Origin of the sequence: Candidatus Thiosymbion oneisti, assembly GCF_004359955.1 — a bacterium.
Taxonomy (GTDB): domain Bacteria; phylum Pseudomonadota; class Gammaproteobacteria; order Chromatiales; family Chromatiaceae; genus Thiosymbion; species Thiosymbion oneisti.
This window is the reverse complement of sequence record NZ_SMSC01000015.1, coordinates 56,868-112,796: the sequence shown is the minus strand read 5'-3', so window position 1 is coordinate 112,796 and position 55,929 is coordinate 56,868. Positions and strand designations below refer to the sequence as shown.

General features: G+C 58.1%; 63 protein-coding genes and 2 pseudogenes. 11 read left to right on the top strand and 54 right to left on the bottom strand.

Annotated features, from left to right (window positions below; translation table 11 throughout):
* Window positions 1–162: 162 nt before the first annotated feature.
* The 3 genes from E1958_RS10665 to E1958_RS10655 form a co-directional block, all read right to left on the bottom strand.
* On the bottom strand, window positions 163–750 hold the full coding sequence (locus E1958_RS10665) for a Uma2 family endonuclease (protein ID WP_133511855.1): 588 nt from the start codon (window positions 748–750) through the stop codon (window positions 163–165).
* Between the two features lie 296 nt (window positions 751–1,046).
* Entirely contained in the window at window positions 1,047–1,616 is a 570-nt protein-coding gene (gene hybE, locus E1958_RS10660; protein ID WP_133511854.1) for a [NiFe]-hydrogenase assembly chaperone HybE, read from the bottom strand.
* A complete protein-coding gene (locus E1958_RS10655; protein ID WP_243448374.1) occupies window positions 1,609–2,136 on the bottom strand; it encodes a TorD/DmsD family molecular chaperone in 528 nt (175 codons plus the stop codon). Before E1958_RS10655 ends, hybE begins: the two co-directional genes overlap by 8 nt.
* Window positions 2,137–2,421: 285 nt before the next feature.
* Between E1958_RS10655 and E1958_RS10650 the strand changes: the two genes are divergently transcribed.
* Together E1958_RS10650 and E1958_RS10645 are read left to right on the top strand one after the other, a co-directional pair.
* Window positions 2,422–2,688: a DUF2442 domain-containing protein gene (locus E1958_RS10650; RefSeq protein ID WP_133511853.1), complete on the top strand. Its 267-nt coding sequence runs from the start codon at window positions 2,422–2,424 to the stop codon at window positions 2,686–2,688.
* Between the two features lie 57 nt (window positions 2,689–2,745).
* Window positions 2,746–3,693 (top strand): outer membrane lipoprotein-sorting protein, encoded by a 948-nt coding sequence (locus tag E1958_RS10645; RefSeq protein WP_133511852.1) that lies wholly within the window; start codon window positions 2,746–2,748, stop codon window positions 3,691–3,693.
* Window positions 3,694–3,947: 254 nt separating this feature from the next.
* Here the strand turns inward: E1958_RS10645 and E1958_RS10640 are convergent, their stop codons facing one another.
* The 5 genes from E1958_RS10640 to cas4g/cas1g all read right to left on the bottom strand — a co-directional run bounded on the left by E1958_RS10640 (window position 3,948) and on the right by cas4g/cas1g (window position 11,072).
* Window positions 3,948–5,195, bottom strand: a complete 1,248-nt coding sequence (locus E1958_RS10640) for a DUF1302 family protein (RefSeq protein WP_133511851.1) — start codon at window positions 5,193–5,195, stop codon at window positions 3,948–3,950.
* A gap of 2 nt (window positions 5,196–5,197) precedes the next feature.
* The gene (locus E1958_RS10635) at window positions 5,198–5,998 is read right to left on the bottom strand and encodes an outer membrane lipoprotein-sorting protein (protein WP_165741772.1); all 801 of its coding nucleotides are present in this window, start codon (window positions 5,996–5,998) and stop codon (window positions 5,198–5,200) included.
* Window positions 5,999–6,017: 19 nt separating this feature from the next.
* Window positions 6,018–8,324, bottom strand: a complete 2,307-nt coding sequence (locus tag E1958_RS10630; RefSeq protein WP_165741774.1) for an efflux RND transporter permease subunit — start codon at window positions 8,322–8,324, stop codon at window positions 6,018–6,020.
* 714 nt (window positions 8,325–9,038) lie between these two features.
* Window positions 9,039–9,332 carry a CRISPR-associated endonuclease Cas2 gene (gene cas2, locus E1958_RS10625; RefSeq protein WP_089725087.1) on the bottom strand — a complete coding sequence of 98 codons (294 nt, stop codon included), beginning with the start codon at window positions 9,330–9,332 and terminating at the stop codon, window positions 9,039–9,041.
* Between the two features lie 3 nt (window positions 9,333–9,335).
* Window positions 9,336–11,072 (bottom strand): CRISPR-associated endonuclease Cas4g/Cas1g, encoded by a 1,737-nt coding sequence (gene cas4g/cas1g / locus E1958_RS10620; protein WP_243725258.1) that lies wholly within the window; start codon window positions 11,070–11,072, stop codon window positions 9,336–9,338.
* Between the two features lie 106 nt (window positions 11,073–11,178).
* On the opposite strand from cas4g/cas1g, the gene E1958_RS10615 reads away from it, so the two are divergent.
* From E1958_RS10615 to E1958_RS10590, 6 genes are all read left to right on the top strand, one after another.
* Window positions 11,179–11,487, top strand: coding sequence for a ribbon-helix-helix domain-containing protein (locus E1958_RS10615; RefSeq protein WP_243448375.1), 309 nt, complete (start codon window positions 11,179–11,181; stop codon window positions 11,485–11,487).
* Window positions 11,487–11,828, top strand: coding sequence for a type II toxin-antitoxin system PemK/MazF family toxin (locus E1958_RS10610; RefSeq protein ID WP_176722309.1), 342 nt, complete (start codon window positions 11,487–11,489; stop codon window positions 11,826–11,828). Before E1958_RS10615 ends, E1958_RS10610 begins: the two co-directional genes overlap by 1 nt.
* 1,481 nt (window positions 11,829–13,309) lie before the next feature.
* Window positions 13,310–14,320 (top strand): IS110 family RNA-guided transposase, encoded by a 1,011-nt coding sequence (locus E1958_RS10605; protein ID WP_207787690.1) that lies wholly within the window; start codon window positions 13,310–13,312, stop codon window positions 14,318–14,320.
* A 407-nt stretch (window positions 14,321–14,727) separates the two neighbouring features.
* Window positions 14,728–15,396: a hypothetical protein gene (locus E1958_RS10600; protein ID WP_133511847.1), complete on the top strand. Its 669-nt coding sequence runs from the start codon at window positions 14,728–14,730 to the stop codon at window positions 15,394–15,396.
* A 102-nt stretch (window positions 15,397–15,498) separates the two neighbouring features.
* A complete protein-coding gene (locus tag E1958_RS21770; protein WP_341534743.1) occupies window positions 15,499–16,527 on the top strand; it encodes a radical SAM protein in 1,029 nt (342 codons plus the stop codon).
* A gap of 22 nt (window positions 16,528–16,549) precedes the next feature.
* On the top strand, window positions 16,550–18,469 hold the full coding sequence (locus E1958_RS10590) for an alpha-amylase family glycosyl hydrolase (RefSeq protein ID WP_133511845.1): 1,920 nt from the start codon (window positions 16,550–16,552) through the stop codon (window positions 18,467–18,469).
* Between the two features lie 90 nt (window positions 18,470–18,559).
* On the opposite strand, the pseudogene E1958_RS10585 reads toward E1958_RS10590, so the two are convergent.
* Both E1958_RS10585 and E1958_RS22005 read right to left on the bottom strand, forming a co-directional pair.
* Window positions 18,560–18,736: pseudogene (locus E1958_RS10585) on the bottom strand (nitrogen fixation protein NifQ); the annotation flags it as partial.
* Between the two features lie 416 nt (window positions 18,737–19,152).
* Window positions 19,153–19,347: pseudogene (locus tag E1958_RS22005) on the bottom strand (helix-turn-helix domain-containing protein); the annotation flags it as partial.
* Window positions 19,348–19,420: 73 nt separating this feature from the next.
* Between E1958_RS22005 and E1958_RS10570 the strand changes: the two are divergent.
* On the top strand, window positions 19,421–19,564 hold the full coding sequence (locus tag E1958_RS10570; protein ID WP_208108591.1) for an AAA family ATPase: 144 nt from the start codon (window positions 19,421–19,423) through the stop codon (window positions 19,562–19,564).
* Window positions 19,565–19,642: 78 nt separating this feature from the next.
* On the opposite strand, the gene E1958_RS10560 is transcribed toward E1958_RS10570, so the two are convergent.
* Together E1958_RS10560 and E1958_RS10555 are read right to left on the bottom strand one after the other, a co-directional pair.
* Complete coding sequence (locus E1958_RS10560; RefSeq protein ID WP_133511844.1) at window positions 19,643–20,389, bottom strand: HIRAN domain-containing protein; 747 nt, start codon at window positions 20,387–20,389, stop codon at window positions 19,643–19,645.
* A 39-nt stretch (window positions 20,390–20,428) separates the two neighbouring features.
* Window positions 20,429–21,313: a HipA domain-containing protein gene (locus E1958_RS10555; RefSeq protein ID WP_133511843.1), complete on the bottom strand. Its 885-nt coding sequence runs from the start codon at window positions 21,311–21,313 to the stop codon at window positions 20,429–20,431.
* A gap of 576 nt (window positions 21,314–21,889) precedes the next feature.
* Between E1958_RS10555 and E1958_RS10550 the strand changes: the two genes are divergently transcribed.
* Window positions 21,890–22,459: a Uma2 family endonuclease gene (locus E1958_RS10550; protein ID WP_133511842.1), complete on the top strand. Its 570-nt coding sequence runs from the start codon at window positions 21,890–21,892 to the stop codon at window positions 22,457–22,459.
* A gap of 41 nt (window positions 22,460–22,500) precedes the next feature.
* Here E1958_RS10550 and E1958_RS10545 read toward each other — a convergent pair whose 3' ends face one another.
* From E1958_RS10545 to E1958_RS10335, 41 genes are all read right to left on the bottom strand, one after another.
* Window positions 22,501–23,247, bottom strand: a complete 747-nt coding sequence (locus E1958_RS10545; RefSeq protein WP_133511841.1) for an SAM hydrolase/SAM-dependent halogenase family protein — start codon at window positions 23,245–23,247, stop codon at window positions 22,501–22,503.
* Window positions 23,248–23,334: 87 nt separating this feature from the next.
* Complete coding sequence (gene rplQ, locus E1958_RS10540; RefSeq protein ID WP_089729707.1) at window positions 23,335–23,724, bottom strand: 50S ribosomal protein L17; 390 nt, start codon at window positions 23,722–23,724, stop codon at window positions 23,335–23,337.
* 15 nt (window positions 23,725–23,739) lie between these two features.
* Entirely contained in the window at window positions 23,740–24,753 is a 1,014-nt protein-coding gene (locus tag E1958_RS10535; RefSeq protein WP_089729705.1) for a DNA-directed RNA polymerase subunit alpha, read from the bottom strand.
* Between the two features lie 21 nt (window positions 24,754–24,774).
* Window positions 24,775–25,395: a 30S ribosomal protein S4 gene (gene rpsD / locus E1958_RS10530; RefSeq protein WP_089729703.1), complete on the bottom strand. Its 621-nt coding sequence runs from the start codon at window positions 25,393–25,395 to the stop codon at window positions 24,775–24,777.
* 22 nt (window positions 25,396–25,417) lie between these two features.
* Window positions 25,418–25,804, bottom strand: a complete 387-nt coding sequence (gene rpsK / locus E1958_RS10525; protein ID WP_089729701.1) for a 30S ribosomal protein S11 — start codon at window positions 25,802–25,804, stop codon at window positions 25,418–25,420.
* 238 nt (window positions 25,805–26,042) lie between these two features.
* Complete coding sequence (locus tag E1958_RS10520; protein ID WP_133511840.1) at window positions 26,043–26,531, bottom strand: T6SS effector amidase Tae4 family protein; 489 nt, start codon at window positions 26,529–26,531, stop codon at window positions 26,043–26,045.
* Window positions 26,528–26,902, bottom strand: a complete 375-nt coding sequence (locus tag E1958_RS10515; protein WP_133511839.1) for a Rap1a/Tai family immunity protein — start codon at window positions 26,900–26,902, stop codon at window positions 26,528–26,530. The genes E1958_RS10520 and E1958_RS10515 overlap by 4 nt, the downstream gene beginning before the upstream one ends.
* Window positions 26,903–26,925: 23 nt before the next feature.
* Window positions 26,926–27,096, bottom strand: coding sequence for a type II toxin-antitoxin system HicB family antitoxin (locus E1958_RS10510; protein ID WP_133511838.1), 171 nt, complete (start codon window positions 27,094–27,096; stop codon window positions 26,926–26,928).
* Between the two features lie 70 nt (window positions 27,097–27,166).
* Window positions 27,167–27,523, bottom strand: a complete 357-nt coding sequence (gene rpsM, locus E1958_RS10505) for a 30S ribosomal protein S13 (RefSeq protein ID WP_089729696.1) — start codon at window positions 27,521–27,523, stop codon at window positions 27,167–27,169.
* A gap of 240 nt (window positions 27,524–27,763) precedes the next feature.
* Window positions 27,764–27,877: a 50S ribosomal protein L36 gene (gene rpmJ / locus E1958_RS10500; RefSeq protein WP_089729694.1), complete on the bottom strand. Its 114-nt coding sequence runs from the start codon at window positions 27,875–27,877 to the stop codon at window positions 27,764–27,766.
* Window positions 27,878–27,920: 43 nt separating this feature from the next.
* Window positions 27,921–29,252, bottom strand: a complete 1,332-nt coding sequence (secY, locus tag E1958_RS10495; protein ID WP_424945077.1) for a preprotein translocase subunit SecY — start codon at window positions 29,250–29,252, stop codon at window positions 27,921–27,923.
* 218 nt (window positions 29,253–29,470) lie between these two features.
* On the bottom strand, window positions 29,471–29,911 hold the full coding sequence (gene rplO / locus E1958_RS10490; RefSeq protein ID WP_133511837.1) for a 50S ribosomal protein L15: 441 nt from the start codon (window positions 29,909–29,911) through the stop codon (window positions 29,471–29,473).
* Window positions 29,898–30,104 (bottom strand): 50S ribosomal protein L30, encoded by a 207-nt coding sequence (rpmD, locus tag E1958_RS10485; RefSeq protein ID WP_133511836.1) that lies wholly within the window; start codon window positions 30,102–30,104, stop codon window positions 29,898–29,900. Before rpmD ends, rplO begins: the two co-directional genes overlap by 14 nt.
* Before the next feature lie 3 nt (window positions 30,105–30,107).
* Window positions 30,108–30,614 (bottom strand): 30S ribosomal protein S5, encoded by a 507-nt coding sequence (gene rpsE / locus E1958_RS10480; protein WP_133511835.1) that lies wholly within the window; start codon window positions 30,612–30,614, stop codon window positions 30,108–30,110.
* A 10-nt stretch (window positions 30,615–30,624) separates the two neighbouring features.
* Window positions 30,625–30,981 carry a 50S ribosomal protein L18 gene (gene rplR, locus E1958_RS10475; RefSeq protein WP_133511834.1) on the bottom strand — a complete coding sequence of 119 codons (357 nt, stop codon included), beginning with the start codon at window positions 30,979–30,981 and terminating at the stop codon, window positions 30,625–30,627.
* A 10-nt stretch (window positions 30,982–30,991) separates the two neighbouring features.
* Entirely contained in the window at window positions 30,992–31,525 is a 534-nt protein-coding gene (gene rplF, locus E1958_RS10470; RefSeq protein WP_089729682.1) for a 50S ribosomal protein L6, read from the bottom strand.
* A gap of 18 nt (window positions 31,526–31,543) precedes the next feature.
* Window positions 31,544–31,939: a 30S ribosomal protein S8 gene (rpsH, locus tag E1958_RS10465; protein WP_133511833.1), complete on the bottom strand. Its 396-nt coding sequence runs from the start codon at window positions 31,937–31,939 to the stop codon at window positions 31,544–31,546.
* A gap of 220 nt (window positions 31,940–32,159) precedes the next feature.
* The gene (locus E1958_RS10460) at window positions 32,160–32,330 is read right to left on the bottom strand and encodes an integrase (protein WP_133511832.1); all 171 of its coding nucleotides are present in this window, start codon (window positions 32,328–32,330) and stop codon (window positions 32,160–32,162) included.
* A 358-nt stretch (window positions 32,331–32,688) separates the two neighbouring features.
* Window positions 32,689–33,018, bottom strand: a complete 330-nt coding sequence (locus E1958_RS10450) for a hypothetical protein (protein ID WP_133511831.1) — start codon at window positions 33,016–33,018, stop codon at window positions 32,689–32,691.
* Window positions 33,019–33,068: 50 nt separating this feature from the next.
* Window positions 33,069–33,458 carry a retropepsin-like aspartic protease gene (locus E1958_RS10445; RefSeq protein ID WP_165742031.1) on the bottom strand — a complete coding sequence of 130 codons (390 nt, stop codon included), beginning with the start codon at window positions 33,456–33,458 and terminating at the stop codon, window positions 33,069–33,071.
* Window positions 33,459–34,137: 679 nt separating this feature from the next.
* Window positions 34,138–34,392, bottom strand: a complete 255-nt coding sequence (locus E1958_RS10440) for a hypothetical protein (RefSeq protein ID WP_133511829.1) — start codon at window positions 34,390–34,392, stop codon at window positions 34,138–34,140.
* A gap of 735 nt (window positions 34,393–35,127) precedes the next feature.
* The gene (gene rpsN / locus E1958_RS10430; RefSeq protein WP_133511828.1) at window positions 35,128–35,433 is read right to left on the bottom strand and encodes a 30S ribosomal protein S14; all 306 of its coding nucleotides are present in this window, start codon (window positions 35,431–35,433) and stop codon (window positions 35,128–35,130) included.
* 9 nt (window positions 35,434–35,442) lie between these two features.
* Window positions 35,443–35,982, bottom strand: coding sequence for a 50S ribosomal protein L5 (gene rplE / locus E1958_RS10425; protein WP_133511827.1), 540 nt, complete (start codon window positions 35,980–35,982; stop codon window positions 35,443–35,445).
* 11 nt (window positions 35,983–35,993) lie between these two features.
* A complete protein-coding gene (gene rplX / locus E1958_RS10420; RefSeq protein ID WP_133511826.1) occupies window positions 35,994–36,311 on the bottom strand; it encodes a 50S ribosomal protein L24 in 318 nt (105 codons plus the stop codon).
* 605 nt (window positions 36,312–36,916) lie between these two features.
* Entirely contained in the window at window positions 36,917–37,285 is a 369-nt protein-coding gene (gene rplN, locus E1958_RS10415) for a 50S ribosomal protein L14 (protein WP_133511825.1), read from the bottom strand.
* Window positions 37,286–37,288: 3 nt separating this feature from the next.
* Entirely contained in the window at window positions 37,289–37,549 is a 261-nt protein-coding gene (gene rpsQ, locus E1958_RS10410) for a 30S ribosomal protein S17 (protein WP_133511824.1), read from the bottom strand.
* On the bottom strand, window positions 37,546–37,740 hold the full coding sequence (gene rpmC / locus E1958_RS10405; RefSeq protein WP_133511823.1) for a 50S ribosomal protein L29: 195 nt from the start codon (window positions 37,738–37,740) through the stop codon (window positions 37,546–37,548). The genes rpsQ and rpmC overlap by 4 nt, the downstream gene beginning before the upstream one ends.
* Entirely contained in the window at window positions 37,740–38,153 is a 414-nt protein-coding gene (gene rplP / locus E1958_RS10400; protein WP_133511822.1) for a 50S ribosomal protein L16, read from the bottom strand. The genes rpmC and rplP overlap by 1 nt, the downstream gene beginning before the upstream one ends.
* Window positions 38,154–38,156: 3 nt before the next feature.
* Window positions 38,157–38,840 carry a 30S ribosomal protein S3 gene (rpsC, locus tag E1958_RS10395; protein WP_133511821.1) on the bottom strand — a complete coding sequence of 228 codons (684 nt, stop codon included), beginning with the start codon at window positions 38,838–38,840 and terminating at the stop codon, window positions 38,157–38,159.
* A 5-nt stretch (window positions 38,841–38,845) separates the two neighbouring features.
* The gene (rplV, locus tag E1958_RS10390) at window positions 38,846–39,178 is read right to left on the bottom strand and encodes a 50S ribosomal protein L22 (RefSeq protein WP_133511820.1); all 333 of its coding nucleotides are present in this window, start codon (window positions 39,176–39,178) and stop codon (window positions 38,846–38,848) included.
* Between the two features lie 27 nt (window positions 39,179–39,205).
* A complete protein-coding gene (gene rpsS, locus E1958_RS10385; protein WP_089729655.1) occupies window positions 39,206–39,481 on the bottom strand; it encodes a 30S ribosomal protein S19 in 276 nt (91 codons plus the stop codon).
* A gap of 79 nt (window positions 39,482–39,560) precedes the next feature.
* Complete coding sequence (gene rplB / locus E1958_RS10380) at window positions 39,561–40,388, bottom strand: 50S ribosomal protein L2 (protein ID WP_133511819.1); 828 nt, start codon at window positions 40,386–40,388, stop codon at window positions 39,561–39,563.
* A gap of 634 nt (window positions 40,389–41,022) precedes the next feature.
* On the bottom strand, window positions 41,023–41,319 hold the full coding sequence (gene rplW, locus E1958_RS10375) for a 50S ribosomal protein L23 (RefSeq protein ID WP_133511818.1): 297 nt from the start codon (window positions 41,317–41,319) through the stop codon (window positions 41,023–41,025).
* Window positions 41,316–41,924 (bottom strand): 50S ribosomal protein L4, encoded by a 609-nt coding sequence (gene rplD / locus E1958_RS10370; protein ID WP_133511817.1) that lies wholly within the window; start codon window positions 41,922–41,924, stop codon window positions 41,316–41,318. Before rplD ends, rplW begins: the two co-directional genes overlap by 4 nt.
* Before the next feature lie 6 nt (window positions 41,925–41,930).
* Window positions 41,931–42,599 (bottom strand): 50S ribosomal protein L3, encoded by a 669-nt coding sequence (gene rplC, locus E1958_RS10365; protein ID WP_133511816.1) that lies wholly within the window; start codon window positions 42,597–42,599, stop codon window positions 41,931–41,933.
* A 264-nt stretch (window positions 42,600–42,863) separates the two neighbouring features.
* Window positions 42,864–43,175 carry a 30S ribosomal protein S10 gene (rpsJ, locus tag E1958_RS10360; RefSeq protein ID WP_089729640.1) on the bottom strand — a complete coding sequence of 104 codons (312 nt, stop codon included), beginning with the start codon at window positions 43,173–43,175 and terminating at the stop codon, window positions 42,864–42,866.
* Window positions 43,176–43,380: 205 nt separating this feature from the next.
* Window positions 43,381–44,571 carry an elongation factor Tu gene (tuf, locus tag E1958_RS10355; protein WP_133511815.1) on the bottom strand — a complete coding sequence of 397 codons (1,191 nt, stop codon included), beginning with the start codon at window positions 44,569–44,571 and terminating at the stop codon, window positions 43,381–43,383.
* Window positions 44,572–44,598: 27 nt separating this feature from the next.
* Entirely contained in the window at window positions 44,599–46,692 is a 2,094-nt protein-coding gene (gene fusA / locus E1958_RS10350; RefSeq protein ID WP_133511814.1) for an elongation factor G, read from the bottom strand.
* A gap of 45 nt (window positions 46,693–46,737) precedes the next feature.
* Window positions 46,738–47,208 carry a 30S ribosomal protein S7 gene (rpsG, locus tag E1958_RS10345; protein WP_089726770.1) on the bottom strand — a complete coding sequence of 157 codons (471 nt, stop codon included), beginning with the start codon at window positions 47,206–47,208 and terminating at the stop codon, window positions 46,738–46,740.
* 251 nt (window positions 47,209–47,459) lie between these two features.
* A complete protein-coding gene (gene rpsL / locus E1958_RS10340; RefSeq protein WP_089726772.1) occupies window positions 47,460–47,834 on the bottom strand; it encodes a 30S ribosomal protein S12 in 375 nt (124 codons plus the stop codon).
* Between the two features lie 848 nt (window positions 47,835–48,682).
* Entirely contained in the window at window positions 48,683–50,500 is a 1,818-nt protein-coding gene (locus E1958_RS10335) for a pentapeptide repeat-containing protein (protein ID WP_133511813.1), read from the bottom strand.
* 1,378 nt (window positions 50,501–51,878) lie between these two features.
* On the opposite strand from E1958_RS10335, the gene E1958_RS10330 reads away from it, so the two are divergent.
* Entirely contained in the window at window positions 51,879–52,487 is a 609-nt protein-coding gene (locus tag E1958_RS10330) for a fibronectin type III domain-containing protein (protein ID WP_165742006.1), read from the top strand.
* A 403-nt stretch (window positions 52,488–52,890) separates the two neighbouring features.
* Here the strand turns inward: E1958_RS10330 and E1958_RS10325 are convergent, their stop codons facing one another.
* A complete protein-coding gene (locus tag E1958_RS10325) occupies window positions 52,891–54,786 on the bottom strand; it encodes a propionyl-CoA synthetase (RefSeq protein ID WP_133511868.1) in 1,896 nt (631 codons plus the stop codon).
* Window positions 54,787–55,929 lie beyond the last annotated feature (1,143 nt).

The following is a 55,929-nucleotide window of genomic DNA, read 5'->3' as shown; positions in this document are numbered from 1 at the left end:
ACGTCCTTGACTATCCGCAGATTACGCAGATTGTCGCAGATGCCTGTGTTCTTTGATGTGCAATCCGCGAAATCCGCGGATTCATAACGCTCACGTGACCGAGGTCCCTGATGCAGGAGCGGCGGTGGGCACAGCCCACCCTACCCTGCGCAATCTGCAGATTCACAACGCAACCGTTGCGAGCTCGACCTTGTCGTAGATCTCGGCCAACGCCAAGACACAATCCAGGCTCTCCAGGGGAACCTGGTCCTCCAGCCCCGCATAGTCCGTCAGGGTCCAGTGGTCATCTGCGCCGCGCCGGTAGCGTTCCACCCGGACCCGGGCCTGGGAGACCAACAGATACTCCCGCAGGCTCGGGATGCGGCGGTAGAGGGCGAACTTATCTCCCCGGTCGTAGGCCGCCGTGGAGTCGGAGAGCACCTCGACGATCAGGCTGGGATTGAGCAGGACATCCTGGCGGTCGTCCAGGAGTTCCGGTTCTCCGCAATAGGCGATCAGATCCGGATACTTGCCCGCATTGGCGGAGCGGATGATGACCTTCATGTCGTTGGCATAGACCTGGCAAGGGCGTCCTTTCAGCTGGGTGCGCAGCTCACTGCCGATGTTTATGACGATGGCATTGTGCTTCATGCTTGCTCCAGTCATGGCGAAAACCTCGCCATCCAGATATTCGCTGCGCCCTTCCAGATCGGCGCGCTCACCTTCCAGCCAATCCTCGAGGCTCAAAAAGGGCTTGGGTTGCGGGTACATGGAATTACCTCCGGTAGTGGGATGCGTAGACCTAAGGCGTATTGATATTTGGAAGGTCCGCACAGCGGACCCTACAGTCAATCAAATGGTTAGGGTAGGGTCCGCTGTGCGGACCGCTTGAGCATTGCGGCTACCTAACATATGAGAAGCAAACGGTTAGTTAAATGTCAACAGGACCTATTAACGAATGGCATTGGGTTCCCGATGCAGAGGCGGCGGTGGGCACAGCCCACCCTACCCTGCGTAATCTGCGGATAAAAGGATACGGCAATCCCCGGTGAGATAGGTGAACGAGCTCAGCTTGTTCCATCCCCAGGACCCGTGAAGCGTCGCAACAGCTCCCGGCGCGAGATTTCCTTCTGCAGGGGACAATCGCGCTTGGCCTGCATCATGTTCTCATCGCGGGTACGGATGACCTGGTTCCAGGCCGTGAAGACCGCATCTGCGGTCTCGTATGGGCTCAGGTCCAGACAAATGGGTTGGAGTAGGTAGTGGCCGAGTCGGTGATGGTAGTTGAGATGGGCCTGTTGGGGCTGGGTCAGCAGGTCGAAGCTCAGATTCGGACCCAAGACCAGATAGGGGGCATTGCAACGCTCTCGGGCGGACCAACCGGGCGGGACCTCCAACTCGGGCGGCTCGTCCGGGAACAGCAACCGGGCGAGCATCCAGGGCGTGAGCAATAGCAAGACGCGCCAGGTATCGATCCGACGCAAGGCCCGGATCATCACCGGCAAGGCGAGCTTCAGCATGGGGTCCCCGGCCAGCTGCTCCCGCAAGAGACCCTTATGGACTTCGAGCACGGCTTGCTCCAGATCGTCGTCCGCCGTCAGCTCGGGAGGCAGGCCCTGCCAACCAGCATTACTCATGGTCCGGAGACTCCGGAATCAGGGCCCCGATTTGCCGGCCCAGGACACGGTAGAAATCGAGCCCGGCGTGGTCGACGAGATCACGGGCGAAGCGGGGGACCCACAACGCCAGATGTTCCTCCGTCAGCTCCCTGAGCAGCTCATCCCTACCGGTCTCCTTGAGGTAGGCCGCGCACTCGAGCAGGGTGCCCAGGTAATCCGCCGGTACATCCATGGCCTGGAGTCCTGCGCGCCGGTAGAGGTCCGCCAATTCGCTCGCGGAGACGCCGACCATGGTCCCTTGGCGGTAAGCGGATTCGTAGGGTGGACATGGGAGCTTGGGGTAGGCACTGATGAACAGTCGGGTGTGCTCGGCCTGCCAGTGCTCCAGGGGTATCCGCTCCAGCTCCGGCAGGGAAGGCTCCAGCCAGGGGGCCTGTGGTCGCATGTCTCGCAACGCATCCAGGGCATCATCTTCCGGCATAGCCAGCAAGGCGGCAAGGATGCGAAGTTGGTTTGGATCCGTGCTCGCAAGGGTCAAGGATTCAACTCCCGCTGTTGACTTAGTAGGTGTGCCGGTCCGGACAGCAGCCGTCGAAACCGGCAGGGAGGGCGACAGTGAACGAGCTTACGACAATTGGACCGGATCTGGCAAAGAACGGCTTCCATCTCAGTCAGGCGCTGTCTTCCGATTGTATCCCACAGTGATCGCGGTAATAATGATAAATTGGTTTTTGCGCGATCGATGACAAGAAACGAGAGGTAAAGCAATGGAAATCGAGAAAGAACCTGAAGGAAATCGAATCGATTATAGAGGCGAACCACGATGAGCTCATCGGTGCATGGAAAGAATACTTCAGGCGTTGAGGTTACCAATATTTCAGCACACGGGGTGTGGCTATTGACCCATGATAGGGAGCTGTTCATGTCATATGAAGATTTTCCATGGTTCCAAGAGCAAACGGTTAAATCTATCGTTAATGTTGAAGAACGAGCACCGGGCCATTACTACTGGCCCGATATCGATGTTGATTTATCTCGAGAAATAATCGAGCATCCTGAGCGCTTTCCTTTGCACGCGAAAATCGCATAACAACACCGGTTCTTGCGTAGACCACCCAACAAACGACTGCCGGAGGAGAAACCGATCATGCTGCGTATCCGTGCCTTGGTAATCTGCGCCCTATCCATGCTGCTTGCGCCCATGTCCCAGGCGGCGACCCTAATCGACAAGCATCTGCCCTACCCGCAGGGGAAGCCGAGCGCGGAGCAGATCGCCGAGCAGGTCTTCTTCGTCAACCAGTTTCACGTCTATGACCGCTACGCGATCGTCAAATCCGGCAAGAGCATAACGGTCATCATCAATAAGCCCAAGGGCTCACGACCCACCACCCTGACCGTTGAACGCTACAAACGGAACGATTGGTCAGACCCGAAGATCCGCTCCAAAGAGGTCGCTATCTTTCGCTCGGGCAAGCTCAAGGGAACCGGCATGCTGATCGTAGACTATGCGGACGATTCGAAACCACAGTCCTATTCCATCTGGTTACCCGCGCTGCGCAAGATCCGGCGCTTCGCCCAGCCGCCCCATGACGACGCCTGGGGGGGAACCGACTTCACCTTCGGCGACGTCATCCTGCGCAAGCCCTTCCATGAAACCCACCAGCTGGTGGGTACGGAAACCTTCAAGGATTGTCTGGGCACCATTCCCGGCGTCAAGGTCAAATGGCTCCCCAATCCCCCGGCCTCGTCCTGCAAACCCAAAGGCAAGCAGGTCTACAAGCTGAAGAGCACCACCAAGCGTAAGAACTGGTGGTACGACCACCGGATCGGCTATGTGGACGTCGAGACCTTCGCCGACTACCGCACCGAATATTTCAAAGGGGGCAAAAAGGTAAAAGTCATCGACCGGGACTGGGTGAGTGCGGGGAAGCGCGACCCCCGGGCCCTGTACTGGGGTTACTGGTACGGCAAGAATCTGAAGACCGGACATGAAACCTGGGCGGTCGTTCCGCGCAGCGTAAACCGGATCGACGGCCAAGTCGCCAAGCCGGACGATTTCTGGAGCAAGAAGAGCCTGCGCAAGATCAAGCGCTGATTCTGTAAGCCGGGTGTGATGGGCACGCTTCGCTTTGTGGGTAGTGGTAAACTTATAAGTGAAAAAGTAGCGCGATTCATCTTTTTGATCCCCTCTCCCCAACCCCTCTCCCGGCGGGAGAGGGTAAGAGACATTAGCCACTACCCATATATTAAATGTCCACAGCACCTAAGCGGTCCGCACAGCGGACCCTACAGTCAATCAAGTCGTTAGGGTAGGGTCCGCTGTGCGGACCTGCTAAATGTCAACACGCCCTAAAAGGCATAGCGCACCGTCGCGTAGAGGTTGTCGTCGTCTCCGAGGGCGCCGAATTGTCCAGCGCGATCTCCTACGAACAGGTTCGCGCCCACCTCCCCCCACAGGGCATCGCTGAAGGTGTAGCGCACGGACGGGATGATATATCCGTCGTGTTCGCTCAGGCCCCAGAAGGCGAAGAGACCGAGGCGTAGTGTCTGGTGGATGTGGAACTGGGTGAAGCGCAGGGTCGCCACCGTGCGTAGCTCGTCGCGCCGCGGAAACCCCTCCGGCAGGGCACGTCGGTAGGCATCATAGTGATGCATCCACTCGGCGTAGGCCTGCAGTCCCAAGGTCGTGTCCTCTGCGACTTGACGGCTGTAGCCGACCAGGAACCGCGTCTGGCTGTTCTCTATGGCGGGACGGGTTCCGTCGCGATCCTCAATGGAGTCGTAATAGCCCGTCTCCAGGCTGAGCACGCCGCTCCCCAACGAACCCGAGAGGCTGGCCCCGTAGGCGTTCATGCGCGGGTATTGGCCTCGCCACTGTCCACCGGCCCGGCCCCCTTCCTGACTGAGTGCCGGGGCGCGGTAGTGAGTATGGGAAAAATAGAGCGCGGCATCCCAACTGCCGAAGTGGCGCGAGGCGCGAAGGCTGGCCTCGAGACCCGAGGGTTCGTCCAGGGCAGTCGGGATGTCCGGACCGGGCAGGACGAAGCGATCCCGATCCGGCAGCCGATCCTTGCGGAAATCGGCCAGCACGAGCTCCAGATCGGAAAACTCCGGGAACAGATCAAGGCGCACGGCGTTGCTGCCGAGCTTGAGATATTCCAGTGGAAGACCACCGAAGAAGGACACCCAGTCTTTGGGAAAGGTATCATTGATGAACAGCAGGTCCGCCACTCCCCAGGTGACCACCTGGCGGCCGACACGCACCGTGAAACGCTCGGCATTGTAGTCGGCGTGCAGCTTCCGGACATCCAGCTCTAAGTTGCCCAGGGCGGCATCGTGCAACAGGTCCAGCTTTGCGGCATAACCCAGCGCATCCTCGAGGCCATCCCCCTCTGTCTTGAGCTGCAGGCGCTGCTCGTTGTAAGGCCAGCTGCAGGTGGTCCGCGGGGCGCACTCCACACTGCCCAGCCGGGCTGCGGCATGGGCCTGGACGAATCCGTGTATCTCCGGCAACCGGTCGGTTACGGCGGCGGGCGCGGTTGTCCCCCAGGCCAGAACGGATAGGGTCCCGAACAGCGCAATGCCGGTTGTCCGCACCCTTATCTGATCCACTGTTTGGGCGGGCGCTGGAGGTAGCGCTTGCTGAACAGGTCCTTGCCTAGCCCGATGTCGTAACTCACCTGGTTGAACACCACCTCGGTGCGGTGGCCACTCTGGGCATCGCGCATGGTCCTACGCATGACGGTCCAGTGACCTCCCACCTGCCGCACTGCGTCGGCCGTAAAGGTGCGCAGCAACTTGCCGCGTCCGTCGTAATATTCCTCCTTGAGCGGTAGGTCCCGCTCCCGGTCGATCCAGGTCAGGCGGCGGACGTAGTCCAACTTAGCCTTCGGAACGCTCTCGATACGATAGACAGGGCGGCCGCTCAGGGTCCCCTCCCCTTGCAGGCGGTGCCTTTCGTCCCCAACCTCGCGTCCCGAGATGTCCTCATAGGTGAAATCGGAGCCGACGAAGGAGGATCGCTTGTCGTCAGCGGCGATGTGTCGCACCAGCTCGATGGAGGGAATGAAGATCCAGCGGTCGTCCTCTCGTGCCGGGTACTTCCAAACCATGAAGGCGGTGCCTTTCACGTCGGCGGGGGCATGGAAGTAGAGGTAGTAGCGCTGCTCCCCCCCGCTTCCCAGGTTCTTGCGCAGCATGGTCATTTCCCGCTTGCGTTCCTTGCCCCGGGCATTCACGAGCCGCATGCTTATCCGGGCGCGCTGATCCTTCCCGGCATAGTAAAAGGCCTGGAGGGAGCGCGCCACGATTTCCTCTGCGGAAGGCTGGGCCCGCACACCGGCGGCCCATGCGAAGGTGAGGACAACTGCAAGCCCGATGGTTATGGTTATGGATCGCATGGTGACACCGATACCTCCCTCAGGTGGTTTTGGCCTGCCACAGTCGGCCATGGGTAAGCTTCAACAGCCCCGGCAGAAGCCCCAGGGCCGTAAGTGCGCTGAACACCATCAGCAGGGCAAAGAATACCCCGACCGTCTGGTAGGGACCGAGGGGCGAGAGCACCATGGGCGAAAAGCCTACGGCGATTACCAAGGCATTGCGCACGATGGCCCGGGCCGTCTCGCCGAAGACTACGTCGTTGGCGGCACCGAGATCCCCACCGAGCCGTGCCAGGTTGCTCCGGTAGCGCTGCACGAAGTGAATGGCGAAATCGATGGATAGCCCCAAAGTAAGGGCCGAGCAGACCGCCATGGGCATGTCATACTCCTTGCCCATGAAGGCGGCGAGGCCATAGGAGAGGATGATGGCGAAGGTCAGCGGTAGCATCGACAGGAAGCCCAGGCTCAAGGAGCGGAAAAGGAGTGTCATCAGTACGAACACGGCAACGAAACCTCCGAGCACCGCTTTCGCCATCCCCACGACCATCTGGTCCTGCCAAACCTTGTTGATGTAGGTAAGGCCGGACCAGCGCACATGAATGCTGGGGGGTGGCGGTTCAGTCCGAAGGTGCTCTGCCACGCGGTCCGCCACCCGTGCCATATCCAGGTTGTCCCCTGTCCGCATCTGTACCCAGATGTTGGCGACGCGATAGCCGTAATCGACCAGATTGTCGAGGTCCCCGACACCACCTGCCGTCTCGTACAGGAACAGGTACTGGGCCAGCTCGTCCACCCGCTCCGGGATGCGCCGGTACTGCGGGTCGGCGTCGTGGACCACGTAGCTCACCTGCTTGACCACGTCAGCCAGGGAGGAGGTCTTGCCCACTTTCGGATCGGCCTCCAGAATGTGTTGCAGCCCCTCCAGGAAGGTCATGACCTCGGGCCTTTTGATGGCGCCGGGCTGCTCGCCCTCGATCAACAGATAGGCCATGTAGGTACCGCCGAACCGGCGGTTCATCACCCGGTCGGCTACCCGCAGTTCGTGATCCTCCGGAAACCAAGCCACCGGGTTGTCGTTGACCACCGTGCGTGACACTCCCAAAAAGCCGAGGCCGAGGATCAGGGCGGCAGCCAGGGCCACCGGCACGGCCCGGCTGAAAGCAAAGCGGCCGAACCCCCGGAGCATCCCGCCGAACCACCCGTCCCGAGCGTCCATGTAACCGATGACCGCCTGCAATCTGTCCTCGCGGATCAGCACAATAGAGGCGGGAACGATAATTATGGTGAGCAGGAAGGCGGCCAGGATACCGAAAGCAACAAAGGCACCGAAAACCTGCACCGGCGGAATGTCGGCCAGCATCAGGGACGCGAAGCCGGCGGCCGAGGTTACCGAGGTATAGAGCATAGGGGTGTAGAGCGCTTCGATGCTCTCACGCAAGGCCCGCCGCCGATCCTGGAGCTGTGGATAGCGGTCGTAGAAATCGCTCAGGACATGCACCGAGTCGAGCACCGCTATCGGCATCAGAAACACCGGGATCATGCTGGACATGATGTGAACCGTGTAACCCATACCGATCAAAAGCCCCATGCCCCAAACCACGGTAAACATGGCCACGACCATCACCGGCAGCACCAGCGTGAGCTTGCGGAACACGAGCCACAACAACACGAACAGGAGCCCCCCGCTGGCCGGCGATACGATCCCCATCTGGCGGAACATCTCGATGCCGAAGCTGTCTTCGGCGATGGGCAACCCCGCCAGGTGGTAACGCTGCGACGGGGCCAACTCCTCGTCCAGAATGATGCGCACTTCCTCGCCGATGCGCGCCGCCTGGTCCTTGCGCTCGATGGGGATGTAGATCGCAAGGGCGGAGCCGTCACGGGAAGCCAGCTTGTCTTGGAACAAAGGGTTGTCCGAGATGGCGATGCGCAGGGCCTCGAGGTCCGCTGCTTGCTCCGGAACTCCTTTCATCACCGGCTGCACTTTGAGTAGACCGCCACTGGCGCGTACATCGTCGGTGGTGGTGAGGCTGATCAGATCCGCTGTAATCACGCCGTCGATACCCAAGAGCCGTTCCACCACCCGCGCCACCCGGGCCAGGGCTTCGGTCCGGAACATCCCGGTCTCGTCCGTAATACCGAGCATGATCAGGTCGTGGATACCGAACTCCTGCTTGGCCCTTTTGTACAGCACCCGGTCCGCCTGATCGGCGGGCAGCATGTTCTCGGGGTCCGTATCGATGTGAATCCGCGGAAACTGAATACCGAAGACCAGGGTGATCAATAGCGCCAACAGGAGGGCGGACTTCGGATAGTCCATAGCGAGCCATATCAGTCGTTTCAACATTGCACAATATCCTCCCCGGTTTAACATACCTCGGTAGTGGCTAATGTATAAGTGATAACATGACCAACGGTACTGGCTACTATGTCCGAACGCCACCTGCAGGCCGTGCAGTCGCTCGCTGCTTCAATGAGGCCGCGGCGATTAGCCGCGGAATACTGCGTATACGGAGGTACACGATAGAGACCAGTAAGCCGCTTCAATGAGGCCGCGGCGATTAGCCGCGGAATACAACTAGGATGGACCAGAATACAAACAAGATGGGCGAAGCTTCAATGAGGCCGCGGCGATTAGCCGCGGAATACGGCCCGCGCGGCAGCCCTTTTTTGCCGCGTCTTGCCGGGCCGTTTTCGAAGGCTTGTGGCGAAGCGGTGCGAGCAGGCTTCAGGATACCCAACGAGCCTTTGAATTATAAGCCAATTACCTGATTTTTAAAGAGCGATTTTCTGCGAGCGCTGTCCGAGGTTGCGGGTACTACCGGCGTGCTCGCAGCGGCTCGGCAATGCTATGGGACCTTGAAGAATCCCATCCTGATGATTTTCCGATACGGCGTCGCACAACGCATTTTTTGAGTGCCGTGCCGGTTCATGGACTCAGCGGGCATGGACCGGATCGGGCATCCTGGCCCCACCAGGTCTACAGGGTCCACCCCATCCACGACGGCTACCCCGAACGGACCAGGTCGGACAGCCCGATCCAGCCAGCTACCTTGGGTCCTCAAACGATAACCGGCTCGTGCTCGATCGGGGTGAAATCCGCTTTCCCGAGACTGACGACTCGGGGCACCACCTTATCCGCTACCCCGAGGTCAAGCAGCATCACGTGGTCTTCGGAATGATGGATCATGGCGTCGAGCAGGGCAATCAATTCGGCGTGTTGAATAGGGGTCAGCCGGCACTGGAAGACGGAGAGCTGGAGCCATTCGCCGTAGCCTTTCATGAGCTTGAAGATCCGGCGCCAGCGGCCTTGATCCGAGATGTCGTAGGTGACGATGTAGAGCCTTTGGTCCATGAGTTACCTCGGTGTGAAGTTGGGGTAGGCGTCGAGCTCGCCGTGCAGGAAACGTCCGAACAGACGGGCCTGGAGCTCCAGCAGCCGCCGATAGCTGACCCGATACTGGAACAGCGGATGGGTCACTTCATGGCTCATACGCCGCTCGAAGGTACCGATGAACCGCTTGCGGCCGTCGTTGGTGAGATTGACGCTGCCGGCGGCCTGCACGAAGTCGGTGGGCCGAACCTCACCATTGTTGATGGCCTGGAGCACGACCGAATCGGCGATCAGGGGTCGGAACGGCTCCATCAGGTCGAGGGCCAACGCGGGCCGTCCGTATCTGGGCTGGTGGTAGAAGCCGCGGTAGGGGTCGAAGCCGACGGCCGACAGGGTGACGACCCAGGTGCGCACCAGCAGGGTGTAGGCATAGGAGAGCATGGCGTTGACCGGGTCCGTCGGGGGACGGCGGTTGCGGGTCCTGAAGTCGAATCCGAACGCCTCGTTGCGATACTGGTCTCGGATCAGGTAGCGGAAGGAGCCGAAGTAGCGGGAGGCGGCGGAGCCTTCGATCCCGAGCAGGCCCTGGAGGTCTTTGACTCGCTGCAACCGACGGATATCGCCCCGGAGGTCTTCGAGCAGGGCATCCGGGGCGTCGGGTCCCTTCCAGTTGCGGCGCAACAGGGTGCGGGCGTTGCGGATCTTGGCCTCCACCAGGCCCTTGGCGAGGCGCAGGCATAGGGCCGGGTCGAAGCTCGCCGTGTACTGCGCGGTGCGCAACTCCACGTTCTTGTGCCCGGTGCCGATGGTATGCCCCATGAGCCAACCGCCGAAGCTGTGCCAGCTTATGGGGATGTTGCGTCTCATCAGTTCGTGCAGGGCGGGCGTGGTAATGTAGACATTGCCGAAGACGGCGACCTGGGAGACATCGATGAGCCGCACGCTCTGAACCTTGTCGTCGCCGATATAGATATCCAGGCGCTCACCGCGCTTGCTGATCTTGGCATGGTGGGTCTGGACATAGACCGGCAGGGCGGTGCCCCGATCAACCGTGAGGGGACGTGGTGTCAGCTCGGAGCCGCGGAAAAAGTTGACCTCGTCCGGCAGACAGATACCCACCAGGGAACAGCGGGGACACTTGGGGCTGTCCGCCAACGGCGGTGGAATCTGTCCGCCGGCGGCAATCAGGCGCAGGCCGTCGATGGCGTTGTGGGTGGTGCGGCGCAGTTCCTCGTCGAACAGGACGGGCACCCGCTCGCGACTGGCGGCGTAATAGAGCACCCCCTGTTCGCAGCGATAGCCGTGCTCGCTCAGGATCATGCCCTGGACGCAGAGCTGGACACGTTCCGGCTCGTAGGCGCCGCGCGGTACGTGCGGGCGCTTGCCGCGCTTGTAATCGACCGGGGTCACGTGATCGCCCGCGCCCTCGACGAGATCCATCTTGGCGATGAGCCCAAGCCGGTTGGACGACAGGGTGATGGAACGGGCGTGGATAGGTTCCGGCTCCTCTGCCTCCCGCGGTGCGGGCAGCTTGCCTCCGGGCTTGTCCACTCGCCGGTGGATGTAACGCCCCTCCACCGTATCGCGGGAGTCTTCCCATTCCCCTTGTACCCACTCCAGATAGGCCAGGCGCGGGCAATATTGGTACTCATTGACCATGCGTGCCGGCAGCAGCGGCAGGTCCCGGTTGAGCTCCGGGAAAGGCAGGGGGAGCTCGGTCTGCTCCGGGGGGTGGTCTTGGGAGGGGAGATCTTGGTGCACGTCGTCCATCTTGTGCCGGCTTCCGTAAATCGAATCCTATTCGTCTTCCATTGTGTGCTACATTATGTACCACAATTCGTGTCGTGAGGTCTAGGCTATGGGTGCGATGAGTTTGCGATTGACCGAAGGGTTGGAACAACGCCTGGCGGAGGAGGCCAAGATCGAGCGCAAGCCGCGGTCCGAGTTGGTGCGCGAGGCCTTGCGTGAGTTCCTACACCGGCGCGAGCAGGAAAGGTTCATGGCAGCCATGGTCGCCGAAGCGAAGCAGGCATATGGCGATCCCGAAATCCGACGTGAAGCGACAGCAATCGCTGAAGAATGCTTACCCTTCGACAATGAGTCGTTGGACATTACAGAGGGGCGTCGTCCCGGCGAACCCGGACCGGAAGCATCCGGTGAAAAGTGGTGGAGGTGATGCGCCGGGGAGAAGTTTGGACGGCGAATCTCAATCCTCCGCGCGGACAGGAGATCGGCAAGATCCGGCCAGTCGTCATCATGCAGACCGATAGGCTGGGTGGAGCGCTCACGCCGCTGGTTATCGTGCTGCCGTTGACCACCAAGATTTACCCGACCTTCAAAATCTGGCGGGTGCAGGTGCCGGCCCGGGATCGACTGCTCAAGCCCTGTCAGGTGGTAACGGACCAACCCCGGGCCTTGGACCGTGCCCGCATTGGAGATGGACCTTTGACTACCCTTACGCCGGTTGAAATGGCCGCGGTGGAAAAGAGCCTGAAGGCAATATTGGGAATCTCGTGAGGCGACCAGCTTGCGTTTGCCGGTATGTAATCGGGTAGTGGTAAATTTTTAAATGGTTAGCGTAGAAGGGTTCATTATGCCCCGTTGCTTGGTTTGATCCCCTCTCCCCGGCCCTCTCCCGGAGGGAGAGGGGGTGCTGTGTGTGGCGTGCCCAACCCACTGCGAGTGGCGATGTTTCCATTTAAACCTTAACCACTACTTGTAATCGTTCGACCCCTACCTCGTCATTCCGGTAAGGGTTGCCGGAATCCAGTGCCACGGATGGCAAAAACAGTGGGGGTTTGAACAATTACACGACTTCAGGTGAATAATAAATGGCTTAGAGGCTGTCTAAAACGTGAATCCGTGAGATAACATTCGGCTGGTCAGATCCCGACGCTCCAGCGTCGATTAAGCGCCTCAGTAAACGCCTATCAGCACAGAGGAGCTGAGTCCGCTGGAGCGGATAAGACGGCGTTCCCACGCTGGAGCGTGGGAACGAGCGCGAAGCCGGTAGGATGTGGTGAGCGCCTGCCTACCGCCCCAGGGACGGGGCAGGTAGGCAGCGAACCGCATCTTTGGACGGCGGCGTGCCCAACAAATCATTTAAATATTAACCACTACCGGCGTTTGTAAGATACGCGTCGTGCCGCTCGGCGACAGCTTGCATGCCGGAGGAAAACCTGCCCGCGGCTTCAATCGCACGTCGGCGGCGCTCTGAAGGGCTCGTTTCCGGCCAGCTCGCGATCTAGGCGTCCACGGCGCGGTGAACCAGCTCGAACACTGACGCGTGCCCACGGGCCACTCGCCCACGCAGCACTTCAAGCAATCCTGAATTATTCGGCGCTGTTTGGGGGACCGGAGGTGTTGCGTTACGCCGCGTTCGAGGCCGTGCCACCCCTAAGCGTCTCCCCGCGCGGCTAACGCAATCTACACCCCATGCAAGGTCCGCGCGTCCGGGCAGCACGGCGGAACCATGGGTGTAGGTTGCGTTGAGACGCCGGCACAGAGGCTTCGGTGATCAACGGGCCTGTAGGCGTCGAAACGCAACACGTCCGGTCCTTCCGGGCGCGCAAAACCATTCGGAATGGGGCTACTCCCCAACGAACGCTGCGCTCGGGATGATAGAGCTGTCAGGTGCCCGCCGTGATGGCGGGCACAGCCCACCCGACGCCCGGCATACATTCCGTGCCAAAATCGTATCCACACGCAGAGCCGTCAGGCGAAGTGCGTAGCGCGTAGGTTGGGGTTCGTCCCTCACCCCAACCTTGTATGTTCTGTTTCCAAGGGAGAACCAAGGATCAGCTATAAAGGGACTTGATGGAGAGTACCTGGGAAGCCATCCCAACCTGAGGCCGCGAGCCTGGACATAGATTGGCTCCCCGCCCGCTTCGCCAATACCGGAGCGTATCCGAGGCCGTGAGCGAAGCTCTTGAGCCTGCATAGATAAGGTCGGTAGGCGAGGGGCCAGGGTCGGGGAACCAGGTCGCTCTCCTAACCGGTTGTTACTGAGTGGAGAAACAAACAGGAAGGTCGCCGGAATCGATGTCAGCTACCAAATCGTTACCTTGGTCATCAGCCGTGATGGCCAGATGGGAAAAGCCCGCGAATTCAAGAACACCCCCCAGGGGCACGCGGCCCTGATCAACTGCTTGCGTAAGGCTCAGGTCAGTCGCGTCTGTCTGGAGGCGACAGGCCTCTACCACCTCGATCTGGCCCTGGAGGACGCCGGATTCGCGGTCATGGTGATCAACCCCAAGGCCGCCAAACGCTTCGCCGAAGCCATGCAGTCGCGCACCAAAACCGATGCCGTCGATGCCGCGGTCCTGGCCGAGTTTGCCCACCGCATGCCCTTCCAGCCTTGGCAGCGCCCCGACGCACTGGCCCTGGCGATCCGGGCCTGCGCGCGCCGCATTGCGGCGCTTAACAAGCTCCAGACCCAGACCAAGAACCAACTTCATGCGGCCCAGCAAACGGCCATGACGCCCGATTTCCTGATCGCCGCTCTCCAATGCAGCATCGAACACTTCGACGCCCAGATCGAGCACCTGCGCCGACAGGTGTTAGACCTCATCGCCGCCAATGAGAAACTTCAGGAGAGCCTCGAATTGCTCATCAGCGTCACCGGTATCGCCGCCGCCAGTGCCATCCAACTCCTGGGCGAATTGCTGGTCTTGCCCGAGGACATGAGTGCCAAGCAAGGGGTTGCCATGACTGGCCTCGATCCCCGCGCACAGCAGTCCGGCACCAGCGTCAACAAAAAGCCCCGCTGGTCCAAAGCCGGAAACCGCTACTTGCGCATCGCCCTTTATATGCCCACGCTCAGCGCCTCGCGTCACGATCCCAAGGTCAGGGCTTACTACCACCACCTCATCGACACCCGCGGCCTCAAGAAGATCCAGGCCGTCTGTGCCGTCATGCGTAAGCTCCTGCTCGCTATCCCGGCCATGCTCAAAAATCGCAGGCCTTTCGATAGCAGCCGTTTCTACTCGCCGGCCGAAACGACTGCCTGATTAGTCCAATTTATGCACCGGAGGTGAATTTTTTGGGAAGTGGGTATACGGTTAGCTCCTCCTGACACAAAATATTGTGGTTACTATTGGTGAGACCACAAGATATTGGGGGTGGAGGAGCTAACCGTATACCAACCTTTTGGGATAAGGAGGCACATTGGACTTGCAGTGGAACAGAGTATCTACGCGGGCTGAGCTTAATATAGAGGATAGTCGAGGGCTATTGTGTGGTATAATTTTGGAATCGGCTGTAACTTGTGTCTACACCCGTATCCAGGCGGTTATCTCAACTTTTCGTAAACGCGGACAGAATGTCTCTGTCAGCTTGCGTTAAGTGTTTCTTCTCTTGCTGTTGCTTAGTTGGTAGGGGAAGTGGGTAATCACGATAATTATTGATGAGGTGAACAATGAAAAAATTCTTTCCTGTGACACAGTTCCCTGTCTCCAATGTTTCTCCCGCCAAGGAGGCTTTGGCCAAGGAATACGACCAAGGCAACAAAGGTTATCTCACAGCAGATGAACTTGCCGAACTCTATGTAAGGAAAGTTCCTGAAGCCGATGGTTTTGTTCCAGAGGATTTAGGAGATGTCCTTGAATTTTTAGGGGTTCAGCAAAAGATCCGCCAGGACTATGTGGACAGTTGGGAAGCCATGGTCAGCTACCAGATATACACCAACGACTGGCGTGGTGACTTCAACATTACAGGCATAGGTGCCGGCCACGTAAAGACCGGACGTCGCATGATCCCAAACGATAAAGAACTTTTCCTTTTCGATTTCGTTCTGGATCGCATTGACAAGGATTATTTGCTGGATAACCTGAATGATGCCAGGTTGGTGGTAGGCCCCAAAGATTTCCCGGCGTTTCCAGGTAATATCGAGCCTGAGAAGCGATTTCTGGCCATGACCTTTTCACCGCAAACAACTGTGCGAATTCAGCCCCCCCGCTTCTCCAGTCATTATTGGAATAACCTACCCGAACCAGCTCGTTGCTGGTGTGGATATAGACGATCTGCGAAAGTTGGCCAAGGGAACCGGAGGCATCAGTTTCTACGCCGCCCTTACCCTGGGAAATGAGTCCCAGTGGATTAATCGGGATGGGAAGAGTTGTCTAAATTTCGAGGTACCAGACGCTGACCTAGGGACGCCGGGAAGTCCATAAGTCTTCCCTAATCCGCCGTGAATGGGCATGAAGAGGCGTTTCGGGAGGGGTCACTTTTTTGCTTGGCCCCTCCGCTTCGCTTTTATCTGAATCTGACCGAACGCTGTCAGTTGCGCTGCCGGCACTGCATCAATGATGCCCCGCGAAGAACCGCATCCCAAGAGGCACGGGATCTATCTGGTGTGGTACTGCAGAAGCTTGGGCCGCATTTGCTTAACGCGTCCTATATTTCTCTCTCTCACGCTGGTGAGCCGACCTTCTCCCGAGCGTTTTGGCCTTTGCTGCGAATTATCGCCAAGATACCCGAGGACCAACGTCCTGTAGTGCATCTAATGAGCAACGGTAAAGTTGTGGATGCGCAATTTTTCCGACGTGCTGTTCAGCATGGGGTGCGGTCCTGGATGTTCAGTGTAGATGGACTGACCCCGGAGTCTCACGACTGGCTGCGAAGGGGTTCAAGCATTCACGAACTGGGAGAAAAGATTCGCGAATTGTGCTCGTTAAGACGCCAGGAGGGGCTGAAGACGCGAATCGGCATTAGCTGGACGGTTACGCACAAGAACCTCCATGAGCTCTCAGTCCTTCCTGATCGAGCCCACGAATGGGGGCTAGACTACATAAAGCTAGAGGAGGTATGCCCTGTGAATCCCTGCGCAGCAGAGCTGGGTGATCTCCCAGGTGCGATATTCTACCCAGCGCTGAAGGCCTTTGCAGACCGCTCAAAGCAACTGGGACTCCGCTTCGTCGACCATACAGCTACCATGCAGGTTTTCAAGTGTCGTATGGCCTTTGACTCCAAAATGGTAGAGTTCAGCAATGCAGATGACTACGCCAATTCTATAGCAATCAATCCCTGCCAGGCTCCTTATGACACTATCTATGTGGAGCCGGATGGAACCGTGAAGCCGCGCAGCTTTCACCACCGGGGAGCAGGCAATCTCCTGGAACTGAACCTTCTGGATCTCTGGAACGGAGCTGAGTTCCAGGGCTGGCGGAGAATTGTTCGCAACCGGCGAATCTGCCAAGGCCAAGTGACGTGCCTCTAGCAACGAAGGTGGGGGAAAGCAAATGCAAGTCGATTTCCGCTGGTCCGGAAGCCCAGGAAAAAAGGTGGAAGTGGTGGGCGAGTTTCCCACCTGGAAGGTACTTCACCGGATGCATGAGACAGAGCCTGGACACTATAGCCTTTCACTTGAACTGAGCTCAGGTATCTATTCTTACAAGATTCGAGTCGATGAGAGCCAGTGGTTGAGTGACCCCGAGAACCCATGGACTGACCACGTTCTGGACTTCGGCAATAGCACCCGTGTGGTCGGCGGTAGCGAACCGCCGCTTTTCTTTGCTCCCTGCCGCCGGTGTTGGGTGATGGATTCTGATAGAGTGCTCACGGTAAACGTTGAGACAGAAACCGGTGCCAGACAGCCAGATCAGATCAGGTTACTCACAGAAGGGGGATCCATTTGCGGACATTTAAAGTGCCGTGTGCACATTCGACGGGCCAATCGCGTTTTCCTCCAGTTTCAAGACACAGTGCCTCAGGATGCAACGAAGGCTTCCTTTGGGGGGTATTCCGAGTTCTCACTACCGAAACCAGAGGAACCACCTGGGCCGGAGTGGATGAAAGGAGCACTCATCTACTCGATCTTTTTAGATCGGTGGTTTCGGGGATCAAGCTCGCCTCCAGATGCGCGAGCCCAACTAAGAGACATCCTCTCAACACGGAATGTGATCTATGGCGGTAACCTTGATGGCGTCAGGGAGTCTTTGGGATATCTGTGCGATCTGGGAGTGAATGCCATTGCTTTGACGCCAATCTATCTGTCCAATTCGCCTCATCGATACGATGCCCACGACTTTACTCGAGTAGATCCCCGCTTAGGCGTAGAGAAAGACTTAGACCGACTCATAGAGGCATGCCATTGCCGAGGAGTTAAGCTGATTCTGGATGCCGCTTTCACGCACTGTCATTGGTCACATCCGGCCTTCCGGGATTTGCTCTCCTATCAGGAATCCTCCAAGTACCGGTCCTGGTTCAGAGTCAACCGATTCCCGGTTTCCCTGGACGACCCGGAGTCCTATGCCCATTACCCTCGAAATCGTGGCCTGCCGTTACTTGATTTGAGCTGCGACACGCTCAGGGAACATATCATCGCCGTGGCCGAACAGTGGATCCGGCGAGGCGTTGACGGGTTGAGATTGGACGCTGCTGAGGAAGCCCCGGACGAGCTGTGGCGAACGCTTCGTCACCGCGTTCGCAAATTGAACCCACAGGTGGCGCTGATTGCCGAGTGCGTGACAGACCAGATTATTCGCTATCTAGGTAACGGTGGCGCAGATGCCGCTACAGACTTTACAACCCATGAGCTTATCATCCGTGCTTTTGCACTGAGGCAGCTTACGGCCAAAGAATTTACAGAACTTGCGCGCATCACCGAGTTTCGTCAAGGTCCGAGGCTGGAAAGCTACCGACTGCAGTTTCTGGACAATCACGACACGAATAGGTTCGTGACGCAAGCCTATTTCTACGTGCGGCTTCGCCTAGCACTGACCTACTTGCTGCTCCGTCCAGAGCCAGTGTGGTTCTATTACGGAACTGAGCAGGCCATCACGAGCAGGGTTGCAAGATCTGAAAAGGAAAACGCCTGGCCGGACCGAATGCCTATGCCACCTCTGTCTGGTCAAACAGAGACGGCGGTTCTGGTCCGTTGGCTGCTAAGGTTGCGACAATGTTTTACCTCCGCCGAATTGGGCGATACTTGCATGCTCGACGCGGGGGAACAATTGGTAGCATATGAACGCACCAATACAAAGGGATGCCTGACAGTGGCAGTAAATATCTCCAATCACCCTGCTCCACTGATGGCTCTTATGGTGGACAGCGACACAGTATTGCTAACTGTCCACGCAGATGAACCCCTGGACGGCATGCTTCCTGCAAACTCAGCAGTTGTGCTCTGGTGCAGCAGGCTTAATTCTATGCGCGCGTAATCATTCAGATCCCCTGCCCAGAATCAGCGATATAGTGAGAGATGTATGTTTCCAGCATGGGTGACAGGTATAGCCGGAAACAACCGCGGTTCAAGCCTCAGGTCCGAAACAGGTGCAATAGTCGCTGCAGACCCTGCAGGAAGGTGCGCGGCAGCTGTAGATACCTTCCGTTTCGCATAGCTGCTTATAGAGAAAGCGCTTCCATTTCATGTTCTTGACGTTGCGCGCCGCCAGGGCCGGGAAATTCCGGCGCATCCGACACCTCAGTGTTCCCCACCCGTCACGACAGTCCTTTAGGTCGGTACAATCACGCGAGTGCCGTCTGTGAGCCGGCCAGCACGCTGCGCGAACCTGCGGTCGTCGAAGGTATACAACGCCGTACAATGGGCGCTGCCTTTCAGGTGTAAGGCGTCCGCGAAGTCTATTCCTTGAGTCATGAGGGGAAACGCCACGGCGATGCGTTCGGCCTCTTCGGTGTTAACGTGTTGAAGCCCGAGCAGGTGTTCACGCGGACGACTTGTGCTGCGTCAAAGCCGTAGAAGGCCCGCAGGACCCATTCCAGCTCCAGTACCACGGTGATGGGAACGAACAGGCTCGGACTCTCGGTAATAATGCGGCGGGCGATGGGACTCTGCCTGGCGGCTTTCGGGTCTCCCGGGTCGTCCACATAGAAGCGGGAGAGTGATGCGATAGGCGATCTGCCGCGGGGTCATGCCGAGTAGCCTGGCGGCCTTGGCCTGGACCCAGCCAGCCGCTTCCAAGGCGGCGATAACCCGCTCGCGTTCGTCGAGATTCGGGTCGTCCGGAGCGACCGGTGAGGAGGACACCGCAGGCAGCGCCTGGTCAGGATCCGCCGCACCCACATCGAGTCCGGCTATTTTATCTCTGCGCCTTTGCGGTTCAAACTGTCCCGAGGTCTTCTTAAATGTCAACAGGATCCGGGACTGAACCGTGCAAATCGAAAGCATCGAAATCAAGAACTACCGGCTCTTCCGCCATACAGCGGTGAGGGACCTGCCACCTATGACTGTGGTCGTGGGGGCCAACGGATCGGGCAAGTCGACGCTGTTCGACGTGTTTACCTTCTCGAACTGAGCATTCCCCGCAAACTGCGGGCATGGCAGGAGCCGGGGGTGCGGTTCGTGGTCATCCGCTTGCACAGATACCCTCTAATCAGATCGATCCCGACGTTTCGGCCGCCAGCGGCTCAAATGTTTCCTGCCGGCAGGCGCCGAAGCCGGCGGGCCAGGGAGCGGTCAAGCGGCAACGCAGCCGAAACTGTAAGGGCGCATCCGGATTCACCGCGACTATGGTTACCTGAACCTGGTCTTTGCCTATCAGATCCAGGAGCTTGGTAAAGTCCGCGGAATAGAATCTAGGACAATACCCTACGCCCAAGATGGGATCACCCGTCCGCATCAGCATTGCATCATCATCGAACGGGTTTTGGATATCCCGCATCAAATAGAGCCATTCTCCGGGGTCAAGGGTCTCGATCCGCTCTCGACTTGTCGGGGGCATATATCGAATACCATGGCTGAAATACTCGACCGCATAGTGATTGTCCGGGGTCGGCTCGGGAGAGGGGAAAATCTGCAACGAATCCGTTGCCCGTATACCACCGCTGCGCGCTAATTGATCCAGGGCGTCATCCGATCCTTCCAATCCGAGCCAACACAGAAAGTCCCTATATTCCGGGCGTGACTTGGGTAGTAGCCGATTGGCGAACAACGGAAAGAGTTCTTTAGCGACATAGACGTCATGGAGGTTAGTCATGCGGCCGAACGGCACGAAGCGTTCGGCTGCCTCCGCGCCTCTCGTGTAGACAAAATGGTAATCGCCGTCTTCACGGGATAGTCGCCCGACAGGCCACCAGCGACGGGTTTCCGGGTCTTGCCAGGCCACAAAGAGCACGTTCATCGTTATCTCCTCCTCGATACGGCTTCCAGTAATCGACGCTTATTGGCCTCCAACATCCGTAAGGCAAAATCTCTTGCCGGTGTCGTGATCAGGTGTGAGGGCACCTGCACAAAGATGGACTCGAAGTCCGACATGCTCAGGCCGGACAGCACTTTGAGCCAGTAGCAGGCAACCGCCGGACGCATCTTTGCAGCCGCCGTGAAGGCATCCAGGGTGGTCATGGTCCGACGTGCCGTGGGGGTCTCGAAAAACCCGGAGCGCCCGCGTGGCATAGGCTTCAACCGAACCGCCGCGATCCTGAGTCATCAGTCGTTTGAGTCGATTCTCGTCGGTCTCATTCCACCCGAGACTCGACGCATGGTCGAAGGTCGGGGCTAACATGACGTGCGAAGGAGATCCACCGCAGCTGATGAAACCCCAATTCTCATCGTGTCGGTCCGAGTTGCCGATCAGGGCATCGAGCACCAGATACCCGACCATCAGATCATCGGCCCGTCCAATGGACGAGGGCGCAGCATATCCAACCGGAAGCTCAACCGGAAATCCAAACGGCGAGTTCGCGCCGAGGGCTAAGAAGACGCGCACCGTGTGTTGCCGGGCTTGGTAAAGCCTTTGATCCTTGTACGCTGGCTTCAGCCTGGACAGGATAGCGTTCGCCGTTACATATTCACAGCCTGCAGGCAGAAAAGACTTGGTGACGACGCCCTCGCGTCCTTGCGAGGTGGCGAACTCATAATGGGCATGAGGAATCTCGAGCAGGGCACAAATCTCGCAGGCAACCTTCTCCGCCCAGTTTTCGCCGGTTCCCGGGCGCCCCTCCTTGAAGAGCAGGGTATCCCCCGCATACCAGAATTTGCGTTTCGTCCCCTGCTGTTCGACCTTCTCCCCGGCGTCATCGGGTATTTGGATAATCGGATAGATCAATGGTCTTTCCGTTCAAGGCAGCAGGTATAATTTTCAGTCGCCACTTTTACGCCATCTTGTCCGCTCCCGCGGACGCAGCTCCTCTGTACTGATAGGCGTTGGCGGTTAGCCTACCGAGGCGCTTAATCGACGCTGGAGCGTCGGGATCTGCTCCCACGCTGGAGCGTGGGGAGCCAGCCGAAAATCAATGTGTTAGTTTTTTAGTTTTTAGACAGCCTCTCAGTCACCAGTTTTTATCGTCACCAATGTATCTTTTACTAGATCCAGGTTAGGAAGCGGGAGAAGCCATCTCATCGACCACGTGAGCTGTCCCATGGCCTTATGAGGGTGTCGCAAAAGCCCCTCTCCCGCCGGGAGAGGGGTTGGGGAGAGGGGGTTAAAAGGCGAGAGGGGGTCAAAGGGCGAAGATCGGTGCCTTTTGCGACACCCTCCTTATTGGACCGACCGGATTACTTTTTCTATACTCAACCAGGTCTTTTGTTGCGTAACACCAGAGCGCCAAGACTTGCTCCCACAAACGAAAAAACAACCCGTTGCTTGGTGTTCTGAACCAACCCAATTACTAGGTCCCTCACCATGCTCAACTCGGCCGCTCAGCTCCCGCAACGTCACCTGATCTCTGTCCGGGAGTACTTCCGCATGGGAGAGACTGGGGTCTTGGATCCCGAGGCACGCTGCGAGCTGATAGAAGGCGAGCTGTTCGATATGCCCCCCATCGGTCCCTCACATTCCAGTAAGGTCATACGCCTCAACCGGCTCTTCTCCCGGATAATCGGCGATCAGGCCATCGTCTCAGTACAAAATCCCACGGTGCTCGGTGATCTCTCAGCCCCCCAACCGGATCTGGCGCTGCTGCGCTGGCAAGAGGATTTCTATGAGCAGGCCCATCCGAGACCGGAGGATATCCTAGTGCTGGTCGAGGTGGCGGACAGCACCCTGGCCCACGACCGTGACCGCAAGCTCCCTCTCTACGCCCGCTTCGCGATCCCGGAGGTCTGGCTCGTCGATGTGGTAGGCAAAGCACTGATTGTGCATCGGGACCCGGAGAACGGGTCGTACCGAACGAGGTTTCAGGTGCAGGACCTATCACATGTCACCATCGCCGCGCTGCCCGACAGCGAGTTGGATCTGCGGTCGCTGTTCTGAACCCTCGCAATTGCCCGCGCTCAGATCAATGTCAACCGCCCCTAATGCCGTGAAAGCTCGATCCGATCTCCGAGGTCGAGTCCGAGGGTACGGCGTGCATCCCCTTGATTGACTGCCAGCTCCACGAGACCAAAGGCGTCCTCGTACCAAAACGCCTGCCCGGGAGGTACGGCGCAGAAGGTGCGTGCATAGGTGATGTCCCGTCCGCCGACCCTCAGTCGCGCGTCCCGGTCCAGGTCAGCGGCTTGAATCCCGGTGATCAGGTTGCCGTATCTGTCTGCATAGACCACTTTGGCGAGCGCATTCGGCCAATCGTTTCCGATCAATAGACCCCCGTCGAGCTCGGTGTAGCGCGGGAGCTTGCCGTCGCACAAGCTGGCTGCAATGGGCGCGAACAGGTCTCGACCGTGGAAGCTCGCCGAGAGAACCTCGGGACGCCAATCCACCCGCAGAACCCGCACCTGGTCCGCGCGTCGGGCAACCAAGGCCAGAAGGCCGTTGTCCGGGCCGACGTACCAGTCCCCATCGGCCTCGATGGCAAGCGCCGAACGCTCACCACCGACGCCGGGATCGACCACACAGAGATAGAGGGTACGGGCTGGCATGTCCCGTACCAGAGCAGGCAGGAGATAGGCGGCCAGGTCGGCACGGAAGGGTGCAAGATCGGAAATCAGGTCGATGACCGGGACCTGTGGGAGCAATCCTGAGAGGCGCAGCTTCATCTGGCCCACGTAAGGACTGCCCACACCGAAATCCGTTACCAGTGCAATCCGATCGATCGGTTGCATGTGATAGACAAAATCGACCAGGAAGGCGCCTATAACTTTCTTTTCGACTAATCTGTGAAAATCTGCGTAATCTGCGGATCTAAAAACTCAATCCTCGTCGCTCTCGCCGGACTCCGAGCGCGGACGGTCCACCAGCTCCACATAGGCCATGGGGGCCGCGTCTCCGGCGCGAAAGCCACATTTCAAGATGCGCAGGTATCCGCCGGGGCGGGCCTGGTAACGCGGGCCCAGCTCGACGAAAAGCTTGCCGACCGCCTCTTTATCACGCAGACGCGCAAAAGCCAGACGCCGCTTGTGCACGGAATCGGTCTTGGCCAAGGTAATCAGAGGCTCGGCCACTCGCCGCAGTTCCTTCGCCTTGGCTAGCGTGGTCTTGATGAGCTCATGGCGAAACAGTGAGTTGGCCATGTTTCTGAACATGGCATTGCGGTGCGAGCTGGTACGATTGAGATGCCTTCCGGCCTTGCGATGACGCATGGGTTCTTCCCGAATCTATTTGACGACGAACTCCTCGACATTCTCCGGCGGCCAGTTCTCCAGTCGCATGCCGAGGGACAGGCCACGCGTGGCGAGCACATCCTTGATCTCGGTAAGGGATTTTTTGCCGAGATTCGGGGTCTTGAGCAGCTCGACCTCGGTGCGCTGAATCAGGTCCCCGATCAGATAGATGTTCTCCGCCTTGAGGCAGTTCGCCGAGCGCACGGTGAGCTCCAGATCGTCCACCGGCCGCAGCAAAATCGGGTCGATCGACGGTTGCCGGGACTTGTCCTTGGTGCCCTCGTCGACGGGTCGGGTACCTTCCAGGACAATGAAGCTGGAAAGCTGGTCCTGAAGAATGGCCGCCGCCTTCTGGATCGCCCCCTTCGGATCGATGGTACCATTGGTCTCCAGGTCGATCACCAGGCGGTCCATGTCAGTCCGTTGCTCGACGCGGGCGGACTGGACGTCGATGGCGACCCGGCGCACCGGACTGAAGGAAGCATCCAGAGGCAGCTTGCCGATAGGGCGCTCGTTTCCCGCCTCGACCTCCCGCTGGGTAGCCGGCTCGTAGCCGCGACCGCGACGCACGGTCAAGGTCATGCTGAGCTCATTCGCGCCGGTAAGGTTGGCGATGACCAGCTCCGGATTGGCAATCTCTGCGCTGTGATCGAGGGTGATGTCACCGGCGGTTACCGGGCCCGGCCCGGGTTTGGAGAGCGTGAAGGTCGCCTCGTCCTTGCCCGCGAGGGAAATGGCAACCTCCTTGAGGTTGAGCAGGATCTCCAGTACGTCTTCCTGGACCCCTTCCAGCGTCGTGTACTCGTGGAGCACGTCCTGAATCTCCACCTCCGTAACCGCACAACCGGCGATCGAAGAGAGCAGGATACGGCGCAGCGCATTACCCAGGGTATGGCCGAAACCGCGTTCAAGCGGCTCTAACGAGATGCGCGCGTGACTGCGCCTCCCATCGACCTGCTCGACCTTTACGATACGCGGTTTGAGAAAGTCGCCAACAGCATCAGCCATGCAAGGACCCCCTGCGTTTCCTTACTTGGAGTACAACTCCACGATAAGTGATTCGTTGATCTCCGACGGGAGATCCTCGCGGTCCGGGAGCCGTTTGAAGACCCCCTTCAGCGCGTTGGTGTCAACCTCGATCCAATCCGCGAATCCATACTGCTCGGCCAAGGCAATTGCATTTTGGATACGAACCTGCTTCTTGGCCTGCTCTCGAACCTCGATCTGATCCGCTTCGCTGACTTGAAAGGACGGCACATTGATACGCTTCCCATTGACCAGGATGCCCTTGTGACTCACCAATTGCCGCGCCTCCGCCCGGGTGGATCCGAATCCCATCCGGTAGACGACATTGTCGAGGCGACGCTCGAGCAATCGCAACAGGTTCTCACCGGTGGCGCCCTTAGCGCCGGCCGCCTGCTTGTAGTAGTTGCGAAATTGCTTCTCCATCACGCCATAGATGCGGCGTACCTTCTGTTTCTCACGCAGCTGCAGGCCATAGTCGGAGATCCGGCGCCGTCTTTCGCTGGCCTGGCCCGGAACCTTTTCCAGATTGCACTTGCTATCCAGCGAACGGGCGCGGCTCTTCAACGCCAGGTCAGTGCCCTCGCGCCGTGCCAATTTACAGGTAGGACCGGTGTACCTTGCCATCTTCTTAAATCCTATCGAGATCCTATACGCGCCGCTTCTTCGGCGGCCGACAACCATTGTGAGGGATCGGGGTGACGTCCGTAATGCTCGCAATCTTGAAGCCGGCGTTATTGAGCGCCCGCACCGCCGACTCCCGACCGGGCCCAGGTCCCTTGACGTTGACGTCCAGATTCTTCAGCCCGAATTCTCTGACCGCTTGACCGACCCGATCCGCTGCCACCTGAGCCGCGAACGGAGTGCTCTTTCTGGAGCCGCGAAAGCCGGAGCCGCCGGCGGTCGCCCAACCCAGGGCATTCCCCTGCCGGTCGGTGATGGTGATGATGGTGTTGTTGAAGGAGGCGTGGATATGGGCAATCCCATCCGCCACTTGCTTTTTGACCTTCTTCTTGGTTCGGGTTGGTTTTGCCATTTTCAGGGTCCGCTTAAACTATTCGTCAGACATTTTTTGTGCGCTGAATTACCCAAAAAAGCACCTATGATTAGAAATATCAGCCACAGAATATAGACATTGATGGTATTGTTATCACTCTTCTTCATTGCCGTTACTTCGGCTTTCATGATCTCTCCCGGCGGCTCTAACTTTATCTTCTACCGTTGCAATATGGTAAATTGCTATGGCATCGAAGTACAGTGCTTTGTTAACTTTATTACTTCAGCGGCCAAAACCAAATTTCTTTCGAGTTAAAGTAACAATTGGAGTTACATACTGCTACTGAATTTGAGGCATCAATAAGATCAATATGGCCGCCACCATAGCCGGTAACTTTCCAAAAAAGAACCACTCCTTTCCGACCTGCCACATTTTTAATAAACTCAGAAGGTTTATATACTTCTGGCTTACCAAAGATATTAGGTTTCATAAGTTGATCCGCTAATAACTTTGCACCTAGCTCGATACGTCTTCCTTTATAGGGGCCACCTTTAATCTTCAAGCGACCAGTAAAATTTACACCGGATTTGATTAATGCGAGACTCATGCGGACTGCACATGTATTTTCATAAGCTGGATTTTGTTTTTTTAAATCAGCAAGATTATACCCAATCTCCTTATAAACATCCTCCCCGGACATATAGTTGGAACTGACTCGATCAGATGAATAGTGCTTACTCTTAAGGAGAGCATAATTTACTTTCATTCCCTCCCTCCACAGGGATAACGCCGACTCAGAATATCTTCGACAACGCCGGACGCACGTTCATTGAAACGGCTGCTATCCAGCTTTTTGAACTCCTCGAAAATACGTTCTCGTAATGTAACCGTTTTAAAGGTTCGATAGTCACACCAAGACTTCCCCTCCGTAGTATCCATTACGCCCAGCAAATAAAGTTCGGCATTCTTCCTCTCATTGGCATCTTTACTCATGTATGATCGAAAAAATTCTTGAGCTGTCAAATTAACGCTATCAACCGTCATATGATCTGAACTTATCAAACTCCGAGCATATGCCATTGCAGAGAAGAATATAACCAAGAGGGCGATGACCGAAGTATAAAACCTAATCTCCACGAAACCTTACCTTTTTGTTCGATTTAATCTGCACCCATTCGATCTTGTACTATCAACTCAACAGCTTGCCTGAGATTCTCTTTTGTTTTCTCAAAGGTTTCTCCTTGACCGTTGGCGCCGGGAAACTCCGAGCATATCGCCCAGAAACCTCCTTCCGGAGCCATCTCAATAATTGCTGTTACCTCAGCTTTCATGATCCTTTATCCCTTTATCGCCAATCAGTACTGCTTGATGGTGAAAACACCTATTTTTCAAGGTGCCCTTCTAACGCTTAATCGGACGCCGCGGACCTTTACGGGTACGGGCATTGGTGCGCGTGCGTTGGCCACGCAACGGCAGGCCGCGGCGGTGACGGATCCCCCGGTTGCAACCCAGATCCATCAGGCGCTTGATGTTCATGGAGACCTCACGGCGCAGGTCGCCTTCCACCGTATACTTGGTAACTTCCGCGCGTAGCTTGTCGATCTCACCCTCCGAGAGATCCTTGATCTTGGTATCGGTGGCGATACCGGCGGCATCGCAGATCTGCGCCGCACAGGTCCGGCCAACACCATAGATCGACGTCAAGGCGATCACGGTGTGCTTCTTGTCGGGAATGTTGACACCGGCAATACGGGCCATGCTCTTGCCTCCAACTCCGCTTACGTGCGGCCAGCGAAAACCGAGTATGTTACCAAAAGTATGTGGATAATCAATTAGGAAGCTGCCAGTCGCCGGCTTCCAGCTACCAGCCATCAGATCGCCGCTAATCCACAATCTCTCCGAAGCGACCGAACCGATTTTCCCATGCTCAATTTAACCGGGCTGTTCCACTGCCGGTAGCTGGCGACTGGTAGCTGGTAGCTGGTAGCTGGTAGCTGATCAGCCCTGGCGCTGCTTGTGGCGCGGATCCTTACAGATCACCCGCACCACGCCGTGGCGGCGGATGATCTTGCAGTTGCGGCATATCTTCTTCACCGAGGCCCTGACTTTCATTTCTTCACTCCAATCCCGAATGTGTGATGTTCTTACCGGGGCATCACCGGATCATGCCGGCACCGGGGGCCTTGAGATTGGCCTTTTTCATCAGGCCCTCGTACTGGTGCGACATCAAGTGCGCTTGGATCTGGGCCATGAAATCCATGACCACCACCACCACGATCAACAGCGAGGTGCCCCCGAAATAGAAGGGCACATTCCAACCCACGATCAGGAACTCCGGCAACAGGCACACGGCGGTAATGTAGATGGCACCGGCCGTCGTCAGTCGTGTCATCACGGTGTCGATGTACCGCGCCGTCTGCTCGCCGGGACGAATGCCCGGAATGAAGGCCCCGGACCGCTTCAGATTGTCCGCCGTCTCCTTGGCGTTGAACACTAATGCTGTGTAGAAGAAGCAAAAGAAGATGATGGCCAAGGCATAGAAGATGACGTACACCGGCTCGCCGGGGGAGAGTTTGCTGGTGATCTCGGCCAACCAGCGGAAGTCCTCGGATTGGCCGAACCACTGCCCTAGGGTACCGGGAAACAGGATGATGCTGGAGGCGAAGATGGGCGGGATCACGCCCGCCATGTTCAGCTTCAAGGGCAAGTGGGTGCTCTGAGCGGCCATCAGCCGGCGTCCCTGCTGGCGGCGCGCATAGTTGACCGTAATCCGGCGCTGACCGCGTTCGACGAAGACGACAAAGGCGGTCACCCCCAGGGCCAGCACAAAGAGGGCGAGCACCGCGAGCGCGTTCATCTCGCCGGTGCGTACCAGCTCCAGGGTACCGCCGATGGCTGCGGGCAGTCCGGCGACGATACCGGCGAAGATGATCAGCGAGATGCCGTTACCGATACCCCGCTCCGTGATCTGCTCGCCGAGCCACATCAGAAACATGGTTCCCGTGACCAGGGAGACGGTCGCCGTGAATACGAATCCGTAGCCGGAGGTTACGACGATTGCCGAGCCCCCTGCGGTCTGGCCCTGCAGGGCGACAGAGATGCCGATGGCCTGGAAGGTCGCCAAGGCCACCGTGCCGTAGCGCGTATATTGGGTGATCTTGCGCCGTCCCGACTCGCCTTCCTTCTTGAGCTGCTCCAGCTTCGGAATCACCGCCGTCATCAGCTGCATGATGATGGAGGCCGAGATATAGGGCATGATGCCCAGGGCGAACAAGCTGGCACGCTCCAGGGCACCGCCCGAGAACATGTTGAACATATCCAGGATCGAGCCTTGGTTCTGATCGAACAGATAGGCCAAGGCCTCCGGATTGACGCCGGGCACCGGAATGAAGGTGCCGATCCGATACACGAGCAGCGCGCCGAGCACGAACAGCAACCGTTGGCGCAGCTCCGTAAGCCGCCCCATACCGCTGAGTGCGCCGAGCATAGCTGAGCTGTTTCCAGCCATCAGAGGTATACCGCCTAAGCCTTTTGAAAGGGTTCGGAACTAGGGGCTGTTGACATAATCGTCGTGCCAACCGCTAATAGGACAAGATTAACAGGATTTCCAGGATTAACAGGATCTTATAACTGATTATTCAGAAAAATAATCCTGGAAATCCTGTTAATCCTGTACTATTAGGAGACAAGCCCAGAGGTTAGGGTTTACTCCTTTTCGACCGTGCCACCCACCGCCTCGATGGCGGCACGCGCACCCTTGGTGACCACCAGGCCACGTACCCGGAGGGCACGATCGAGAACTCCGGAGGCAATGATCTTGACGTGCCTGATCCTTCCCGAGATCAGATCCGCCTTCCGCAGGGCCGCAAGATCGACCACATCGCCATCGATACCGGCGAGTTCATGCAACCGGATTTCGTCTTTGAGCTGTGCCTTGCGCGAGCGAAAACCCACCTTGGGCAGGCGGCGCTGCAAAGGCATCTGGCCACCCTCGAACCCCGCCTTGAGGTAACCACCGCCGGAACGGGATTTTTGACCCTTGTGACCACGCCCACAGGTCTTGCCGTAGCCGCTACCGATACCGCGACCGACGCGCTTGGCGGTACGCTTGCTGCCCGGCGCGGGCCGGATGTCATTGAGGCGCATCGGGTGTTTCCTCCACCACCTTGACCATATAGGAGACCTTGTTCACCATGCCGCGGGTCGCCGGCGTGTCCTCGACCTCCACCACCTGGTGCATGCGCCGTAACCCGAGACCGCGCACGCACGCCTGATGTGTCGCCAGTCGACCGCCCAGGCCACGCACTAGGGTGACCTTCATTGTCTGCTTGTCCGTCATCGCCTACCCCAGAATCTCCTCGATCGTCTTGCCGCGTTTCGCGGCCACGTCCTCGGCATTCAACATGCCCCGAAGACCCTTGATGGTAGCCTGGACCACGTTGATCGGGTTATTGGTTCCGATACACTTCGCCAGTACATTCTGCACCCCAAGCACCTCGAACACCGCGCGCATGGCACCCCCCGCGATGATGCCGGTACCCTCGGAGGCGGGTTTCATGAAGACCCGCGCCGCGCCGTGACGGCCGACCAGGGAGTATTGCAGGGTCGTGCCATTGAGCTTGACCTCGACCAGGTTTTTGCGCGCACCCTCCATGGCCTTCTGGATGGCTACCGGGACCTCGCGCGCCTTGCCGGTGCCGTAGCCGACCTGGCCCTTGCCGTCGCCCACTACGGTCAGGGCCGAGAAGCCGAACTGACGACCGCCTTTGACCACCTTGGCGACCCGGTTCACCGCCACCAGCTTTTCGAGTAAGCCGTCACCTTCCGGCTTAGGATTGTAATTCGCCATCTTTAAGCCCCTAGAATTGTAACCCGTTTTCCCGCGCCGCTTCCGCCAGGGCCTTGACCCGGCCATGGTAGCGGAAGCCGGAGCGATCGAATGCCACCGTTTCGACACCTGCCGACTTGGCGCGCTCGGCAATGATCTTGCCGATAACCGCCGCGGCTCCTGCATTGCCCGCATGTCCTGTGCTCGACTGGCGGTACTGCTTCTCCAGGGTGGAGGCACTGGCAACCACCCGGCTAGCGTCCGGATCGATGATCTGGGCATAGATGTGACGGGGGGTGCGGAAGACACACAGACGATAAGCACCCAGCTCCCGGATTTTGGCGCGGGCCCGCGCCGCGCGGCGCATACGGGCTTGCTTCTTGTCCATCCCCTACCCTCTATTTCTTCTTCGCTTCTTTGCGCAGGACCTGCTCGTCCGCGTAGCGCACGCCCTTACCCTTGTAGGGCTCCGGCGGACGGAAGCCACGAATCTCGGCGGCCACCTGTCCTACCAACTGCTTGTCGGCACCACTCACGACGATCTCCGTGGGGGAAGGGGTCGTAATCTGCACCCCCTCGGGCACCGGATAATCGATCGGGTGCGAGAAGCCCAGGCTCAGGTTCAGGACCTTGCCCTTCGCCTGGGCACGGTAGCCGACACCGACCAGGGTCAACTTGCGATCAAAACCGCTCCCACAGCCGATGACCATGTTATTGACCAGGGCCCGGGTAGTCCCCGCCAGGACCCAGGACGCCTTGGCCTCGTCGATCGGCTTCACCTTCAGCTCGCCCTGGTCCTGGGTGACGCTGACCTTGGGGTGGACGCGCCAGGACAAATTGCCCTTGGCCCCCTTGACTTTGACGTCTTGTCCGGAAATCTCCACCGCGACCCCCTTGGGGACGGCAATGGGCGCTTTGGCTATACGTGACATCGCTCGCCTCCTTACCTTTTAGGCAACATAGGCGAGGATTTCGCCGCCGTGTCCGGCCGCCCGGGCCGCTCGGTCAGACATCAGGCCCTTGGACGTAGAGACGATGGCAACGCCCAATCCGCCCATGACCTGCGGCAATGCGTCCTTACCCCGGTAGATGCGAAGCCCCGGACGGGAGACCCGCCTGAGGAGCTCGATAGCCGGTTTACCACGGTAGTATTTGAGCCTGACGACCAGCTGCGGTTTCTTGGTCTCCGACTCGACGCTTACCTCATCGAGGTAGCCTTCCTCCTTGAGGAGATTGGCGATTGCCACCTTCTGCTTGGACGACGGCATGGCAATGGCGACCTTGCCGCGGGCCTGCCCGTTGCGGATGCGGGTCAGCATATCCGCGATGGGATCCGACATACTCATGTGCAATTCCTCGGGTCAAACCGCCATTAGGCGCGATACCCATTGTTTGAACTTTTAGCCGCAAATAAACGCAAATGGACGCTAGTTCTACTTTGTCACATTACAGAGTGACCCACCGAGATCTGTGGAAATAACGAAATCCTCAAATATCAACAAGTTAGGCTGAATGTGACAAAGTAGAATCACCGTTCATTTGCGGATAAAAATTCCTGTAGCTGCGTTATACAAAGAAGCCTTTAATTACCAGTGAAACAACACCGGCCAGGATCGCTCCGACCATCCACTTGAGGACTCGCAGGTCGCTGTCTATGCGATTAAAACTCGATTCGTAATCGGCAAGCGCTCTCGCCGCCGCTTTTGCTTTTTCGTCATCCGCACCGGCAGAACTCAACCACTATGCACTAAAGTGCATAGGTTGCCCCCTGGACTGAAAGTCCTAAATCATTCCAGGATAATGTTTCCTGTATTCATATTGGATGGGTGACGGTGCTGCTCCAAGTATTCTTGAACCATTTCGTCTGTTACATTCCCTGTTGTCTAAGCACCCTATCCTATCGCCCAAAAATATTTTCCCCAATATCGTTTTTTAGCTCGGGGAATTCGCTTTGAAGAAACGGTATGATTACTGCATCTTTGATCGCTCATTAGCTCATTATAGAATACCTGTGTAGCAGCTAAAGCCTTGCACTAAAGTGCATAGTTTTGGACTAGCGGGCTGGGACAATAAATGCCTCGTAGACTTCGGTAATCTATGCCACTAAAATACCGATCAATATCGAAAAAACTCTCTCCAAATCTCCTGGAATTGTAAAACTGTCAATATCCTTTGTAATATGTTGTCGTTTTCTTTCAAGAACGCCAAATTTCCAAATATCACCTACAGTGATAGCACCATACAATCTATCATTCTCATTGCCTTCTTCATACTTATCTAAAGCTATTAACTCTGCCGATAGCTGATTAAATCCTTTATCCAAGTCACCTTTCTTTGCTTCAATCACGATCAATTCTTGTTTTAGCCGTATTAAGTAATCCAATGAACCGATCAATCTGCCATCGACTTCTATTGCATATTCCACGTTTATTTTCGATTCTGTATTTCTGGCAATCTCCACTAAAATCGGTGCTATTAAAAAATCTCTCTTATATTGCCTGCCGCAATAAATGGGCCAGCAGCGACAAGCTTTTTATTCCTGGAATCTACCTTCATATTCAAACCTTCCAAAGTACGTGCACCTAATAGCTGAAGATCACCCTTTTGGGCGAAAACCACTTCATCCGTTGTAAATTCTTTGCCAACGCGAACAATAGCAAAACTTACTGAACGAGTGATTTCCTGACCATTGGCCATTTTAAATCTCAAATCTTTCTTTTCCGTATCTATTCCGATTTCTTTTAAATACTGATAATTGATCCACGTGAGATCACTTCCTGTGTCAACCAATATCTTGGGAATACGTACTTTACGCTTCCTATCTTGTTGGTTTTCAATAAGACAACCCACACTAAACAATCCCATTTTTTCCTCCGTTCTAATGCATTTCCAATTCGAGTATCTCAACAATCCATCGCCCATCCGTCTCCCGCTCTGTTTCGACCGTAAAGCGCATATTTTACCTCAATTACGCTACTGGATGAGGCCCGGCAGCAACAAGTCTTTTTCGTTTCGAGTCGACACTGAGATTAAGTCCTTCCAGCGATCTTTCACCTAATAGATCCAAATCTCCTTTTTGAGCAAATACGACTTCATCTATAGTAAATGACTTGTCGATCCTGATAATCATAAAACCGATATTTCTAGTAATTAATTGTCCATTTGCTATCCTGATTTGAAGATTATCTCCTGCTTGGAATAGTCGATGCTTATTAAAAACCTACGTCAGAATATCATTTCCGATAAATCTATTTATTCCGAAGTCATCCTGTAGATCACCGAACTCGATTTCAATATTTTCTAGATCAGCTTCACCAAATACGAGTCTTTCAACTTTTTGAGAAACTACTTCCTGAACACCCCCGCCAACTCCATGTAATCGTTTTATAACTGCCGGCTTACGACAGTTAAAATCCACCAAGCCTATATCAATTGCCGTGGTAGCTGAACCAGTATCAACGATACAATTTTTAATGTTATAGTTTTGGCCTTCATACTCAACAATCGAGCGATATCCATATCAGACCACTCTCCCATTTAAATATCATTTAAGGATGCCCTTTATTGGCACATCCTCTACTACAAATTCTGATGGGGTTGTTGGCAAAGAATATATAACATTATAGCCTTTATCTCTAAATCTCCGATAGGCTTTACGAATTGCTTTTCCATCATCAGTGACTTCTAAAATATTGCCTTCAAGAATCTTCGATTTTGACCCTGATATTCTTTCTTCTACAATATCCCCAATTAAAATAAACTTATCGGGATGTTGTGAGCGAATCTCTGACCATTTCATGGCTTTTTATCCTGATGTTGTATTGAAGTACAGATGTTCTATTTTTGTGCTAACGGCTTGGCTCAAGCGCCTAATGCCGGGTGACACTGGGCTTGAAGTTCCTGAGGAGCCGAACCGCAGCATTGGGCCGCCTACAGCCGAATGTTAGGCGGAGTGATCTGCGAAGAACAACCTATCAATTGAGTCTGGCCCCTTTCCCATTATATTTTATTGTCACAGCACGCTAGTCCAAAACTATGCACTTTAGTGCAAGGCTTTAGCTGCTACACAGGTATTCTATAATGAGCTAATGAGCTAATGAGCTAATGAGCTAATGAGCTAATGAGCTAATGAGCTAATGAGCTAATGAGCGATCAAAGATGCAGTAATCATACCGTTTCTTCAAAGCGAATTCCCCGAGCTAAAAAACGATATTGGGGAAAGTATTTTTGGGTGATAGGATAGGGTGCTTAGACAACAGGGAATGTAACAGACGAAATGGTTCAAGAATACTTGGAGCATCACCGTCACCCATCCAATATGGATACAGGAAACATTATCCTGGAATGATTTAGGACTTTCAGTCCAGGGGGCAACCTATGCACTTCAGTGCATAGTGGTTGAGTCTTAAGCCAAATAATGGTCCCTCCTTTACTGTTATTTAGATTGGTCTAAAAACTTGCGGGCCTAAAACATCAAGCATCGGCCAACGCAGAAACCAAAGCAAAGTGACGCTTTGGGGGGTAGCTAACAAGCTTACCAACTCGCCTTCACAAGACCCGGAACGTCTCCCCGCATGGTGGCCTCGCGCAGTTTGTTGCGGCTCAGGCCGAATTTGCGGTAGACGGCGTGGGGACGACCGCTTACCCGACAGCGCCGTTGGCGGCGACAGGGACTGGCGTTCCGCGGCAGCTTCTGCAACTTTATAAGCGCCTCGTTCAGCTCCTCGCGGCTTGCGCTCCGGTCGTTGATAACGGCCTTCAAGGCCGTGCGTTTGGCCACATACTTGGCTGCAACCTGTGCGCGCTTGACTTCCCGCGCCACCATGCTTTTTTTCGCCATATCGGGTTCTCAGGTCCTGAAGGGAAACTTGAAGGCCTCGAGCAACGCCCGCCCCTCTTCATCGGTGGGTGCACTCGTGGTGATGGTGATGTCCAAACCGCGCAAGGTGTCGATCTTGTCGTAATCGATCTCCGGAAACACGATTTGCTCTTTTATGCCTAGGCTGTAGTTTCCGCGTCCATCGAACGCCTTGGCGCTCAAGCCCCGGAAATCACGGACGCGCGGGATCGCGATGTTGATCAGCCGATCGAGAAACTCGTACATGCGCTCGCGCCGCAGCGTGACCTTACAACCGACGGCCCAGCCTTCACGGATCTTGAACGCGGCGACCGATTTTCGCGCCTTGGTTACGATGGGCCGCTGACCTGAGATCAAGCGCAGGTCGGAGACCGCATTCTCCATCACCTTCTTGTCGGCGATGGCCTCGCCTACTCCCATGTTGAGGGTGATCTTCTCGACCCGCGGCACCTGCATGAGGGTACGGTAGCCGAATCTGTCCATGAGCCGGCCGACCACCTCCTCGCGATACGCTGTCTGTAATCTGGACATGACGGCATACCTCAAACGTCGACCACTTCGCCGTTGGACTTGAACACCCGCACCTTGCGGCCATCCTCGAGGCGCTTGAAACCTACCCGATCCGGACCATCCTTCTCCGGGTTGTAGAGCCCCACGTTCGATACATGCAGGGGCATCTCCTTATCGATGATGCCACCGGGTAGATTACGTTGGGGGTTGGGTTTCTGATGCTTCTTGACCATGTTGATGTTCTCAACGATGACCCGATCTTTGTCGAGCACCCGCAGCACGGACCCGCGCATTCCCTTGTCTTTGCCGGTGAGGACGACGACGTCGTCACCCTGTCTGATCTTGCGCATGGGTTGATCTCTATTTAACCGCTTCAGTACAGCAGTATCGCTAATATGGGAATCATGTTTTTCCGCAAATGAGCGCAAATAAACGCAAATCGTCCGCAAAAGATCACATTATCTTTTTCATCCGCAGATTACACAGATTTCCACAGATTGTTTCGTTTTTAATCTGCGAGAATCTGCGTAATCTGCGGATAGATTAAAGCGACCGAATCATTTTTCCCATACTCAATTTTATTCAGCCAAAATTCCGAGTTTGTACTCACCAAGATGTTCGACCTTGAGGATACCTTTTTCCGGCATACAGTTCGGTGAATTCAAATGTGCTTCCAGTTTACTCTACATACCCTAAACCTACGATCCCTAACATAGGCTTGGCAACTCGTTACAGCAATTCCCTTTACACAAATATCTCTCGTTAATTAGTTTATCATTATATAAATACCCCACCCCTCCGGCTATTATCTCCTTTTTAAGCATGTTACAAAGGGTACAACTCTATTATATTTCTACTTTGTCACATTCCAGAATAACCAAACTGATTCATAAGGAATTCTGTAAAATAACAAAATCCAGAAAAGCAGCAATAGGCCACTCGTGACAAAGTAGAACTATAGGACTTCCGGCGCCAACGAGACGATCTTCATGAAGTGCTCACTGCGCAGCTCCCTGGTCACCGGTCCGAAGATGCGGGTTCCGATGGGCTGCATCTGGTTGTTGAGCAAGACCGCGGCATTGCCGTCAAAGCGGATCGCGGACCCGTCCGGACGCCGCACGCCTTTCTTGGTGCGCACCACCACCGCGCTGAATATATCGCCTTTTTTAACCTTGCCCCGCGGGATGGCGTCCTTCACCGTAACCTTGATCACATCGCCGATACCGGCATAGCGTCGGTGCGAGCCACCGAGCACTTTGATGCACTGCACACGCTTGGCGCCGCTGTTGTCGGCAACGCCCAGATTGGTCTGCATCTGAATCATTAATCACCCCGCCTTTTCCAGAATATCCATGACCCGCCAGGATTTGGTCTTGGAGAGCGGACGGCATTGCTCGACGGTCACCAGATCGCCCGGATTACATTCGTTGGCCTCGTCATGGGCGTGGATCTTGGTCGAGCGGCGGATGAACTTGCCGTACAGCGGGTGCTTTACACGCCGTTCCACCACCAGGGTGATGGTCTTGTCCATGGCGTTGCTGACCACGCGCCCGGTCAATCTGCGGTTCTTTTTCGCTTCCTCGCTCATTTGCCTGCCTTCAGTTCAGTCATCAGGGTCTTGATCCGGGCGATATCACGCCGCACCGCACGCATTTGCGAGGGGCGCGAGAGCTGCCCGGTTCCCTTCTGCATCCGCAGATTGAATTGCTCTCTGAGCAGTTCCTCGAGCTGGGTCCGGAGTTCCCCGGCGCTGCTGGTTCTCAGATCGTTCGCCTTCATCACATCACCGTCCGCTGCGCAAAGGTGGTCCGGACGGGCAATTTCGCCGCGGCCAATCCAAATGCCTCGCGGGCCAGAGGCTCGGGTACGCCTTCGATCTCGTAGAGCACCTTCCCCGGTTGGACCAAGGCGACCCAGTACTCCACATTGCCCTTGCCCTTACCCATGCGCACCTCCAAGGGCTTCTTGGAGACGGGCTTATCGGGAAACACCCGGATCCACAGCTTCCCGCCGCGTTTGACCTTGCGCGTGATGGTGCGGCGCGCGGCCTCGATCTGGCGCGCGGTCAGCCGCCCCCGCGAGACAGCCTTGATACCGTATTCGCCGAAGTTGACCCGGTTGCCAGCCTGGGCCAAACCCCGGTTGCGCCCTTTATGCTGTTTGCGGAATTTGGTTCGCTTCGGTTGCAGCATGGATCAGCCCCTTGCGCGACGAGTGGTCTTTCCGGCGACCGGCTCTTCCGCTTCTTGACCTGCAAACACTTCACCTTTGAAGATCCACACCTTGACGCCGAGCACGCCATAGGTCGTCTTCGCCTCGGCGAGGCCGTAATCGATGTCCGCACGCAGGGTGTGTAAAGGCACCCGCCCCTCGCGATACCATTCGCTGCGGGCGATCTCCGCACCGTTCAGGCGTCCGGCAATGTTGATCCGAATCCCCCCGGCGCCTAGTCGCATGGAGTTCTGCACCGCCCGTTTCATGGCCCGCCGAAACATGACGCGGCGCTCGAGCTGCCCGGCGACATTTTCCGCCACCAGGCAGGCATCGAGCTCCGGCTTGCGGATCTCCTCGATGCTGATATGCACCGGGACCCTCATCCTCTCGGACACCTCCTTGCGCAGCCGGTCGATGCCTTCTCCCTTCTTGCCGATCACCACCCCTGGGCGCGCCGTGTGAATAGTGATGTGGGCATTCTTGGCCGGACGGTCGATCTGGATACGGCTGACGGACGCCTGGGCGAGGCGCCTCTTGATGAAATCCCGCACCTGAAGATCCGTGTTGAGAAGATCCGCATAGTCTTTGGAAGCGGCGTACCACTTGGACGTCCAGTCTTTGACGATCCCTAGACGGATGCCGGTTGGATGTACTTTCTGACCCATAATATTCAGCTCTCGGCGACAGTCACGCTGATGTGGCTGGTACGCTTGAAAATCCGGCCCGCCCGGCCCTTGGCGCGGGCCCGGATACGCTTCATGACCGGCCCCTCGTTGACCTGGACCCTTGCCACCTTGAGCTCATCGACATCCGCACCTTCGTTATGCTCCGCGTTGGCGATGGCCGATTCCAGGACCTTCCTGATGATTCCGGCCCCCTTCTTGGGGCTGAATACCAGCAGGTTTATGGCCTGTTCCACCTGCAGACCACGGATCTGATCGGCCACCAGGCGCGCCTTCTGCGCCGAGATGCGGGCATGCCTGATGCTTGCTGCGGCCTGCATGTGCCTGTCCTCGCTTATCTCTTGGGCCTACTTCTTGGCCTTGCGGTCGGCTGCGTGTCCCCGGTAGGTACGGGTCAGCGCAAACTCACCGAACTTATGCCCGATCATGTTCTCGTTGACCAGGACAGGGACGTGTTGCCGCCCGTTGTGCACCGCGATGGTCAAGCCGACCATCTCCGGCAACACCATGGAGCGGCGCGACCAGGTCTTGATGGGGCGCTTGCTGTTTTGGGCGACCGCCTCTTCCACCTTCTTCATCAGGTGGTGATCGACAAAGGGTCCCTTGCGAATGGAACGTGCCACTTGCTCAACCTCAATTAAACTAAATGCGCTTTCTGCGCTCCTTGGTATTCCTCTCCCCCGGGAGAGGGCGGAGTGAGGGCTATTTCTTACCGCGGCGACGCACGATCATCCCGTCGGTGCGCTTATTGCTGCGGGTCTTGTGGCCCTTGGTAGGGACCCCCCAGGGCGTGACCGGATGACGGCCACCCGAGGTCCGGCCCTCACCGCCGCCGTGGGGGTGATCGACCGGATTCATGACCACCCCGCGGACGGTGGGACGCTCCCCGCGCCAACGCTTGGCGCCCGCCTTGCCCAGCTTGCGCAGGCTGTGCTCGGCGTTACCGACCTCGCCGACCACCGCGCGGCACTCGGCAAAGATCTTGCGCATCTCCCCGGAACGCATGCGCAGCGTGGCATGCCGACCTTCACGGGCGATGAGCTGGGCGGAACTGCCGGCCGCTCGGGCCAGCTGTGCACCCTTACCCGGACGCATCTCAATGCAGTGCACCAGGGTACCCAAGGGGATATTGCGCAACGGCAGGCAATTGCCTGCGCTGATGGGCACATCCTCGCCCGCCTGTACCCGATCTCCGCGCTTGAGACCCTTGGGCGCTATGATGTAGGCGCGTTCTCCATCCAGATACTTGAGCAGGGCCAGGTTGGCGCTGCGATTCGGGTCGTACTCGATTCGCTCGACAACCGCGGGTACACCCTCCTTGTTACGCTTGAAGTCGACCACCCGATAGCGCCGCTTGTGTCCGCCACCACGATGGCGCACTGTGATGCGACCCTTGTTGTTACGCCCGCCGGACCGATGCTTTTTCTCCAGCAGCGGACCGAACGGATCGCCTTTGTGGAACTCCGGCGTCACCACCTTGACCACGAAGCGCCGTCCTGGGGAGGTCGGATTTGTTTTTACGATTGCCATGTTCTAACTATTTCTCGGCCTTTGCCCGATTACGGTTTCATCTGAACCTTCGTCGCAATGTTCCAATAGGACAAGATTAACAGGATGTTCAGGATTAACAGGATTTTTTCTTGTCGCACTCGTTCCCACGCTCCAGCGTGGGAATGCTATCTTGTCCGCTCCAGCGGACTGTATCCCTCGGTGCCAATAGGTGTTGATTGTGCTACCCGGTCGCCTATCGACGCCGGAGCGTCGGGATTTGCTCCCACGCTGGAGCGTGGGAGCCAGCATTAAGCCACAAAGACACGAAGAAGGCTCCTCTCTTGCCGTTGGTAATCCGATGAATGTTCATCTCAAGCTAAAGACCTGACGCCTGCTGTCATTCCCCTTTTATCCTTGTCTCTCTTTGTGCCTTGGCGTCTTTGTGCGATGTGCGCTCGTTCCCATGCTCCAGCGTGGGAATGCCGTCTTGTCCGCTCCAGCGGACTGTACCCCCGGTACCAATAGGCGTTGGCTGTGTTACCTGGTTGCTTATCGACGCTGGAGCGTCGGGATTTTGCTCCCACGCTGGAGCGTGGGAGCCAGCAGAGATTTGCGTTTATTTGCGTTCATTTGCGGACTAAAAACCCAAAAAAAATCCTCTTCAAACCAAGTCTCAAGCCCCACCGCCGAAGTCGATCTCATGGCCGGGCTGCAACCGCACATAGGCCTTGCGCCAGCCCGGTCGCTTGCCCATACGCTGCCGAAAGCGTTTGCGCTTGCCCTTCATGTTGAGCACCTGGACCCGGTCCACCTTGACATCGAACATCAGCTCCACGGCCCGACCGATCTCGCGCTTGTCGGCGTCCGGGACGACCCGAAACGCATACCGGGCACTCACCTCCGCAGCGATGTTGGCCTTCTCGGAGATGATCGGACTCAGCAGCACCTGCATCAAGCGCTCGCGGTTCATGCCAGCCGTTCCTCCAGCTTGCGGACCGCACCTTCGGTCAGGACCAGCTTGTCGAACGCGATCATACTCACCGGATCCACCTCCTGCGCCGTCATCACGTCCACTTGGATGAGATTGCGCGCCGCCAGGAACAAGGGCTCATCGAAACCCGCGGTCACGAGCAGGACATCCGTGACACCCAACTCCCGTAGCTTTTGCACCAGTTCCCTGGTTTTAGGCGCCGTCAACTTGAGCTCGGGCAATACCAGCAGGCGATCCTGGCGAACCAGCTCCGAGAGGATCGAGCGGACGGCGCCGCGATACATCTTACGGTTCACCTTCTGGGACCAATCCCGCGGCCGGGCGGCAAAGGTCACGCCCCCGCCGCGCCATATGGGGCTGCGCCTAGTGCCGGCCCGCGCCCGGCCGGTGCCTTTCTGCCGGTAGGGCTTGCTACCGCCGCCGGCCACCGCGGAGCGATTCTTCTGGGCCTTGGTGCCCGCGCGTGTACCCGCCATGTAGGCGGTCACCACCTGGTGGATGAGACCCGGCTTGTACTCGGCGCCGAACACCTGGTCTGAAACCTGTAGACCGGCGGCGCTGTCGTTGTGAATCGCGAGCTCCATGTCCGATCAACTCTTGTTCTTTTGCTTGATGGACGGCGCTTGCTTGACGGACGGCACCACGATCAACCGTCCCCCGACCGGGCCTGGGACCCCACCCTTTACCAGGAGCAGGTTGCGGTCGGTATCGACCCGCACGACCTCGAGGTTCTGCTGGCAGCGGTTGACGTTGCCCATCTGACCGGCCATGCGCTTGCCCTTGAACACCCGTCCGGGCGTCTGACATTGACCGATCGAGCCCGGGGCCCGATGGGAGATGGAGTTGCCGTGGCTATCGTCCTGGCTCCGGAAGTTGTGGCGGCGGATACCGCCTGCGAACCCTCGACCTTTGGACACGCCACGCACATCGACCTTCTGCCCGATCTCGAACATATCGACCTTGATCTCCTGACCGGCAGTGAGCTCCTCGCCCTCGTGTTCGTCGAGACGGAGCTCCCCCAGCATATCGCCGGCCATTACCTTGGCCTTGCGAAAATGACCCGCCGCTGGCTTGTTGACGCGCGATGCCTTGCGCGAACCAACGGTCACCTGTACCGCTCGGTACCCGTCGTTGTCCTGGGTCTTGACCTGGGAGACGCGGTTCGGCGGCACCGCGATAACCGTCACGGGGAGGGTGGCCCCCTCCTCAGTGAAGATCCGGGTCATGCCTGCTTTGCGTCCGATCACCCCAATCGCCATGGTCGTTTCCTCAGCTGGTAGTGGTAAATTTTTAGGTAGTGCCTAACCGGTTGAACGCTACCAGCAATGCTTCAAGCTCTGTGCCGTTATCCAATGGTACAGGATTTCCAGGATTTCCAGGATTGACAGGATTTTTCTTCGTTTTAAAAAGAATCCTGTTAATCCTGAAAATCTTGTTAATCCTGTCCGATTGGAACTTTGCAATGAGCATCCGGAACAGGATCACTACATATTGAGCACTACCAATTTTTAAACCGCTACCCCTTAGCTTAGTTTGATCTGCACATCCACACCGGCGGCCAAATCCAGCTTCATCAGCGCATCTACCGTCTTGTCGGTGGGATCGATGATGTCCATCAGCCGCTTATGGGTACGCAGCTCATATTGGTCCCGGGCATCCTTGTTGACGTGGGGCGAGATCAGTAGGGTGAAGCGCTCCTTTTTGGACGGCAAGGGTACCGGGCCTCGAATCTGGGCCCCGGTTCGCTTCGCCGTATCGACGATCTCCCGCGCTGACTGGTCGATCAGTCGGTGGTCGAATGCCTTGAGGCGGATCCGAATTCTCTGGTTTGCCATCTATTTCACTTTTTTCACTCGGCAGAAGCGGGACTTTCGCGCTCCTGCCAGACCTTCTCGAATCCGGCATAGAACCACTGATTAACACCGATAGACACGGATGAATTCATAATATAATCCGTGTTTCTGGCCAGTGATTTTCAGGTACCTGAACCAATCCGTGTCTATCCGTGTTCATCCGTGGTTCTTCGATGCGGTTCGTTCCTCACTCGATGACCTTGGCGACCACACCGGCCCCGACCGTGCGCCCACCCTCGCGCACCGCAAACCGCAGCCCCTCTTCCATGGCGATCGGCGCAATCAGCTTGACCGTCATCTTCACATTGTCACCCGGCATCACCATCTCGATGCCTTCCGGCAGCTCGCACGCGCCGGTCACGTCGGTGGTCCGAAAGTAGAACTGGGGACGATAGCCGTTGAAGAAGGGGGTGTGACGACCGCCTTCGTCCTTGCTCAGCACGTACACCTCGCCCTCGAAGTGGGTGTGGGGGGTGATGGTCCCGGGCTTGGCCAATACCTGCCCGCGCTCGACTTCGTCGCGCTTGGTGCCCCGCAGTAAGACGCCGACGTTGTCGCCGGCCTGCCCTTGATCCAGCAGCTTGCGGAACATCTCAACCCCGGTGCAGGTGGTCTTGGTGGTCTCTTTGATGCCGACGATTTCGACTTCTTCGCCAACCTTGATCACGCCGCGCTCGACCCGGCCGGTCACGACCGTGCCCCGACCGGAGATGGAGAAGACGTCTTCGATGGGCATCAGGTAGGGCTGGTCGATGTCGCGCTCGGGCTCCGGGATGTAGCTGTCCATGGCGGCGATGAGCTGCTCGATGGATTGGGTGCCTTGCGCGCTGGCCTCGCCTTCCAGCGCTTTCAGCGCCGAGCCGGTGATGATGGGGGTGTCGTCACCGGGAAATTCGTAGCTGTCCAAGAGCTCGCGGACTTCCATCTCGACCAGTTCCAAGAGCTCTTCGTCGTCTACCATGTCGGCCTTGTTCAGGTAGACGACGATGTAGGGCACTCCGACCTGGCGCGCCAGCAGGATGTGCTCGCGGGTCTGGGGCATGGGGCCGTCGGCGGCGGAGACGACCAGCACCGCCCCGTCCATCTGGGCCGCGCCGGTGATCATGTTCTTCACGTAGTCGGCGTGGCCCGGACAGTCCACATGGGCATAGTGACGGGCGTCGCTCTCGTATTCCACGTGGGCGGTGGCGATGGTGATGCCGCGCTCGCGCTCTTCCGGGGCGTTGTCGATCTGGTCGAAGGCCTTGACCTCGCCGCCGTGCTTGGCGGCCATCACCTTGGTGATCGCCGCCGTCAGCGTGGTCTTGCCATGGTCTACGTGCCCGATCGTCCCGACGTTGACGTGTGGCTTGGTGCGTTCGAATTTCTCTTTGGACATCCCGCTCTTCCCCTGTCTCGCTGATTACTATTTTTTGGAGATGGCCTCGGCGATACTGGCCGGGACTTCATTATATTTAGCGAACTCCATGCTGTAGGTGGCCCGTCCCTGGGTGGCGGAGCGCAGGTCCGTGGCATAACCGAACATTTCCGCCAAAGGTACCCCGGCGCGAATAATCTTTCCCGAGGGCGCATCATCCATACCCTGCACCATACCGCGCCGGCTGTTGAGATCGCCCATGACGTCGCCCATGTAATCCTCCGGCGTGACGACCTCCACCTTCATGATCGGCTCCAGCAGGACCGGCTTGGCCTTTGCGGCCCCCTCCTTGAAGCCCATGGAACCCGCGATCTTGAAGGCCATCTCGCTCGAATCCACCTCGTGGTAGGAACCGTCGTAAAGGGTAACCTTCACATCCACCACCGGAAAGCCCGCCAGGATCCCGCTCGCCAGGGCCTCCTCGACGCCCTTGCCCACCGCGGGGATGTACTCCTTGGGGACCACGCCGCCGACGATCTCATTGACAAACTCGAAGCCCGCGCCCGGCTCCTGGGGCTCAATGCGCAGATACACGTGCCCGTACTGTCCGCGACCGCCGGACTGGCGGACAAATCTGCCCTCCTGCTCGACCTGGGCGCGGATGGTCTCGCGATAGCTGACCTGGGGCGTGCCTACATTGGCCTCCACATTGAACTCACGCTGCATGCGGTCGACGATGATCTCCAGGTGCAGCTCGCCCATACCCGAGATGATGGTCTGGCCCGACTCCTCGTCGGTACGCACCCGGAAGGAGGGGTCTTCCTGGGCGAGTTTGAATAGGGCGACGCCCATTTTCTCTTGGTCGCCCTTGGTCTTGGGCTCCACCGCCACCGAGATGACCGGTTCGGGAAACTCCATGCGTTCCAGGGTAATGAGGGCGTTCTGGGCACACAGGGTGTCGCCGGTGGTCACGTCCTTCAAACCGACGGCGGCGGCGATGTCACCGGCGCGGACCTCCTTGATCTCCTCCCGCGCGTTGGCGTGCATCTGCAGGATGCGACCGAAGCGCTCACGCTTGCCCTTGACCGGGTTGAAAACAGTGTCGCCGGACCTGAGCACACCGGAATAGACCCGAAAGAAGGTCAAAGTGCCTACGAAGGGATCCGTGGCGATCTTGAACGCCAAGGCGGCGAAGGGTGCCTCATCGGTCGACGGGCGTTCCTCTTCCCGCTCGGCGGCACCACCGGTGATCCCCTTGATCGCGGGTACATCGATGGGTGAGGGCATATAGTCGATCACCGCGTCCAACATCGCCTGCACGCCCTTGTTTTTGAACGCGGAGCCACACAGGATCGGGACGATCTCGTTGTTCAGCGTCCGCGCGCGCAGGCCCGCTTTGATCTCTTGCGCGCTAAGCTCCTCACCCTCCAGGTACTTCTCCATCACCGCTTCGTTGGCCTCGGCGGCCGCTTCGATCATGACCTCGCGCCACTCCTGGCACTGCGCGACCAGCTCCTCGGGGATCTCCCGGAGCGCGTAGTTCATCCCCCGCGACTCCTCGTCCCAGACAATGGCCTGCATGCCGACCAGATCGACGACGCCCTTGAAGTCCTCCTCCGCACCGATCGGGAGCTGAATGGGCACCGCATTGCCGCCCAGGCGTTCCTGCACCTGTTTGACGACGCGCAGAAAGTCGGCGCCCATACGGTCCATCTTGTTCACGAACGCCAACCGCGGCACGCCGTACCGGTCGGCCTGGCGCCACACGGTCTCGGACTGGGGCTCTACCCCGCCGACGGCGCAGAAGACGGCACAGGCACCGTCGAGGACCCGGAGAGAACGCTCGACCTCGATGGTGAAGTCCACGTGCCCGGGGGTATCGATGATATTGATGCGGTGCTCCGGATACTGCATATCCATGCCTTTCCAGAAGCAGGTGGTCGCCGCGGACGTAATGGTGATGCCGCGCTCCTGCTCCTGCGCCATCCAGTCCATGGTCGCGGCGCCATCGTGCACCTCTCCGAGCTTGTAGGAGATACCGGTATAGAACAGGATCCGCTCGGTAGTCGTGGTCTTCCCCGCATCGATGTGCGCCATGATGCCGAGATTGCGACAGCGATCGATTGGTGTATTGCGTGCCACGAGTCTATCTACCCACAACGAACTTTACTGAATCCGACGGCAAGCTCACCAACGATAATGAGAGAAGGCCTTATTGGCCTCCGCCATGCGATGGGTGTCTTCCTTCTTCTTGAATGCGGTACCCCGGGAGTCCGCCGCGTCCATCAGCTCCCCGGCCAGGCGCAGGGCCATGGATTTCTCCGAGCGCTTGCGGGCGGCATCGATGAGCCAGCGCATCGCCAGGGAGTTACGGCGGGTCGGCCGCACCTCGACGGGCACCTGATAGGTGGCACCGCCGACCCGGCGTGACTTGACCTCCACCACCGGGCGCACGTGCTCCATCGCCTGGTCCAACAGGTCCAGGGGCTCCGCGTCCTTCTTCTTGGCCACCTGATCGAGGGCGCCATAGATGATGCGCTCGGCAACCGACTTCTTGCCGTCTTCCATAAGCATATTGATGAACTTGGCAAGCAGCTCGCTCCCGAACTTGGGATCCGGCAGGACCTGACGGCGGGCAACGATGCGTCTTCTCGGCATGACTGAAGGCTCCGACCACTCGACCTCAACTGGGAATTCTTTTTTTGCCGCAAATGAACGCAAATAAACGCCAATCAGTCGCGATCGGCTCGCCATCATCGACGCTTCTTGATCCATTTAGATTATTTTTATTTGCGGCCATTTGCGTTTATTTGCGGCTAACTTTTCCGTGGGAATCCTGCCGGCTCGATGTTAGCGGTAGCTTTGAGAGCACCGTTCTCAAGGCACCCTTATCCTCGCTGAGCCCGAATTCAGCTCTTCGGGCGCTTGGCGCCGTATTTGGAGCGACCCTGACGACGGTTCTCCACCCCGGTCGTATCCAGGGTTCCCCGGACCGTGTGGTAACGCACGCCCGGCAGGTCCTTCACCCGCCCACCGCGGATCAGTACCACCGAGTGCTCCTGCAGATTATGTCCTTCGCCCCCGATATAAGAGGTAACCTCATAACCATTGGTCAAGCGCACACGGGCCACCTTGCGCAGGGCCGAGTTCGGTTTCTTCGGCGTGGTGGTATAGACGCGCGTACACACCCCGCGCTTTTGGGGGCAGGCCTCCAAGGCGGGCACATTGGTCTTGGCAACCTTGCGCTTGCGCGGCTTGCGCACCAGCTGGTTGATCGTCGTCATGCGTAACCATCTCCACCGGCGCTTACAGACGCCTGCCACAGGGAAAACCGAGAGGTAAAACCACCTTTGCCGCCGCACCGGACTAGGGCGGCGACATCAGACCTCTCGCGGTTGACCTTCAGAAGGGCCCGGGCGCTGGACACCCGGCAGAAAATAAAAGGAGCCGGCACGGACTGCCGGCTCGATTAAGCTGGAGGAGTATAGGGATAGGGGGCGGTGGTGTCAACTACTGGCCTTAGCTGTCTTGTCTTTTATCCGCAGATTACGCAGATTTTCACAGATTGAAAACGAGCCAATCTGCGAAATCTGCGGATTGAGTATGGGAAAACCGATAACGCAATGGCGCAAAGATCGCTTGGGTTCTTCTTTGCGTCTTGATGTCCTTGCGTTATTTTTTGCGGTGAACACCTGCCGACCGTCTCAGGAACGCTTGCCTGTGCCGGCTATTGTCTTAAGGTCTGTAGGATGGACGTAGGATGCGGTGAGCGCGGTAGGTCTCGCAGGATGGCACTATGAGAAGGCGCGAACCGCATCGATTGATAGGGGACGGTCTTGTCGGTCGGGTTAGGCGCGTCTTTGCGCTGGTGAGGGATGCAAACACCTTCCAACGCGCCGTAACCCGACATTTGATCTCGGACGCTCCGCTTTGCCCATCCTACGGGTGCTTTGTGCCTTATGGTTCGGCAAAAGGCGCGGCGACGGCGCTTTGGTTCTTGGACGGCCCTAATCCAAAGCGGCGGCGGGCTTGGTGCCGATCGCCGGACAGGTGCGACCAGCCAAACTTCCGACACACTCCGCGGCGCGGAGCTTCCGCGTTCCCACGCGGCGCGTGGGAACGAGAAAAACGGTCATTGGTCTTCTTTGAGCACTTCGGCCAGCACGGGACACTTCCCGGACTCGGCCTTGGCCCGGAGTGCCTCTGCCAACGCCGGACTATCCTCAATCTCGGACTCGGACTCGAACTCGGCCTGCCGCCGCATGCTTTTGGCGATGTAGCGGTCGGTGCAGGCGAGCTCGGCGCGAAGCTCGGCGCGATAGTCCGCGCGCGCCTGCTCGAATTCGGCCACATCCGGCGGCGCCGGCCAATCCGCGAACAGACCCTGTTGATCGTGCATGATTTTAGATCCCTGGGTCGGTAAGATCTCCATCGGCTCTGAGCTCGAGTCGGAGGTGATAGATCGGAAGCGTTCGATGGCTTCCGCGATACGTTCACGTCCCTCCTGAGACCAGTGTGCTCCTTCCTGCTCCAGCATCTTTTCCAGCGCCTCGGCTTCTGAAAATACTTGCTCCAATCCATCATCCGGCAGATATAGGCCCCGCAGATCGGCGAGCGAGAGTTTCGCATCCTGGAACCTGGTTCCGTAGACCACCGCCTCTCGGAGATCCGCGCCCTGGAGCTGCGCCTTGGAAAGATTCGCGCCCTGCAGATTCGCCCGTCGGAGATCCGCGCCTTGCAGATTCGCCTTGGAAAGATCCGTACCCTGCAGCCGCGCCCCGAAAAGGTTCGCGCCTTGCAGATTCGCCTTGGAAAGATCCGTACCCTGCAGCCGCGCCCCGAAAAGGTTCGCGCCCTGCAGCTGCGCATCGGAAAGATCCGCGCCCTGCAACCGCACCCACCAGAGCGTCGTGCTCCGCAGCTCCACCTCCTTAAGGTTCGTGCCCTGCAGTTGCGCCCCCCCGAGCTTCGCGTCCTGGAGCTGCGCTCCCCTGAGCTTCGCGCCCTGGAGCTGTGCTCCCCAGAGCTTCGCACCCTGCAGCTGCGCCTTCCGGAGATCCGCACCCTGCAGCTGCGCCTTCCAGAGATCCGCGCCCTGTAACTGTGCCCTCCGGAGATCTCTACCCTGTAGATCCATCTTCCGGAAATCCGCACTCCGCAGATCCAACAGGGTCCAGATAGCGAAGAGCAGCAAGCCCGTGAGCACCAGGGCGCCCCACATGCTCATGCGGCTGCGCCTGGGGCGGGACCATCGTACCCGCCAGTATCCGGAGCGGAAGGAGACACGCGGCCAAAAGGCCCACATGCGCCAGGATCGGGACCAGGGCCACCAGCGCCCGGAGCGGGAGAATAGGCGGGGCCAAAAGAACCACAATAGCAACAGGTCGGAGGTGACTGCCAGTTGGTGACCGAATGTGATCTGCTCGCTGTGATAGGACAGGAACCGATATTGGGTGATCATCAACAGGACGATGGGGATCAGTAGAATGGTGAAGATAACCGCCGTCTTGAATGCCCAGCGGATCAGCACTGGATGGTGCCTGCCGACGATCACATAGCTGAAGATCAGGGGGAAAGGCAGCTCCCGGTGGGTAGCTTCCAACTCCGGCGGGAGGGATCTTCTCAATGCACGGTCGAGATTGAACAGCTTGCGTGACAGCAGGAAGAACTGGCTGAGCAGATGGGCATGGAAGATCAACACCAGCACAGGGACAACAACGTAAAATCCAGTCAGGGGCAGCTCCACATCGAACACCGGCAACTGGACGTGGGACCTCTCCAGGAGGAGCTGTTCGTCAGTGGTCAAGAAGATGGTGATCGCTACATAGAGGGCGAACAGAAGAAAGATAAAATAGAGTGTGCGCACATGGCGCGCGGCTTCGTCCGCCGCGGTGCGCAGGACCGCGAGCTCCCCCTCTTGGAATGACCAGTAATCTTCGTTACTACTCATCTTCTCTGGCTCCCACGCTCCAGAGGGTGTCGCAAAAGTCTTGTAGGTCGGGTTAGGCGCACCTTGCGATGCAAGAGTGGGCAACCGAGGTTGAACGCGCCGTAACCCGACATTCAAGGCCGGACTGCGGCATCGTGTGTCGGGTTACGGCGCGCCCGAATCCTGTTGCCCAACCGAATCCACCGAAGCACGCGCCTAACCCGACCTACACTGCTACGGGCTCCCACGCTCCGAAGGGTGTCGCAAGAGTCATTTCGAACCACAGAGAATACGGAGAAAGGAAGCGGCCGATGCTCTGCGTTCTCTGTGTCCTCTGTGGTTTAAACTTCACAAATTGGCAACCGATGCCACCGCTTTTGCGATACCCCCTCCAGCGTGGGAACGAGCATGCGGTAGGGTGGGCTGTGCCCACCGACGATCGTTTTTATCTTTATCCACAGATTACGCAGATTTTCGCAGATTATCTTTTTCTAATCGTGGAAATCTGCGTAATCCGTGGATAAACCTTTACCCTCACCGCCGCCGCAATCGCGGTATCCGGCGCGCGCGCCTGACCCGTCTACGGGCTCGGGAGACCTCCCGCGACTCGGAGCAAGCCCATCGAGCGCCGGAAAAGGAGTTCAGGGAATCCGTGCAGGCCTGCAGGGGTTCCGACAACACCCGCCGGGACTCAAGTAAAGCCCGCTCGTAGCCCAAGTAAATTTTCGCGGCCCGGAGCAAGCCCGCCGAGCGCGAGAATAAATTTCTACGCTTCAGAGTAAGCCCGCCGAGCACCGGAAAGGGAGTTCAGGGGATCCGTGCAGGCCTGCAGGGGTTCCGACAATACCCGCCGGGACTCAAGTAAAGCCCGCTCGCAGCCCAGGTAAATTTCAGCGGCCCGGAGCAAGCCCGTCGAGCGCGAGAATAAATTTCTACGCTTCGGAGTAAGCCTGCCGAGCACCGGAAAGGGAGTTCAGGGTATCCGTGCAGGCCTGCAGGGGTTCCGACAATACCCACCAGGACTCAAGTAAAGCCCGCTCGAAGCCCAGGTAAATTTCCGCGGCCCGGAACAAGCCCGCCGAGATCGCAGGTAAATCTCTACGGCTCGGAGCAGGCCCATCGAGCGATGGAAAAGGAGTTCAGGGAATCCGTGCAGGCCTGCCGGGGTTCCGACAATACCCGCCGGGGCTCCGATAAAACCTATCGCAGGTCGGGGAAGGCGTATTGAGCGTATGGAAAGGCCCGCCGCGGGCTTGCCAAGGCTGGTCGAAAATCGGGAGAATCCCCCGCACACCTCGAGTGGCCCGCCGCGGCGGCGGGATTATCTTTATTTTTATCTTTCGCGTTCTCCGGATCCGCCGGGATGCCCGAGAACGGAACCTATGGAGGAATAACGATCATGGCAACCTTTCCCAAGGCCGAAGCCGAGATCCAATCCCTGGCCCATGAGATCAGGACCGGGCTGCAAGGCCACCCGGACCTGTATCCGAGTCCACCGGTAACCGAAGAGGAGCTCGGCAAGGCACTCAAGGTTTATACCCGGGCCGCGGATGCCGTCACCGAGCAACAGGCAGCGGTCAGTCATGCCGTCAATGTCAAGCACGAGACCCTGGAGGCGTTGACGGATGCCATGAAGCGGATCCTGAGATACGCCGAAAATGTGACCCAGTTCGATGATGCGAGCCTGAAATTCCTGGGCTGGGGCGGACGCCGGAGTGGCACCTCATTGGAGCCGCCGGGCCAGACCCGTTCCTTGGAGACCCCGCGCCGGGGAGAAGGCTGGATCTTCCTGAACTGGAAGAAGCCGGAGGATGGCGGCAAGGTGGCGGCTTACAAGGTTCAGCGCCGGGAGGAGGGCTCGGAGGACTGGATCGATGTGGGCACGGCACTCGCAACGGAGGCGACCCTTTCCGATCAACCCAGGGGCAAGCAATTCGTCTTCCGGGTCGTAGCCATCAACAAGGCGGGAGAGGGCGAGCCGAGTAATGGGGTCTTGGCGGTACTCTGAGAGTCGGTGTCCATCCGTGGTTCTCTTTGTCGGGACGATCTCTCGTTCCCACGCGCCGCGTGGGAACGCGGAAGCTCCGCGCCGCGGAGAGAATCAGGCATATGCCCACCATTCCGTTCTTGCAATAGCTCAAGCGGTCCGCACAGCGGACCCTACCCTAACTGAACCACGGATACACACGGATCGACACGGATCGGCCATATCCGCGTCTCGGATGGCTCCATATCCGTGTCCATCGGTGTCCATCCGTGGTTCTCTCTGTCGGGACGACTACAAGGGGTGAGGCATCCGGCGGATGGCGCAAGCTTATCCGCCCTACGCGGGCTTGGCCGCTGGAGCGGCCACAACGGCATTCCCACGCTGGAGCGTGGGAACGAGCCAAACAGGACCCGGATTTTGGGTTTCACGCGTGTCTGGCGTAGCCGATGCCCCGTAGGGCCGTCTCGATCTCGTTCAGGATCTCGGGGTCGTCGATGGTCGCCGGCAGCTTGTAGTCCTGGCCGTCGGCGATGCGTTTCATGGTGCCGCGCAGGACCTTGCCGGAGCGGGTCTTGGGCAGGCGTGCCACTACCGTCACCTGCTTAAAGGCGGCCACCGGGCCGATCTTGGCGCGCACCAAGCCGACCAGCTCGGCGAGGATCTCCGCGAGCTCTCTGTGCACGCCTTCCTTGAGGACTACCATACCTACCGGCAGCTCGCCTTTGAGGGCGTCCGCCGCACCGATGACGGCACACTCGGCCACGTCCGCATGGGAGGCCAGGACCTCTTCGATGGCGCCGGTGGAGAGTCGGTGTCCGGCCACGTTGATGATGTCGTCGGTGCGGCTCATGATGAACAGATAGCCGTCTTCGTCTTTCAGGCCCGCGTCGCCGGTCAGGTAGTAGCCGGGCTGGACGCTCAGATAGGCGTCGCGGTAGCGGTCGTCGTTCTGCCACAGGGTGGTCAGACAACCGGGGGGCAGGGGCAGCTTGATCATGATGCGGCCGAACCGGCCCGGTCCCTGTTCTGTCCCCTCCTCGTCCAGGATCCTCACGTCATAGCCGGGGACGGCCTTGGTAGGCGACCCGGGCTTGACCGGCAGCTGCTCGATGCCGAGGAAGTTGGCGGCGATGGCCCAGGCGGTCTCGGTCTGCCACCAGTGGTCGATCACCGGGACGGCGAGGAGCCGCTCGGCCCAGGTGAGGGTATCCGGGTCGCAGCGTTCGCCGGCCAGGAACAGGGCCCGGTAGCCGCTCAGGTCGTATTTCCCGAGGAACTCCCCGCCCGAGTCCACCCGCTTGATGGCCCGCAGCGCCGTCGGGGCGGTGAACATGGTCGCGACCCGGTGCTCGCTGATCACGCGCCAGAAGGCGCCGGCATCCGGGGTCCCCACCGGCTTGCCCTCGTAGACCAGGGTGGTGCACCCGTAGAGCAGGGGCGCATAGACGATGTAGGAGTGGCCCACGACCCAGCCCACGTCCGAGGCGGCCCAGAAGACCTCTCCCGGCGTCATGCCGTAGATGTGCCGCATGCTCCAGTGCATCGCCACTGCGTGCCCGCCGTTGTCGTGCACCACACCCTTGGGGGTGCCGGTGGTCCCGGAGGTATAGAGGATATAGAGGGGATCGGTGGCCGCCACCGGCACGCAGGGGTGGGGTTGGGCGCCGGCCATGGCCTGGGCCCAGTCCAGATCCCGACCCGCGACCAGGGTGCCGGGTGCCTGTTCGCGCTGCAGCAGGACGCAATGCTCCGGCCGGTGGCTGGACAGGGCGATGGCTTGATCCACCAAGGGCTTGTAGGGCACTACCCGGCCGGGCTCGATACCGCAGGAGCCGGCGACGATGACCTTGGGTTTGGCATCCTCGATGCGGGTGGCGAGCTCCCCGGACGAGAAGCCGCCGAAGACTACGGAGTGGACCGCCCCCAGGCGCGCGCAGGCGAGCATGGCGATGGGCGCCTCGGGCACCATGGGCATGTAGATGATGACCCGATCCCCCTTGGTCACCCCCAGCCCGGCCAGGACCCCGGCGAAGCGGGCGACCTGGTCCCGCAGCGCCTGGTAGCTGTAGGTGCGCTGGGTGCCGGTGACCGGGCTGTCGTAGATCAGGGCCGCCTGCTCGCCGCGGCCCGCCTCCAGGTGGCGGTCCAAGGCGTTGTAGCAGGTGTTGAGCTCGCCGCCGACGAACCAGCGATAGAAGGGCGGAGTGGTGTCATCGAGCACGCGATCCCAGGGCTTCTCCCAGTGGATCGACCGCGCCGCCTGGCCCCAGAAACCCTCCGGATCGGCGAGCGAGCGTGAATAGACCTCGGCGTAGGACATGGTGACCTCCTCCACTTGGTTTATACCCTGTGCCGCAAAATCCAATGCCATTAAGTTAGCTGCTGGCCGCTGGTTGTAGTCGGTCGGATTAGACCTGTACCCGACGTCGAGACATCCAAACGATGTCTGAACCTGCCCGCGCCCGCCAACCGATTTGGTAAGAGAAAACGATGAAGTGCGCGAACAAGATCCCTCCCTTCGGTTCGGGATGACAATCCCTTCGGTTCGGGATGACAATCCCTTCGGTTCGGGATGACAATCTCTTCGGTTCGGGATGACAATCCCTTCGGTTCGGGATGACAATCCCTTCGGTTCGGGATGACAATTTCGCGCGGATTCGCGTGATTCGTCGTTTTTCCTCTTGTTTGCCAACCACAAGGCTTAACTTAATGGCATTGCTGCAAAACCCCCATACGGCGGCTATGGTTCCCCGGAAAGATCGAATATGCAAGCCCGATCCGGCGGGCCGCAGGAAAAACCACGCAGCGCGTAAATCGACTTTGGAGTGCGCCGGCAAAGCGGCGCGGCCGAATCGAACCCCAGCGCTGGGGGATACCAGCGGCCTTTACTGGGAACCTGAGCATCGGATCCCACACGCGCCGCGGCGACGGCGCTTTCCCCTAGCCGCAATGCCTTTGTCCGGAACGGGCGTGGCACCGCATCCAAAGCGGCGGGCGGGTGCTCCAGGGCCAACCCTGCGGTTACTTCGAGTACTGTGGATTCCAGCAGGTATCGGGAAAAGGCTTCTCGTCCCCACGCGCTGCGTGGGGGCGTGGAAGCTCCGCGCCGCGGAGAAGGCGGGTCGGAGCAGCATCTTGCCGGCAAATTCTGGCCGGCAGGATGCCGGCGTTCCCAGCGCAGCGCATCCCGCCAAAACGCATCCCGTCACAAGCTTCCGCGGCGCGGAGCGATCAGGTTCCCATGCGGCACGTGGGAACCAGAGAAAGTTTAAACCACAGAGGGCACAGAGAGCGCAGAGAATTGGCCGGTGCCTTTCTCTGTGTCCTCTGTGGTTCGAAAGGACTTTTGCGACACCCTCGGCAGGCCCGAGAAAAAACTACAAACTACGGATCGCGCAAATCAGCGCGCATCGATCCGTGAGGATACGCGTCCACCCTGCCCCGTTTTGCGACAGACCAGAGC

Coding starts and splice junctions, on each gene's coding strand:
- E1958_RS10665 (WP_133511855.1), bottom strand. CDS start 750: ATGTACCCGCAACCCAAGCCCTTTTTGAGCCTCGAGGATTGGCTGGAA.
- hybE (WP_133511854.1), bottom strand. CDS start 1,616: ATGAGTAATGCTGGTTGGCAGGGCCTGCCTCCCGAGCTGACGGCGGAC.
- E1958_RS10650 (WP_133511853.1), top strand. CDS start 2,422: ATGAGCTCATCGGTGCATGGAAAGAATACTTCAGGCGTTGAGGTTACC.
- E1958_RS10645 (WP_133511852.1), top strand. CDS start 2,746: ATGCTGCGTATCCGTGCCTTGGTAATCTGCGCCCTATCCATGCTGCTT.
- E1958_RS10635 (WP_165741772.1), bottom strand. CDS start 5,998: ATGCGATCCATAACCATAACCATCGGGCTTGCAGTTGTCCTCACCTTC.
- E1958_RS10630 (WP_165741774.1), bottom strand. CDS start 8,324: ATGTTGAAACGACTGATATGGCTCGCTATGGACTATCCGAAGTCCGCC.
- cas2 (WP_089725087.1), bottom strand. CDS start 9,332: ATGGACCAAAGGCTCTACATCGTCACCTACGACATCTCGGATCAAGGC.
- E1958_RS10615 (WP_243448375.1), top strand. CDS start 11,179: ATGAGTTTGCGATTGACCGAAGGGTTGGAACAACGCCTGGCGGAGGAG.
- E1958_RS10610 (WP_176722309.1), top strand. CDS start 11,487: ATGCGCCGGGGAGAAGTTTGGACGGCGAATCTCAATCCTCCGCGCGGA.
- E1958_RS10600 (WP_133511847.1), top strand. CDS start 14,728: ATGAAAAAATTCTTTCCTGTGACACAGTTCCCTGTCTCCAATGTTTCT.
- E1958_RS10590 (WP_133511845.1), top strand. CDS start 16,550: ATGCAAGTCGATTTCCGCTGGTCCGGAAGCCCAGGAAAAAAGGTGGAA.
- E1958_RS10560 (WP_133511844.1), bottom strand. CDS start 20,389: ATGAACGTGCTCTTTGTGGCCTGGCAAGACCCGGAAACCCGTCGCTGG.
- E1958_RS10550 (WP_133511842.1), top strand. CDS start 21,890: ATGCTCAACTCGGCCGCTCAGCTCCCGCAACGTCACCTGATCTCTGTC.
- E1958_RS10545 (WP_133511841.1), bottom strand. CDS start 23,247: ATGCAACCGATCGATCGGATTGCACTGGTAACGGATTTCGGTGTGGGC.
- rplQ (WP_089729707.1), bottom strand. CDS start 23,724: ATGCGTCATCGCAAGGCCGGAAGGCATCTCAATCGTACCAGCTCGCAC.
- E1958_RS10535 (WP_089729705.1), bottom strand. CDS start 24,753: ATGGCTGATGCTGTTGGCGACTTTCTCAAACCGCGTATCGTAAAGGTC.
- rpsD (WP_089729703.1), bottom strand. CDS start 25,395: ATGGCAAGGTACACCGGTCCTACCTGTAAATTGGCACGGCGCGAGGGC.
- rpsK (WP_089729701.1), bottom strand. CDS start 25,804: ATGGCAAAACCAACCCGAACCAAGAAGAAGGTCAAAAAGCAAGTGGCG.
- E1958_RS10520 (WP_133511840.1), bottom strand. CDS start 26,531: ATGAAAGTAAATTATGCTCTCCTTAAGAGTAAGCACTATTCATCTGAT.
- E1958_RS10510 (WP_133511838.1), bottom strand. CDS start 27,096: ATGAAAGCTGAGGTAACAGCAATTATTGAGATGGCTCCGGAAGGAGGT.
- rpsM (WP_089729696.1), bottom strand. CDS start 27,523: ATGGCCCGTATTGCCGGTGTCAACATTCCCGACAAGAAGCACACCGTG.
- rpmJ (WP_089729694.1), bottom strand. CDS start 27,877: ATGAAAGTCAGGGCCTCGGTGAAGAAGATATGCCGCAACTGCAAGATC.
- secY (WP_424945077.1), bottom strand. CDS start 29,252: ATGCTCGGCGCACTCAGCGGTATGGGGCGGCTTACGGAGCTGCGCCAA.
- rplO (WP_133511837.1), bottom strand. CDS start 29,911: ATGCGCCTCAATGACATCCGGCCCGCGCCGGGCAGCAAGCGTACCGCC.
- rpmD (WP_133511836.1), bottom strand. CDS start 30,104: ATGACGGACAAGCAGACAATGAAGGTCACCCTAGTGCGTGGCCTGGGC.
- rpsE (WP_133511835.1), bottom strand. CDS start 30,614: ATGGCGAATTACAATCCTAAGCCGGAAGGTGACGGCTTACTCGAAAAG.
- rplR (WP_133511834.1), bottom strand. CDS start 30,981: ATGGACAAGAAGCAAGCCCGTATGCGCCGCGCGGCGCGGGCCCGCGCC.
- rplF (WP_089729682.1), bottom strand. CDS start 31,525: ATGTCACGTATAGCCAAAGCGCCCATTGCCGTCCCCAAGGGGGTCGCG.
- rpsH (WP_133511833.1), bottom strand. CDS start 31,939: ATGAGTATGTCGGATCCCATCGCGGATATGCTGACCCGCATCCGCAAC.
- E1958_RS10445 (WP_165742031.1), bottom strand. CDS start 33,458: ATGGGATTGTTTAGTGTGGGTTGTCTTATTGAAAACCAACAAGATAGG.
- E1958_RS10440 (WP_133511829.1), bottom strand. CDS start 34,392: ATGAAATGGTCAGAGATTCGCTCACAACATCCCGATAAGTTTATTTTA.
- rpsN (WP_133511828.1), bottom strand. CDS start 35,433: ATGGCGAAAAAAAGCATGGTGGCGCGGGAAGTCAAGCGCGCACAGGTT.
- rplE (WP_133511827.1), bottom strand. CDS start 35,982: ATGTCCAGATTACAGACAGCGTATCGCGAGGAGGTGGTCGGCCGGCTC.
- rplX (WP_133511826.1), bottom strand. CDS start 36,311: ATGCGCAAGATCAGACAGGGTGACGACGTCGTCGTCCTCACCGGCAAA.
- rplN (WP_133511825.1), bottom strand. CDS start 37,285: ATGATTCAGATGCAGACCAATCTGGGCGTTGCCGACAACAGCGGCGCC.
- rpsQ (WP_133511824.1), bottom strand. CDS start 37,549: ATGAGCGAGGAAGCGAAAAAGAACCGCAGATTGACCGGGCGCGTGGTC.
- rpmC (WP_133511823.1), bottom strand. CDS start 37,740: ATGAAGGCGAACGATCTGAGAACCAGCAGCGCCGGGGAACTCCGGACC.
- rplP (WP_133511822.1), bottom strand. CDS start 38,153: ATGCTGCAACCGAAGCGAACCAAATTCCGCAAACAGCATAAAGGGCGC.
- rpsC (WP_133511821.1), bottom strand. CDS start 38,840: ATGGGTCAGAAAGTACATCCAACCGGCATCCGTCTAGGGATCGTCAAA.
- rplV (WP_133511820.1), bottom strand. CDS start 39,178: ATGCAGGCCGCAGCAAGCATCAGGCATGCCCGCATCTCGGCGCAGAAG.
- rplB (WP_133511819.1), bottom strand. CDS start 40,388: ATGGCAATCGTAAAAACAAATCCGACCTCCCCAGGACGGCGCTTCGTG.
- rplW (WP_133511818.1), bottom strand. CDS start 41,319: ATGAACCGCGAGCGCTTGATGCAGGTGCTGCTGAGTCCGATCATCTCC.
- rplD (WP_133511817.1), bottom strand. CDS start 41,924: ATGGAGCTCGCGATTCACAACGACAGCGCCGCCGGTCTACAGGTTTCA.
- rplC (WP_133511816.1), bottom strand. CDS start 42,599: ATGGCGATTGGGGTGATCGGACGCAAAGCAGGCATGACCCGGATCTTC.
- rpsJ (WP_089729640.1), bottom strand. CDS start 43,175: ATGGCAAACCAGAGAATTCGGATCCGCCTCAAGGCATTCGACCACCGA.
- tuf (WP_133511815.1), bottom strand. CDS start 44,571: ATGTCCAAAGAGAAATTCGAACGCACCAAGCCACACGTCAACGTCGGG.
- rpsG (WP_089726770.1), bottom strand. CDS start 47,208: ATGCCGAGAAGACGCATCGTTGCCCGCCGTCAGGTCCTGCCGGATCCC.
- rpsL (WP_089726772.1), bottom strand. CDS start 47,834: ATGACGACGATCAACCAGCTGGTGCGCAAGCCGCGCAAGCGCAAGGTT.
- E1958_RS10335 (WP_133511813.1), bottom strand. CDS start 50,500: ATGAGTAGTAACGAAGATTACTGGTCATTCCAAGAGGGGGAGCTCGCG.
- E1958_RS10330 (WP_165742006.1), top strand. CDS start 51,879: ATGGCAACCTTTCCCAAGGCCGAAGCCGAGATCCAATCCCTGGCCCAT.
- E1958_RS10325 (WP_133511868.1), bottom strand. CDS start 54,786: ATGTCCTACGCCGAGGTCTATTCACGCTCGCTCGCCGATCCGGAGGGT.